Source organism: Streptomyces tanashiensis, from assembly GCF_014648895.1.
Taxonomy (GTDB): domain Bacteria; phylum Actinomycetota; class Actinomycetes; order Streptomycetales; family Streptomycetaceae; genus Streptomyces; species Streptomyces tanashiensis.
Window position 1 is genome coordinate 284,251 of record NZ_BMRZ01000008.1, and the last position, 45,226, is coordinate 329,476.

Consider the following 45,226-nt stretch of genomic DNA (forward strand, 5'->3'; position numbering starts at 1 on the left):
CTCCCGGGGGAAGCTGCCGCCCGCCTCCCCCGACCTGCTCAGCGAGGTCGCGATCGTCGCGCGTCTCGCGCGGGCGACCCTGGGCGACGCGCCGGAACTCCCCTGGGAGGACTTCGAGAACGACTACGGCACCGTCCGTGACCGGATCTCCCGGGTCGTGCCCGGCTTCGAGGACTTCAACGCGCGCGTGGACCGGCCGGGCGGCTTCCACCTGCCCAACCCGGTGAACGAGGGGGTCTTCCCCACCCCGAGCGGCAAGGCCGTCTTCACGCGCAACGCGTTCACGATGCCGCACGTCCCGGAGGGACACCTGCTGCTGCAGACCCTCCGCTCGCACGACCAGTGGAACACCGTCTGGTACGCCCCGAACGACCGCTACCGCGGCATCCACGACGCCCGCCGGGTGGTCCTCGTCAACCCGGCCGACCTCGACGCCCTCGGCCTCGCCGACCGCGAGCTCGTGGACCTGGTGGGCGTCTGGCACGACGGGCGGGAGCGGCGCGCGGAGGGCTTCCGGGTGGTCGCGTACCCCGCCAGCCGGGGTTCCGCGGCGGCCTACTACCCCGAGACCAACGTCCTGGTGCCGCTGGACAGCGTCGCCGACATCAGCAACTGCCCGACGTCCAAGGGCGTCGTGGTCCGTCTGGAGCCGGCCCGTGCCCCCGCGCCGGAAGGGGCGGCTTCGGGCGGGAGGAGCGAACCGTGGGGCGAGTGACCGTGCGCCGTCGCGTGCTGCGCGTACGGGAGGGACACCCCTCCCACCGTCCGGACACCCTGGCCGCCGAGGAGCCGATGGAGATCCGCGTCGGCGGGCGGCCGCTGACCGTGACGATGCGCACCCCGGGCGACGACTTCGACCTGGCGGCCGGTTTCCTGGTGAGCGAGGGCGTGGTGCGTTCCGCCGAGGACGTGGCCGGCATCCGCTACTGCGCGGGCGCCACCTCCGACGGGGGCAACACGTACAACGTGGTCGACGTCGTCCTCGCGCCCGACGTGGCCGCCCCCGACGCCTCCCTGGAGCGGAACTTCTACACCACCTCCTCCTGCGGCCTGTGCGGCAAGGCGAGCCTGGACGCGGTGCGGACCACGGCCGCCTGGTCCGTCGCCGAGGACCCGCTGCGCGTCGGACCCGAGGTCCTGTCGGCGCTCCCCGACCGGCTGCGCGCGGCCCAGAAGGTCTTCGACCGCACCGGCGGGCTGCACGCGGCCGGGCTGTTCTCGGCCGAGGGCGAGCTGCTGTGCCTGCGGGAGGACGTCGGCCGGCACAACGCCGTCGACAAGGTCGTCGGGCACGCCCTGCGCTCGGGGCTCCTTCCGCTGCGCGGGACGGTGCTGATGGTGAGCGGCCGGGCCTCCTTCGAGCTGGTGCAGAAGGCGGTGATGGCCGGGATCCCGCTGCTCGCGGCCGTGTCCGCCCCCTCCTCGCTCGCCGTGGACCTCGCCGCGGAGAGCGGTCTCACCCTGGTCGGCTTCCTGCGCGGGACGTCGATGAACGTGTACTGCGGCGACGACCGCCTGGAGGCGGAGCCCGTGGCCGTGGGGTGACGGGGGCGTCGACTGGCGTTCCGGCAGGTGGTCCGGTAGACCCGTGGGGTGCTGTTCCGTCAACTCGAGTACCTGGTGGCCCTCTCGCGTGAACGCCACTTCGCCCGCGCCGCCCAGGCCTGCCACGTCTCCCAGCCGGCCCTCTCGGAGGCGATCCGGAAGCTGGAGGACGAGCTGGGCGTCCCGCTGGTGCTGCGCGGCCGGCGGTACGAGGGCCTCACGCCCGAGGGCGAGCGCGTCGTGGTGTGGGCGCAGCGGCTCCTGGCCGACCGTGACGCCCTGAAGAGCGAGGTCGGCGCCCTGCGGACGGGGCTGAGCGGCCGGATACGGATCGGCTCGGTGCCGACCGCGTCCGGCGCGGTCGCCCTGCTGACGGCGCCGTTCTGTCTGGCGCACCCGCTGGTGACCGTGGAGGTGGCGGCGGACCTCCGGTCGGAGGACATCCTGCGGCAGCTGCGGAACTTCGAGCTCGACGCCGGGGTGACGTATCTGCACAAGGGGCTCGCGGAGCACTTCCGGGCGGTGCCGCTGTACGAGGAGCGGTACGTGCTCCTCACCGGTACCGCCGACACCCCCGAGCACCGGTCGACGGCGACGTGGGCGGAGGCCTCGCGGCTGCCGCTCTGTCTGCTGACGGAGGCCATGCAGGGGCGGCAGGTGCTCGACGAGGTGTTCGCCGAGGCGGGGGTGCGGCCCTCGCCCCGGGTCGAGACGGACTCGGTGGCGGCCCTCTTCGCCCATGTGCGGACCGGCCGTTGGGCCGGGATCGTGCCGCACGCCTGGCTGCACGTCTTCGGGGTGCCGCACGGCATGCGGGCGGTGCCGATGACCGAGCCGGCGCGGTCGGTGCCCGTCGGTCTGGTGACGGTCGTCCGGGAGCCGGAGTCCGTGATGGCGCGGGCGCTGCGGGAGGTCGCCGGCCGCACCGATGTCGCCGCCGCCCTCGACCGGCTCCCGGGAGACCCCGTACCGCGGTGACTCGGTAGCCGGTCGGAAAAAGGGACATGGGGCCGCTCGGGACGACCCCATGCCCCTGCTCGTGCGCGGTGGCCCTCAGGCCGCCGCGGCGTCGCTCCCCACGTCCGCGTGCTTGCGGACCGTGCAGTGCAGCGAGTCGTCCACGACGTCGGCGACGATCGTGTCGCCGGGGTCGGCCTCGCCGCCGAGCAGCAGGGAGGCGACGCGGTTGTCGAGCTCCGTCTGGATCGTGCGGCGCAGCGGCCGGGCACCGAACGCCGGCTGGTAGCCGTGGGCGACGAGCAGCTTCTTCGCCGCCTCGGTGACCTCCAGGGTCATGCCCTGCGCGTGGACGCGGTGCTTGCTGCGGTCGAGGAGGTGGTCGACGATCTCCGACAGGTCCGCCTCGGTGAGGCTGTGGAAGACGATGATGTCGTCGATGCGGTTGAGGAACTCGGGCAGGAAGCGGCCCCGTAGGTCCTCCATCAGGTCGTCCTTCAGTTCGGCCGCGTCTCCCTCGTGGGCGAGGATCCGGTGGGCGCCGATGTTGGACGTCATGATGACGACGCAGTGGCGGAAGTCGACCGTGCGGCCCTGTCCGTCCGTGAGGCGCCCGTCGTCGAGGATCTGGAGCAGCGTGTTGAAGACGTCGGGGTGCCCCTTCTCGATCTCGTCGAAGAGCACGACGCTGTACGGCTGGCGCCGGACCTTCTCGGTGAGCTGGCCGGCCTCCTCGTAGCCGACGTATCCGGGAGGTGCGCCGACGAGCCGGGCTACGGTGTGCTTCTCCTGGAACTCGCTCATGTCGAACCGGATCATGCGGTCCTCGGCGCCGAAGAGCAGCTCGGCGAGGGTCTTGGCGAGCTCGGTCTTGCCGACTCCCGTGGGCCCGAGGAAGAGGAAGGAGCCGACGGGCCGGTTCGGGTCGCCCATGCCCGCCCGGTTGCGGCGCACGGCCTCGGAGACCGCGGTGACCGCCTCGTCCTGGCCGACGATCCTGGCGTGCATCTCCTCCTCCAGCTTGAGGAGCTTCTCCTTCTCGCTGGCGGTGAGCTGCGAGACGGGAATGCCGGTCCGGCGGGAGACGATGTCGGCGATGTCGGCGGCCGTGACCGAGACGACGCCCTCGCGGCGCTCCTCGATCCCGGCGAGCTCGCCCTCGACCTCGGCGATCTGGTCCTTGAGTTCCTTGGCCTTCTCGAAGTCCTCGCCGGCGACGGCCTGGTCCTTCTCGCGGCGGAGTTTCGCCAGCTTGTCCTGGCGGCTGACGACCTCGGTGGAGCGGCCGCCGCTGCGGAGCCGTACGCGCGCGCCGGCCTGGTCCATCAGGTCGATGGCCTTGTCGGGCAGGAAGCGGTCGCTGATGTAGCGGTCGGAGAGTTCGGCCGCCGCCGCGAGGGCACCGTCGGCGAAGCGGACCTGATGGTGGGCCTCGTAGGCGTCGCGGAGCCCTTCGAGGATCTGCACGGTCTCCTCGACGGTCGGCTCCGGGATGAGGACGGGCTGGAAGCGGCGTTCGAGGGCGGCGTCCTTCTCGATGTGCTTGCGGTACTCGTCGATGGTGGTGGCGCCCACGACGTGCAGTTCACCGCGGGCGAGGGCGGGCTTGAGCATGTTGCCCGCGTCCATCGAGCCCTCGCCGGTGGCGCCGGCGCCGACGACCGTGTGCAGCTCGTCGATGAAGAGGATGATGTCGCCGCTCGCCTCCTGGACGTCCTCGATGACCTTCTTGAGGCGTTCCTCGAACTGTCCCCGGTACTGCGCTCCGGCCACCATGCCGGACAGGTCCAGGGAGACGACCCGCTTGCCCTTCAGGGTGTCGGGGACCTCGTCCGCGACGATGCGCTGCGCGAGCCCCTCGACGATGGCGGTCTTGCCGACGCCGGGCTCTCCGATGAGCACGGGGTTGTTCTTGGAGCGGCGGGAGAGGATCTCGATGGTCTGCTCGATCTCGTCGGCCCGGCCGACGACGGGGTCGAGCCTGCCCGCCCTGGCCTCCTCCGTCAGGTCCCGGCCGTACTCGTCGAGGGTCGTGGCCGGCTGCTTCGCCGCGGCGGGGGCGCCGCCCGGCTCCGGGCGGGCCGCCTGGTCGGTGAGGCCGCGCAGCTTCCTCACGTCCAGGTCCTCGGCCCGCAGGAAGCGGGAGGCGCCGGAGTCGGCGTCGCCGAGGAGGGCGCTGAGGATGTGCTCGGGGCCGATGTAGGAGACGCCGGCCGCCTGCGAGTAGGCGTGGGCGGTGGCGAGGGTCCGCTTGGCCGCCGGGGTGAGTCCGGGCTCGGCGGAGGGCTCCGCGGACTCCCGGGGAAGCACCTCGGCGAGCTGCCCGGCGAGCCGGTCGGGGTCCACCCCGCCCTGGGCGAGCAGCCTGCGGGCCGGCTCGACCTGGGTCGCCGCCCACAGGAGGTGTTCGGTGTCGAGGTCGGAGCTGCCGTCCTCGTCGGCCTTGCGGGCGGCCGTGTTCAGCAGTTCGTGGGAGGACTCGGTCAGCAGCCGTCCGATGGGCACGCGCTGCACCGCGGGGGGCGACGACGCCGGCGACATGCCGAAGAACCGGTTGAACAGGTCGCTGAACGGATCCGACGAACCGAAGGACGAACCGAACGCCATCGACATGGCAGCTCCCGAAAGCGCGGAAAGGGGTCACACCCACTCAAACCCGGCACCCACCGCTCCGCAATCGGAGCGGGACCGGCGGTGCGTCCAGCGGCCGCCCGGCCCGCACCGGCCCTTCGCCACCTGGACCGCCCCGGACGCCCCTCGCCACCTGGACCGCCCACACGCCCCGCGGCACCCGGACCGACCCGCGCGACCCCCGACACGCCCACCCCCGCGCGCGCCCGAAATGCCCGGATCGCGGCGCGGGCCGTCGACCATGGCCCCATGACCTCCGCGATCCCGCCGAATGCCCCGGACGCCCCGGACGCCCCGGCTCCCGGCCCCCAGGTCCGTGCCACCACGCTCGTACGGCACGCCAAGCTGTGGCTCGTACCGACCGTCCTGTGCGCCCTGGTGTCGCTGCTGCTGTCGCTCCTCTACATGGGGGGCATCCTCAGCCCGGGCGACCACCTGAACCGGCTGCCCATCGCCCTGGTCGACGAGGACGAGGGCCGCCCGCTGCCGGGGCAGTCGGAGAACCTGGGGAAGCAGATCACCGACGCCATCGCCTCGACGGGCTCCTCGAAGACCACCGTCGACTGGCGTCGCCTCGACCGCGCGGCAGCCCAGGACGCGCTGGACTCCGGCAAGGTCTTCGGCGCCCTGGTCGTCCCGGCGGACTTCACGGCGTCCGTCGCCGCGCTGACCACGGAGCGGGCGACGGCCCGCCCGACGCTCACCGTCCTCACCAATCCCGGCCTCGGCAGCCTGGGCTCCTCACTCGCGTCCCAGATCAACCAGGGCGCGGCGCACCAGGCCTCGCTGACCATCGGCAAGCAGCTCTCGGCCTCCTCGGCCGTACCGACCACGCGGCTGCTGCTCGCCGACCCGGTCGCGGTCACCACCCGCGTCGGCCATCCCATCGGCCGGCACAGCGGACTGGGTCTGACCGCCTTCTACTACACGCTGCTGCTCGTCCTGGCCGGGTTCATCGGCGGCAACCTCGTCCACAGCGGCGTCGACACCGCGCTCGGCTACGCCGACAGCGAGATCGGGCCCTGGCACACCCGCCGGCCGACGGTCCCCGTCAACCGCACCCAGACGCTCGTCCTGAAGATGCTGATGACCGCCGGGATCTCGCTCCTGACCACCACGATCGTCATGGTCGCCACGATCGCGATCCTGGGCATGGACGCCGGCCACCTGCCGATGCTCTGGCTCTTCTCCTACTGCGCGACGGTCGCCGTCGGCCTGGGCGTCCAGGCCATCAACGCCGCCTTCGGCGGGATCGGCCAGCTCGTGTCCATGTTCGTCTTCATCGCACTGGCCCTCCCCTCCTCCGGGGCGACCGTCCCCCTGGAGGCCACCCCGGCCTTCTACCGCTTCCTCGGCGTCTTCGAGCCGATGCACCAGCTCAGCGCGGGCGTCCGGTCCATCCTGTACTTCGACGCCCGCGCCGACGCGGGACTCGCCCGCGGCTGGATCATGATCGCGGTCGGCGTGGTGGTGGCCCTGGCGTTCGGCTTCGCCATGACCCACTACTACGACCGCAGGGGGCTGCGCCGCCTCACGCCGCAGCCCGCGTGAGCGACTACCAGGGGCGGCTGAACTGGATGGAGCGGTTGTCGTTCCGGGTGTTCCACAGGGTGGAGTGGCCGGACCGGGCGCCGACCATGTCGAAGGCGCCCTTGTAGCCGGCGCTGTAGTAGACGGTGCCGATGTAGCCCTCGTACCAGTTGTAGGCGGAGGCGGCGTTGTTGCCGGCGACCTGGCCGCTGCCCGTGCCGGTGTTGGGGCAGAAGTAGAGCGGCCGGGCGGGGGAGTACGGCATCTTGAGGGCCAGCATGTCGTAGATGTTGTGGCCGATGTTGACCCAGGCGCCCTTGTAGTCGGGGCTGTAGTAGAGGCGGAAGCGGTACTCCTCCGACTGGTTGGCACACTTCTCCATCGACATGATGGTCATCTCGTCGCTGGAGATCCACGCGGTGGGGTCGCCCTCCGCGTGGGCCATGCCCGTGCCTGAGAAGGCGGAGGCGCCCATCACGGCGGCGACGAGGGCGGCGCGCAGGCGGCGCCGCGAGGTGGTCGAGGTCTGCATCGGTGTCTCCGGAGTGATCGTCGGTACGGAACAGGTGAAGGAAGGAAGCAGTGGGGTCAGGGGCGGGCAAGGACGTCCGTGGCCTTGCGCAGGGTGGCGTCGAGGGCGCGGCGGTCCGCCGCGAGCGCCGTGGCGTTGCTCGTGATCGACGCGTGCTGGATCCGGGTCTCCGCCTCGTGCCAGATCTCCGCGACCCTGTGCCTCACGCGGCAGCCGATGTCGGCGAGCGCCGTGTCGATCTCCGCGCGGGACGCACCCTCGGGTCGGGGCCGGAAGCGGGGGTCGTCGTTGGCCGCCATGGGAGCCGGGTACGTGTAGCCCTTGGCCTTCATGCAGGCGGACCAGCGCGCGAACACCGTCTTCACCAGGGGGTCTTCCATCGACCGGGGGTACGAGTCGTTCGTCAGCCGCTGCACCAGCGGAGAGGCGACCTGTGCTGAACCGCCCAGGGTCCGGCGGGCCTCGCCGAAGCAGCCGCCCTCGGGGATCCTCCGCCCCGCGTAGAAGCCCCGGCGAGCCTCCGGGCCCGCCTTCTGCCGGACCTCGGCGGGGACGTCGGTGCCGCCCAGGACCAGCTGGGCGTCGTCCGAGAGCCGGGGCTGCGCGTCGGCCTCACTCAACGCCCGTTCGTAGCGGGTCTGTTGGGCCGGGTCCACCTGGTAGCCGAACTTCGCGGACATCACGGCGTCGTGGATCCCGTACCGCCAGTCGAGCAGGTTCTTCGGGCCGATCGCGGGAAGCTCGGGGGCCGGCTTCCAGTCGATCCCGAATCCCTTGAGGCACCGGCCGACGAGCTTGTGCTCCGCGCGGGCCAGGGTCCTGGTCTGCTCGGTGGTGGGGCGGTACGCCTCCATGGGCAGGGTCCAGGTCGACGGGTCGGCGGCGGAGCCCGCGGTGACGGTGGCGGCGGCCGGGGCGGCGGGCCCCGCCTGCCCGGTGGAGCACCCGGTCAGGGCGAGGGCGGTCACGGCGAACGCCGCGCCCGTCCGCAGGATTCTGTCCCGGCTGCTCGTCATCGGCGGAAGGTTCCTCACATGAGGGGACGGGGGTTCTCGGGTCCGGACCGCCCGGAGCGGGTACGACTCCGGGGGCGGCGACCGGAAAGCTAACAGCGCGCTCCGGGCCCGTGCCGCCGCCCGTGACCGTGTCCCGCCTGTCCCACAGCCGTCCCGGAGGCCTTCCGTACAGCAGGCCGCCCCGCCGTCGTCGCAGGCCGGGGCTCAGCGGGAGCGTCCCTCCCGCCCCGCCCACGGGCTTGCCGCCGTGACGTCCCCCGTACGTCCCGGACCCCGTCCCGTGTCGCGTCCCGGCCCGCGCTCCTCCGTGCGCCCCCGCTCCCTCGGATTCCCCCCGCTCCCCCCGCTCCCCCGGATCCCCCGGATGCCCCGGATACCCCGGCGCGGAAACGGCCGGAGGCCGTATCGGATGTCTCCGATACGGCCTCCGTCGGACCGGGCGGTCCCGGTCTCCTGCTGCGGGCCCGGCTCTACTCGTCCTCGTCCCACGGCGGTTCGGGCTCGTCCATGTCGAACGGCGGTTCCTCGTCGTAGGACGGCGGGGCGTCCGGCTCCGCGCCCCGCGCCGGGGGCGCGGCAGCCGGAGCGGCGGGTGCGGGCGGAGCGCTCGCCCCGGCGCCGCCGGCCTCGGCCAGGGTGTCGAGCACGCCCTGGGCGTACTTGGTGAGCTTGGCCTCGCCGACGCCGCCGATGGTGCCGAGTTCCTGGACGGTGGCGGGCAGGTGGGTCGCGATCTCGCGGAGCGTCGCGTCGTGGAAGACGACGTACGCCGGCACGCCCTGCTCGCGCGCCGTCGCGGCCCGCCAGGCGCGGAGGGCCTCGAAGACCGGCACGGCGGCCGCGGGCAGGTCGACGGGCACACGGGCGCCCTTGCCGGAGCGGGCCCCGGACTCCTTGCGGGAGGCCGCGGGGGCCGCCTTCTCCTTGCGCATCGGGACCTGGCGGCGTCCTCCCAGCACCTCGCCGCTGTCCTCCGTGAGCACGAGCGTCCCGTAGTCGCCCTCCACCGCGAGCAGCCGCTGCGCGAGGAGCTGGCGGACGACCCCGCGCCATTCGGCGGTGCCGAGGTCCGAGCCGACGCCGAAGACCGAGAGCCCGTCGTGGTCGAACTGGATGACCTTGGCGGTCCTCTTGCCCTGGAGGATGTCGATGATCTGGCCCGCGCCGAACTTCTGGCGTCGTTCCTTGGCCAGCCGCCACACCGTGGACAGCAGCTTCTGCGCGGCGACGGTCCCGTCCCAGGACTCGCCCGGCGTCAGGCAGGTGTCGCAGTTGCCGCACGGCTTGCCGGTCTGTCCGAAGTACTCCAGGAGGCGCACGCGGCGGCAGTCGACCGTCTCGCAGAGGGCGAGCATCGCGTCCAGGTGCATGGCCAGGGAGCGGCGGTGCGTCTCGTCGCCCTCGGAGCCGTCGATCATCTTGCGCTGCTGGACGACGTCCTGGAGGCCGTACGCCAGCCAGGCCGTGGCCGGCTCCCCGTCGCGGCCGGCGCGGCCGGTCTCCTGGTAGTAGCCCTCGACCGACTTGGGCAGGTCGAGGTGGGCCACGAAGCGGACGTCCGGCTTGTCGATGCCCATGCCGAAGGCGATGGTCGCCACCACGACGACCCCGTCCTCGCGCAGGAAGCGGGCCTGGTTCGCGGCGCGGGTCCGGGCGTCCATGCCCGCGTGGTACGGGACGGCGTCGATGCCCTGCTCGACGAGGAGGGCCGCCGTCTTCTCCACCGAGGCGCGCGACAGGCAGTAGACGACGCCCGCGTCCCCGTCGTGCTCGGTCCTGATCAGCTCCAGGAGCTGCTTGACCGGGTTGTTCTTGGGGACGATGCGGTACTGGATGTTCGGCCGGTCGAAGCCGGCGACGAAGTGCCGGGCCTCCTCCAGGCCGAGCCGCTTCGCGATCTCGGCGTGGGTGGCCTCGGTGGCCGTCGCCGTCAGCGCGATCCTCGGCACCTTCGGCCACCGCTCGTGCAGCATCGAGAGGGCGAGGTAGTCGGGCCGGAAGTCGTGGCCCCACTGGGCGACGCAGTGCGCCTCGTCGATCGCGAAGAGCGACACCGTGCCCCGGTCGAGCAGCCGCTGGGTGCCCTCGGTGCGGAGCCGCTCGGGGGCCAGGTAGAGCAGGTCCAGCTCGTCCGCGAGGAACGCCTGCTCGACGGCCTGCCGCTCGTACGGGTCCTGCGTGGAGTTCAGGAAGCCGGCCCGCACCCCGAGCGCCCTGAGCGCGTCCACCTGGTCCTGCATCAGGGCGATCAGCGGCGAGATCACGACGCCCGTGCCCGCTCTGACCAGGGCCGGGATCTGGTAGCAGAGCGACTTGCCGCCGCCCGTCGGCATCAGGACGAGCGCGTCGCCGCCGCCGACGACCTGCTCGATGATCTCCTGCTGCTCCCCGCGGAAGGAGCTGTAGCCGAAGACGCGGTGGAGCACCCGGGCGGCGTCGGAGATCTCGTCAGAGGTGCCGGAGATCTCGTCGGAGGTGTCGGGAGCGTCGGAAAGGACCATTTCTGAAGCCTAGCCGTCCGGACCGACACCCCGGCCCCGCCCGGGGCAACCTGTGGAAAACCCCGAGCGGGCCTTGTCAGCGCAGGCGGGCCGCCGTGGGGGTGTCGTCGAGGAAGCCGCCCGACTGGTGCTGCCAGAGCTTCGCGTAGGCACCCTCGGCGGTGAGCAGCTCCTGGTGCGTGCCCTGCTCGACGATCCGTCCCCGGTCGAGGACGACGAGCCGGTCCATCGTGGCCACCGTGCTCAGCCGGTGGGCCACCACGAGCGCCGTCCGCCCGTCCATGAGCCGCCACAGCGCCTCCTGCACGAGGAGCTCGCTCTCCGAGTCGAGGGCGCTGGTCGCCTCGTCGAGGAGGAGGACGGGCGCGTCCCGCAGGATCGCCCGGGCGAGGGCGACCCGCTGGCGCTGCCCTCCGGAGAGCTTCACCCCGCGCTCGCCGACCATGGTCTCGAAGCCTTCGGGGAGGGCGTCCGCGAACTCCGTGACGTGCGCCGCCTCGGCCGCGCGCCGGATCTCGGCCTCGGTGGCGTCCGGCCGGGCGAAGGCGATGTTCTCCCTGAGGGTGCGGTGGAACATCGCGGGGTCCTGCGGCACGTACGCGATCTTGCTGCGCAGTTCGGTCTGGCGGAGCCGGCTGATGTCCTGGCCGCCGATCGTGATCCGGCCGCCGTCGATGTCCGTCATCCGGAGCAGCAGCCGGGTGAGCGTGGTCTTGCCGCCGCCGGACCGGCCCACGAAGCCGATCTTCGCGCCGCTGGGGACGTCCAGGTCGAGGTCCTCGAAGAGCGGCTTCGCACCCGCGTGGGCGAAGGTCACCTTCTGGAAGCGGACCTCGGCGCTCTCGGCCCGGAGGGGTTCCGGCTCCTCGGGGTCGAGGACGGTCGGCTGTTCGAGGAGGAGTTCGGTGAACTGCCCGGCCTCCGTCATGGAGCTTTCCAGGCGCCGGTAGATCTGGTTGAACTCGAACATGATCCGGGTCGCGTTGGCGTAGTACGTGAAGGCGACGATGACGGCCTCCACGCCGTGCTCTCCGCCGCCGAGGGTGACGGCGAGGACGAGACCGAGGACGTTCGTCAGGACGGACATCGGCGCGACGAGCGTGTCGATGCGCAGGTTGCCGTAGTCCCAGGAGCGCAGCGTGAGGCGCCGGGACTCCGCGACGCGGGACCGGTGTTCGGCGGCCTCGCGCCTCTCCGCTCCGAAGGACCGGACGGTGTCCATGTTGGTGAGGCTGTCGGCGACGTGGCCCGAGACCCGGGCGATCGCCTGTTCGCGCTGGGCGACGAGCACCTGCCGGCGCCGGATCAGCGGGGCCACGACGACGCCGGTGACCGTGATGAGGACCAGGAGTCCGACCACGAGCAGCGGGTCGTACTGCCAGAGCACCACCGACGCGAACAGCAGCGGTACGAGGCTGCCCATGACCGAGAAGGTCAGGGTGTCGACGAACTCCTCGAAGCGGGAGGCGAAGCTGAGGACCCGTTTGGTCAGCGATCCCGCGAAGTTGTCGTGGAAGAACGCGGCGTCCTTGGCGAAGAGTTTGTCCATGCCGATGACGTAGAGGTTCTCGATGCCGCGGGCGTCGAGGCGGTTCAGGCAGTGCAGCCCGACGCGCCACAGGGCCTCGCCGAGCAGCAGGACGCCGGCGAAGGCGAGGACGTAGGGAAGGAGCCGGCCGAGCCCTCCGCCGGTGCCGTCGCCGGCGATGCGGCCGACGAGCTTGGCGACGACGAGCGGAGCGATGTAGTTGATGCCGATGTTGCCGAGGGCCGGCAGCAGGAGAGCGGGAGCGGTCAGCCACCGGAGGCGGAGCAGTTCCCGTGCGTAGAAACGGAGTGCGAGGAGTACCGAGCCTTTGTTCGGCACACCTTCGTGCGATTGCGGTGATCCCATACCCAACCCTGTGATGTCGTGACGAAGGCGAGTAAAAGGAGTCTCCCGCGTGCGTGCTGTCGCGGTCCAAGCAATAAAAAACCACGTGGTGGCCGGGATGAATCCCGACCACCACGTGGTGTGTCTCTTGTGTCCGAGGGGGGACTTGAACCCCCACGCCCGATAAAGGGCACTAGCACCTCAAGCTAGCGCGTCTGCCATTCCGCCACCCGGACCGGTAGCCCGCCGCGATCGGCATTTCTGCTTGCCCGCGGCGACAGAGAACAATCTACCAGGCCTCCGGGGTGCTCTTCACCCACGTTTTCGGTGGTCAGCGGGGGTGAGGGGCGTCACGGCGAGACGGTGGCGGCCGGCGGGGTCCAGCGGCGGGTGCGGGGCGGGCCGGACGGGAGGCCGTAGTCCTTCCTGAGGTGCTCGGGGATGGCGTAGTGCATGACGCGTCCGCGGGTGAGGGAGGACAGTTCGAGGACGGTGGCGAGGTGGCCGAGCCGGTCCAGGGCCCAGGCGCCGAGCGGGGAGTGGTCCTCGATGGTCTCCAGGACGCCGAGGAGGTGGGGGACGGCCTTCACGACGGTGTCCCACGGGGTGCGGGGCACCTGCAGCCAGTCGCCGCAGGTGTCGCCGACGAGGTGGCGGATGAGCGCGGAGACGATCGGGTCGAAGAAGGTGCCGGGGACGACCTCCTCGTAGAGGCCGATGAGCTGCCGGGTCAGCTCGACGCCTTCGGGGGACGGCCCCATGTGGCGGATCATGTACAGGTCGAGGAAGCGGCGGGCCTCGTCGAGGGTCCTGGGGACGGCGTCCTGGTCGACGCCCAGCATCGCGCCGACCACGCGCCAGGCGTAGTAGTAGGCGTCGGCCCCCTCGGGGGACATGTGGATGCCGAGGCGGTGCAGGCTGTCGAGGACGAGCATCGAGAAGAACATCTGCCCGCCGATCATGTCCTCCTGACAGATCGGCACCCCCGCGGCCTCCACGTCCCAGCGGTCCTCGCGCCGGAGGTGGTGCCGGATGGAGGCGTGCAGCAGCCGGACCTTCTGCGCGGCGGGGATGAAGCGGCTGCCGGCCTCGAAGGCGTCGGGCCGCATCAGGTACACCGTGAACTGTCCGGTCTCCGCCATCCGCTTGGACGGGTACCTCAGGCCGTGCGTCGCCGACAGCAGTCTCGCCACGTGCGGGACGAGATAGCAGGCGGGCATGGACGCGAAGGAGAGCGCGGTGGAGATGTGCACGTTGTTGTCCATGAAGAACAGCCGAGCCCGCTCCATCTCCCCCCAGTCCACCCAGGACGGCGGGGCGCTCGTGGCGTGGAGGTACTCCCGGGCGACGTCGGGCAGCCCGTCGGGCAGGGGTGCGCCCGCGGTGGAGACGTACCGCATCAGGGTGTTGAAGGTGCCCACCTCTCCGCGTTCGAAGAGGGCGGCGACCGTGGCGTCGGCGAGTTCGTCACCGGTCCGCCGCAGGGCGTCCATCGACGCCTCGGTGGTGGTCATGGACAGGGCTCCTTGTCTCGGTCGGGGACGTGCTCTCCGCCGGGAAGCCGCTCTCCGCCGGGAACGTGTCTCCGTCAGGAACGGCGGACCGCCACCGCGTGCGCGAGGGCGGTGAGTGCGGTGGCGGGGGCGGCGGGCAGGTTCAGTCCGTCGAGGGCGCGGAGGGCATCCTCGACCCGCTCGCCGATCATGGCCTCGACGCGGTCGGGCGCCTTCAGCCGCCGCATCAGCTCGCGTACGGCCTCCAGGGCGTCCCCGTCGGGCTCGCGCGGGCGGAGCAGCTCGCGCAGCCGCCCGCGCTCCCCGTCGTCGGCGAGCCGCCAGGTCTCGGCGAGCAGGGCCGTGGGCCGGTGTCCCCGTACGTCGTCGGCGTCGGCCTTGCCGGTGGTCTCCGGGTCGCCGAAGAGGCCGAGCAGGTCGTCCCTCAGCTGGAACGCCTCGCCGAGCGGCACTCCGTAGGCGGAGCACCCCTCGCGCAGCCGCCCCCCGGCCCCGGCCAGGGCCGCGCCGATCAGCAGGGGCTGCTCGACGGTGTACTTGGCCGTCTTGTGGCGGACGACCTTCAGCGAGGCCGCCGTGTCCGGTGCGGCGCCGGTGTGCAGGATCTCCAGGCACTCCCCCGCGACGAGGTCCCGGGCCAGCGCCGCCCACAGGGGACGGGCGCGGCCGAGGTAGGCGGCGGGCAGGCCGCTGGTGACGAAGAGCTGCCCGGCGAGGGACATGAGCAGGTCGCCGACGAGCATCGCGAGGGACCGGGCTCCGGCTGCGGCGCGGGGGTGGTGTGCGACCGCGTCGCGCAGGGCCACGTGCGCGGTGGGGCGGCCGTGCCGCAGCGGGCTGTCGTCGATCAGATCGTCGTGCACGACGGCTGCCGCGTGCACGAGCTCCATGGAGGCCGCCGCCCGGACCAGCGCGTCGCTGTCGGGCTGTCCCGCCGCGCGCCAGCCCCAGTAGCAGAAGGCCGCCCGCAGCCGTTTGCCGTCCGCGACCGCCGACTCCAGCTGCTCCGCCACCGGTCCGAGCGCCGGGTCGACCGCCGTGAGTTCGTCGGCCTCGGCGGCGACGTGGCACCGGACGACCTCGTCGACGCGCGCCTTGAACGCGGCCGGCTCCCACCGCTCAGCCACCGTCGCCGGCCCGTCGCGCCTTCACGTGCCGGGCGAGGACCTCCAGGTGGGCCGGCGGCGGGGACACGTACCGGTCGAGCACCAGGCGGCCGCGCGCCTCCAGGTCCCGTCCGGCGTCGGCCGCCATCTCGGCGGTGTCCGAGCGCCTCAGCAGCCCGCGCACGATCCCGAGGCCCGTCCCCAGCGTGCTCACCGCCAGATCGGCGAGACCCGCCGCGAGCAGCACGGCCCGCTGGTCCGGTCCCCCGCCGGATCCCGTCTCTCGCGTCACACCCATCCCCCAGACACACAGCGTCGACGTCACTCCTCCCAGCCTCGCGCCGGAGGGGCGACGACCGCGGCGGAACTCACGAACGAGTGATCATCTCGCCGAAAGCCGGACACACACCCCCCTCAACCCCCCACGCCCTCTTGCCACTTGAGCGACTCCCTTCCAAGAATGCACATGACAACCGAAGGATTCTCGGTTGCACGGTCATTCAGAGGGGAACCCCCACATGAAGAAGCCTCTCGCCGGCGCGCTGCTCGCCCTGCTCCTGACAGGCGCCGCAGCGGTCCCGGCCGCCGCCTCCGCACCCCGGGAGACGGTCGCACAGGCCCCGGCCTCCGCCCCCGCACCCCAGGGTCAGGCCGTGGCCGCCGTCGACTTCGCGGGAACGGTCGCGCTCAGCAACTGTTCCGGCTCCGTCGTCCGCACCCCCAGCTCCCTGCCGAGCGACCCCGCGCTCGTCCTCTCCAACGGCCACTGCCTGGAGACCGGCATGCCGGGGCCGGGCCAGGTCGTCAAGGACCGGCGGTCCAGCCGTTCGTTCACCCTGCTCAACTCGGCCGGCACCGGCGTCGGGACGCTGCGCGCGAGCAAGATCGCGTACGGCACGATGACGGACACGGACATCTCGATCTACCAGCTGACCAAGACGTACGCGCAGATACAGAGCCAGTACGGCATCGCCGCCCTGACCCTCAACGACGCCCACCCGACGCAGGGTTCGGCGATCAAGGTGGTCTCCGGGTACTGGAAGCGGATCTACAGCTGCAACGTCGACGGCTTCGTCTACCGCATGAAGGAGGGCGACTGGACCTGGAAGGACTCGGTCCGCTACACCGCGGCGTGCAACACGATCGGCGGCACGTCCGGCTCGCCCGTGATCGACGCCACCACCGGCAAGGTCGTCGCCGTCAACAACACGGGCAACGAGAGCGGTGAGAGCTGCACCGTGAACAACCCGTGCGAGATCGACCAGAACGGCACCGTGACCGTCCGCCAGGGCATCAACTACGCCCAGGAGACGTACACCCTCGTTCCCTGCATCGGCCCCGGGAACGTGATCGACCTCAACCGCGCCGGCTGCACCCTGCCCAAGCCGTAGCTCCCCCGGAGGCTCCGCCGTCCGTCCGCACCCGGACGGACGGCGGAGGCTCCGCACCACTCACCAGCGAGTGAGTACGCGTACTCATCACGGGGACACCGCTCTCGCCGAGACTGATCGCACCAGCGAGAGAGGCCCGTGACAGTGACCACGCAGCAGACCCGAGACCCCCGTCCGCCCCGCCCCGCGACGGGCCGGACGCCCGCCCGCCGCGGCCTCGCCGGCCTCGTCCTGGCGAGCATCGGCGCGGCCCTCCTCCTGACGGGCTGCTCGCTCCAGGAACGCGTCTGCGGCTACGGCCGGTACCCGGTCAAGGCGGTCGGCGACGTCGGCGAGGACTGCGTGGCCGACGGCCAGGAGCCGCCCGAGGGCTGGGTCCGCTACCCCGCGGGCATGGTGCCCGAGTACATCGGCGACGCGTGGGACCGCCACTGGGACGGCGTCGTGGTGGACGCCGACGGCCGTCCGGTCGCGGGCTGACGGCGGCGTACGGTCAGGGCGTCATCTCGTACGCCCCCGACAGCGCCTCCACCCGCTGCCAGACGCGCCCCGACCGCGCCTCGTCGACCACGGGGCGCCGCACGGCGCCGAGCGCCCAGAGCTGCTGCTGCTCGGTCGCGGAGTCCTTGCCGTGCAGCTCGACCGCGTGGGCGGAGAAGTCGCGGACCAGGACGGCGAACAGCTCGTCGAGCACGTCCTCGTCGAGACCGGTCAGAGCGGCCTGCTCCAGGACCAGCTGCCCGTGGACGACCAGCGCGAAGAGCTGACCGACGGCGAGGAGCAGGTCGAGGTCACGGCTCTGCTCCTCGTCGGGAGCCGCCTTGAGGACGAACTCGCAGAGCGCGTCCGCCTGTTCGCGGAAGCGGGCGACGTTGGGCACATGGGCGTACGCCTCGTAGGCCGGCCGCCAGTCGTGGAAGCGGACCGAGCCGAGACCGCGCGCCGGGCCCTGACGGAAGAGGAAGGTGTCGTCGGCCGCGTCCTGACGGGTCGGGACGGGCTCGTACGCGACCGGGTCGAGGAGGTGGTTGCGCATGAACTTCAGGATCAGCGCCAGGTTGACGTGGACCGTCCCCTCCAGCTTCGGCAGGCCGCGGATCTCCACGGCGGCCTCGGCGAAGTAGTTGTCCTTCTCGAAGCCCTTGGCGGCGATGACGTCCCACATCAGGTCGATGACCTTCTCGCCCTCCGTGGTCACCTTCATCTTCGTCATCGGGTTGAAGAGGAGGTAGCGGCGGTCGTCGGGGCCCGCGGTGCGGAAGTAGTCGACGGCGCGGTCGCTGAACAGCTTCATGCCGACGAGCCGGACGTACGCGTCGGTCAACTCGCGCCGCACGTGCGGGAAGACGGTGACGGGGCGGCCGTACAGGATGCGGTTCTGCGCGTGGGTGACGGCCTCGTACATCGCGTGCTCGCAGATGCCGATCGAGGCGGTGCACAGGTTGAACTTGCCGACGTTGACGGTGTTGAGCGCGGCGTCGAAGGCGGCACGGCCGGTGTGCAGCACGTCCTCGGCGGCGACCGGGTACTCCTCCAGACGGAACTCGCTGACGTACTTCGAGGAGTCGACGACGTTCTTGACCAGGTGGTACGCCGGGTGGCGGCTGTCGGCGGCGAAGAAGACGTAGCCCTCGGGGCCCTCGACGTCGGTGCGGCGGCCGAAGACGGAGACGAGTCCGGCGGCGTTGCCGTTGCCGATGTAGTACTTGGAGCCGGTGGCGCGGAAGCCGCCCGCGCCGTCGGGCTCCAGGAGCATGTCCGTGGAGTAGATGTCGGCGCCGTGGGACTTCTCGGAGAGCCCGAACGCGAACACCTCCCCCTGGGAGAGGAGTTCGGCGGCGCGGGCGCGGGCGGCGGCGTTGTCGCTCTGCCAGACCGGGCCGAGGCCGAGGATCGTGACCTGCCAGGCGTACCAGTAGTCGAGGCCGTAGAAGCCGAGGATCTCGTTGAGGGCGGCGATGCGGGCGGTGTCCCAGCGCTTGTCGCCCTCGTGCTCACCGGCGGCGGAGGACGGCGTCAGGAAGGTCGCGAAGAGCCCTTCCTCGGCGGCGAAGGCCAGGAAGTCGCCGAGCCAGGCACGGGTCCGGTAGTCCTCGATGATCCGGCGCTTGCCGCGCGCCTCGAACCAGTCGACGGTGGCCCGCAGCAGCCGGCGGGTCTCCGGGTCGAAGTGCGCGGGGTCGTAGGTGTGCGGGTTGAACAGCAGCGGGTCGGCCATGACGTCCGCCTTTCCGGCTCGGGATGAGGGTGTGGTGGTGCGGGGGTGTGGTTCAGCGCCCGGCTTCGAACCGGGCGAGCGTGGCGAGGACGTCGTCGAGCCAGGCGATCATCATCCGCTCGTACGCGATGCCGCCGCGGAGCACGGCGTGCTGGAGCTCCCGCTCGGCGTCGGGCGGACCGTCCGCGCCCGACGACGGGAAGTCCCGCGCCTCGCCCGCGCGGTAGTGCTCCAGGCGATCGGTGTGCGCCTGCCGGTGCCGCCGGACCTCGCCGATCAGTGCGGCCGGATCGTCGAAGGCGGCACCGCGGATCTTCACCGCGAGGTCGTGCCGCACGCTCTCGGGCTCGATCGGCGCGTGCAGCCACGCGGAGAGCGCGTCCCGGCCGGGCCCGGCGACGGAGTACTCCTTCTTGTCCGGGCGCCCCTGCTGCGGCACGTCCCGGACGTCCACCCAGCCGTCGCTCTCCATGCGCTTGAGCACGCGGTAGATCTGCTGGTGGGTGGCGGTCCAGAAGTACCCGATGGACCGCTCGAAGCGCCGGGCCAGCTCATAGCCGGATCCGGGCTTCTCGAGCAGGGAGACGAGGATCGCGTGGTCGAGCGCCATGCGCCAGATCTTGCTATGCAACGAGTTGCATAGCAAGCAGGGTCGGGCCGATGAGACACGGCTCACGGGCGTTGTCAGTGGTGCGCGATAGCTTCGAGAACGTTCGAAAGAGTGCACGAGGAGGGGGAATTCGTGGGTGTCGAGCGTGCGGTGAAGGTCGTTCTCGTCGATGTCAACGACGAGGTGGTGGAGGCCTGGCGGTCCGCGTTCGCGGACACGCCCGGGGTCGAGATCCGCAAGGGGTCCCTTCTCGACGTGGACGTCGACGCGTGGGTGTCCCCGACCAACGCGCGGGGGCGGATGGACGGAGGGGTCGACGCCGTCGTCAAGCGGCACCTCGGCGCCGGGGTCCAGGTGCGGGTGCAGCGGGCGATCCGTGACGGTTTCGGCGGGATTCTGCCGGTGGGCAGCGCGGTGTGCGTCCCGTCCGGGGCGGCCGTGCCCCGGTATCTGATCTCGACGCCGACGATGCGGCAGTCCTCGCAGGACGTCAGCGCCACCATGAACGTGGCGCTGGCGTGCGCGGCCGCGTTCCAGGCGGTGCACCTGCAGAATCTGGCGAAGCCCGGCAGCATCCGGTCGGTGGCACTCGTCGGGATGGGCGCGCGGACGGGGCAGGTGCCCGCCCAGGTGTGCGCCAACCTGATGTGGACGGGCTACACCCTCTTCCACGACCACGGATTCACGGACTACGACGAGCTGCGGGCGGCGGTGCTGGGGCAGCTCGACGACATCGAGGGCGCGGGGCCGGCGCAGCGGGTGCGGATCAAGGTGCCGGAGCAGAAGCCCGCCGCCGCGCCCTCGGACCCGCTGGGTCTTGCCGAGCTGTTCACCGGGGGAGGTGAGCCGTGGCTGCCGCTGCTCGGCCCGGTGATCGAGGCACAGCCGGGGGCCGGTGCCTTCATCGGCCCGAAGCGGAGCCCGGAGGTGGTTCCGGTGCGCGAGCTGACGTTCCAGGCGCTGAAGCCGCATCCGCCGCACAAGTGGAAGGTGGTCGCCTTCGGGCAGAACCCGTATCCGCGGGCGGAGAGCGCCACCGGCATCGCGATGTTCGACAACACCTTCCACGACTGGAAGGACAGCCAGTTCGGCCGGGTGGTCAGCATTCGCTGCCTCATCAAGGCGGCGGCGATGTGGAAGTACGGCATCGCCAAGAAGACGCCGATCGCCGACGTCCGGGCGCTGCTGAAGAAGGAGGACACGGTCCAGCCGCCGGAGTGGTTCCAGGCGATGCTGACGCAGGGTGTGCTCCTGCTGAACGCCTCCCTGACGGCGAGTGCGGACGGAGCGGTGCCGACCGATCAGCACACGTCCTTCTGGCGGCCCGTGGCCGAGCAGATCGTCGAGGAGATCCTCCGGGCGAAGCAGGACGCCGAGGGTGAGGACCGCGGGGTGGTGTTCGCCTGGTGGGGCGCGCACGCCCGGAGCCTGAAGCGGGTCGTCCAGCGGCTGGAGAAGAAGTACCCGGGCGTCGAGGTACGGCACCTGGACCACGCGAATCCGGCGGCGCAGGGGGACGTCTTCTGCGAGGGCGACCACTTCGCCCAGGTGAACGACGCCCTGGCGGCGGTGGGGGCCGAGCCGGTCGACTGGCTGCCGCGCAAGGGCTGGGACCAGGACACGAGTGGCGGCGCCGGGTCGGGCGGCGGCGGTGTCGCGGAGCGCATGGGCGCGTTCATCGCGTCGACGATGGAGCTGCACCAGCTCTATCTGGAGCGCCTCACGAGCGTCAAGGACGAGGGGCTCGTCCTGCCGCCGATCACCGGGGTGTTCGACCTGCCCGTGATGGACTTCCGGAAGGCCGTGGAGCCGGTGACTCGGGTCCTGGCGAACCTGGACGGGTACGTCGAGCGGTCGAGCCGGTTCGCGGAGACCAAGGTGGCGGAGGCGGAGGCCGCGGGCGGGCCCGGGCTGTCCGCCGACGCGATCTCGGCGCTGTACCTGTACACGTGCGAGTCGGCGTTCTACCGCGAGATCAACGCCGTGCTGCGGTCCCCGGACCGGGAGCGGCTGGTGCCGTACCTGCCGTACCTGCGCCTGCTGTTCTCGGCCGTCGCCGACCTTCCGGCGCAGACACGGCCGCTGTGGCGCGGTGTGGCGCTGGATCTGCGGTCGCAGTATCCGCTGGGCCGCACGGTAACCTGGTGGGGCGTCTCGTCGTGCACGTCCGAGCCCGGCGTGGCGCGGTCCTTCCTCGGGAGCCGCGGCCGGCGAACCCTGTTCGAGGTGACTCCGACGCGTGCGGTGGGGATCCGGCGGTTCTCCGCGTTCACGGGCGAGGAGGAGTACATCCTCACCCCCGGCACCCAGCTGAAGGTGACGGATGTGAAGACCGAGCGCGGCGGCCTGTGCACCGTGCGGCTGACCGAACTGGAGGGCCAGGGGCTGGTGTCGTAGGCCGCGACGGCCCGCGGGGGCGGGGCCGCCGGCCGGTCCCGCCCCTGCGCGGACGAGGCCGTGGACGACCGGCGTACGGGTAACCTGACCTGCATGCTTTACGGGAGGGATGCCGAGCGATCGGTCATAGGCAGGCTGCTGGAGGACGCCCGCACCGGGACGAGCGGTGTCCTGGTGGTCCGGGGTGAACCGGGCATCGGCAAAACGGCGTTGCTGGACTCGTTCGCCGTCCACGGCGACATGCTGGTGCTGCGGGGCGTGGGGATCGAGTCGGAGGCCGAGCTTCCCTTCGGCGGCCTGCACCTGCTGCTCCGTCCGGTGCTCGCGGAGCAGTTGAGGGGTCTCCCCGAGCCCCAACGCCAGGCGTTGGAAGGGGCGTTCGGTCTCGCCCTGGGCGTGCGCGCGGACCGGATGATGGTCGGCCTCGCCGTGCTGACCCTCCTGTCGGAGCTGGCCGAGGACGCCCCCGTACTGTGCCTGATCGACGACGCCCAGTGGCTGGATCGGCCCTCGGCCGAGGCGCTGCTGTTCGCGGCGAGGCGGCTGGGGGCCGAGGGCGTCGCCATGGTGTTCGCGGTCCGGGACGGCGAAGCCCCTTTCCCGACACCCGGGTTGACGGAACTGCGGCTGGAGGGGCTGTCCGGCGACGCGGCCGCCGCCCTGGTCGACGCCCGCGAGGGAGACCTGGCCTCGGAGGTCCGCCGGCGGGTCCTCACCGAGGCGGCGGGCAACCCCCTCGCCCTGATCGAACTGCCCACCGCACTCGCCACCTCCACGCCGGGACCCGCGCTCCCCCTCACCAACCGGCTGCGGCTGGCCTTCCACGCCCAGGCCGGCGGACTGCCCGAGGCGAGCCGGACCCTCCTCCTGGTGGCCGCCGCCGACGACACCGGCGACCTGGGCCTGCTGTTGAGAGCCGCGGAGTCGATGGGCGCGGGCATCGAGGACCTGCCCGCCGTGGAGAAGACGGGCCTGCTGCGGGTCGACGGCCCCCAGGTGACCTTCCGGCATCCCCTGGTACGGGCCGCGGTCTACCAGGGCACCCCCCTCGACCGACGCCTGCGCGCGCACCGGGCGTTGGCGGACGCGCTGGTCGACGCCGACCAGGCCGACCGGCGGGCCTGGCACCTGGCCTCCGCCGCCACGGGACCCGACGCCGACATCGCGGCCGAGCTGGAGCGCACCGCGTCGCTGGCCGCCGGACGCAAGGGGTACGCGGCGTCCGCCGCGGCCTACGAGCGGGCGGCCCAGCTGGCCGCCACGGCCGAGGTCCGCACCCGCCTGCTCACCCTCGCCGCCGAGACCGCCCTGGAGTCCGGCGCCCTCGCCCGGGCCCAGGCGCTGGCCGAGCGGGTCACCGACCCGGTGGCCCGCCGCGGCCTGGTCCGGGTCCGGGCGACGGCCGCGGCCGGGCAGGGCTTCCTGCGCCAGGCCCACGCCCTGCAGCTGGCGGAGGCCACGAGGCTCGCGGAGAGCGACCCCGTCGGGGCGGTCGAGGTGATGATGGACGCCCTGCACACCACCTGGTTCGCGGGCGAGCACGACCTCGCCACCGTGACGGCGAACCGGCTGGAGACGCTGCGGCCGCCCGCGGGCGATCCCGCGTGGTCGGTGCTGCGGCTCCAGGGCTGGCTGACGGCCCTGGCGCTCGGTCGCTCCACCGAGCGGCTGCCCGGCCTGGCGGAGGTCTTCGCGCAGGCGGCCGCCCTGCGGGCGCACGAGGCCAGGGACGTGCTGATGATCTGCGGCATCGGCCTGATGGGCGGCCTCGACACGGAAGCCGAGACCCTGGCGTCGGACGTCGCGGCCGCGGCACGGACCGCCGGCCGGGTCGGCGTACTCCCCTCGGCCCTGTACTACGCGGCGATCTCCCAGACCTTCCTGGGCCGCTACCGTGACGCCGCCACCAGCGCCGCGGAGGCCCTCGGCATCGCCGAGGCCACCGGACAGCCCCACTGGGTGAGTCACGCGCAGGGCGTACTGGCCTATCTCTCGGCGATCGAGGGCGACGAGGACCGCTGCCGCGACCTCGCCCGCCAGGCGCTGACCGACCCCGGCACGGGCGCCCGGCCCGCGGGCCTGCACCGGGCCAGATGGGCGCTCGGTCTGCTCGACCTCGGTCACGGCAGGGTCCGGGAGGCCCTGGATCACCTCTCGGTGCTGTACCACGGCCCGGCGCGGCACCAACTGCCCGCCGAACGCAGCCTGCCCGACCTGATCGAGGCCGCGGTACGCCTGGGCGAGGCCGACCTGGCCACGGGGGCGCTCGACCGGCTGACGGACCTGGCACACCGGGTGCCCGCACCCTCGATCGAGGCGCTCCTGCAGCGCTGCCGGGCCCTGCTCGACCCCCGGGACGACACCTTCGCCCTGGCGCTTCGACTCCACGACCGTGACAGCCGGCCCTTCGAACACGCCCGTACGCGGCTGTTGTACGGCGAGTGGCTGCGCCGGGACCGCCGCAAGTCCGAGGCGAGGACGCACCTGGCCGCGGCCCTGGAGGCCTTCGACGTGATCGGCGCCCGGGCCTGGGCCGACCGCGCCCAGACCGAACTGGAGGCCACCGGCGTCGCGACGGCTCCCCGTCGCGGCCCGGGTGTCCTCTCGCTGCTCACCCCGCAGGAGCTGCACATCGTCACGCTGGCGGCGGACGGCATGTCGAACAAGGACATCGCCGCCCAGCTGTTCATCAGCCCCAGGACGGTCGGACACCACCTCTACCGGGCCTACCCCAAGCTGGGCGTGGCCTCGCGCCATGAACTGCCGGACGTCATGGCCGCCCATCGGTAGCCGATGACTGATACGGCGGCCCCTGTCGGTCGCCGGGACAGGTAACGCAGGCCGATTCCCCGGGTGGGGGTGCTCCCTAGCGTGGAGACCACACCGATCCGAGGAGCTTTCCCCTTGTCCCAGCAGATCCACGTCGCCCCCGTGGCCTGGCTGTCGGCCGAACAGACCGCCGCCTGGCACGCCGTGGTCAGCGCCGCCGGCCGGCACGACCTTCCGGACCGGCCGACGCCCAGCCCCAAGCAGGTGCACGCCCAGCTCACCACGGCGGGCCTGGACAGCCACAGACTCTTCTGGCTGGCCACCGGACCCGACAGCACGGTCGTCGGTGTGGCGGGGCTGCGCCTCTTCACCTCACCCGGCCAGGACCACCTGGCCGAGCTGGAACTGCACGTCCACCCGGACGCCCGGCGCCGCGGCGTGGGCACCCAGCTGCTGTCCACGGCCGCCTTCGCCGCCCAGGTCGAACGGCGCCGCAGCATGCTGACCGTGACCACCGACGGCACCGCGGGCGACGCCTTCTGCACCGCGCGCTCCTTCCGCCGTGTCATGACGCTCCATCAACTCCTGCTGCCCGTCGCGGAGGCCGACGACACCGCGGCCGACACCGAGCACCCCGGCTACGAACTGGCCGGCTGGACCGGCACGGTCCCCGACCACCTCGCCGCCACCTTCGCCGCGGCGAAGAACGCGATGAACGACATGCCGACCGGGGACATGGACTACGGCCGCGTGAGCTGGGACGCCGACCGGGTCCGCAAGATGGCCCAGGTCCTCGCGGACCGGGGAGACACCCTGCTCACCCTCGCCGCCCTCAAGGGCGACACCATGGGCGGCTACACCGAGATCGTCATCCGCGCCGGGGAGACCCGCCGGGCTCTGCAGTACGACACCGCCGTGGTGCCCGCCCACCGCGGACACGGGCTCGGGCTGTGGCTGAAGGCCACCATGCTGCGCACCCTCAAGGACACCCACCCCGGCATCGTCGAGATCGAGACCGACAACGCCGACGACAACACCCACATGCTCGCCGTCAACCGGTGCCTCGGCTTCCGCCCCCAGCAGATCGTCCACGAGTACCAGCTCGACCTGCCGGCGCCTGACCACAGCACCCGAGGAGCATCCGTATGCGCAGACTGACCTCCTACCTCGCCGCCACCCTCGACCGCTACCTCGCGGGCCCCGGCGACCCGCACGCCATCGTCCCCGTCGAGGGCGAGAAGGCCGTGGCGACCGTCGTCGGCTTCCCCGGGACGACATCGACGCCCGCACGCGGGCCGCTGAGCGTCGCCGGCCGTCCGGCGACACGCTTCGACACGCTGGTCACCAGGCGCGGGACGTACCGGCCAGGGTTCGAACAGGCCCTACACGCATCTGCGGTAGTCACCGCCACCGCCTTCGCGAAGAAGCCGTCGTCAGCGGACGACCACCGATGACGAACGCGTCGACGCCTACCCCGGCCCACCACACACACCGCCCGAGGAACCCTCATGAACGTCTCCACCTCCACTCTCTCCCTGACCGTCGCCGACGTGGACGCCTCCCGCGCGTTCCTCTGCACCCATCTCGGCTATCAGGTCGCCATGGCCGACGACGGCTTCGCCTCCCTGACCCGCGAGGACGCCGCGGTCGACATCGTGCTGCTCCGCAAGGGCACCGAAGTCCTCCCCGCCGAGCAGCGGGACCGGGAGGCGACCGGCCTGATCCTCGCGCTCACGGTCACCGACCTCGCCGCCGAGGAGGCCAGGCTCCGTGCGGCGGGCGCGCCCATCACCATGCCGCTGCGCGAAGAGCCCTGGGGCGAGCGCCTGTTCCAGACGACCGACCCGAACGGAGTGGTCGTCCAGCTCGTCGAGTGGGCCGCGGCGGACGGGACCGAGGACCCCGCCGTACGGGTCATCACCCCCGCGGCCGAGCACGTGACCGTCTCCCCGAACGCCACCATGACCGGACGGGCCGCCCCCAGCCGCGGCAGCGCCGAACTCAGCACGTGGACGGTCGCGATGGAGGCCGGGGCGACGGGTCCCGAGCACTCCGTCAGCCGTGAACAGGTCTGGACGGTCACCACGGGAACCCTGGAGGTGACCTGCGACGACCGCACCGAGAAGGTCTCGGCCGGGCAGACCCTGGTCCTGCCGGCGGACCGGATCCGCCGGATCCACGCACCCGAGCGGGCCGAGGCCCACGTCGCGATGCGTGCCGACGGGGTCGCCTCCGTTCCCGGCGCCGAGGGCACGCGCGAACTCCCTTGGGCCCGGTAGTCGCGGGGCCCGGCGGCTCACCCCATCGGCCGCTCCGGCAGGCGGAAGCCGTTGAACAGGTCGTCCATGCCCCGCAGGGCCAGCCGGTCGGGGGTGGCACGCACCGCGAGGTCGCGGGCCGCCACGGCGAGCGGGTGCCGGAGGGCTCCCAGGCGGCCGACCCGGCGGGCGCGGACGCGCACGGCGTCGGTACGGTCACGGCGGGCCGCGGTGTACGCGGCGAGGGCGGCCGGAATGCCGTCGGCGCCGCGATCGCCGTCCGCGCCGCCACGGCCACCGCCGTCGTCGTCGCCGTCATCCCCCTCAGCGCCGGCTCCGACGGGCAGGAGGTGGGCGAGGACGACGGCGTCCTCGATGGCCTGGCAGCCGCCCTGGCCGAGGTTCGGGGCCATGGCGTGGGCCGCGTCGCCGAGCCAGGCGATCCGGCCGTGGTGCAGGCGCGGCAGCGGAGCGGCCAGCTCGTGGAGGTCGTGCCGGAGGACATCGGCGAGGGGCAGGCGGTCGACCCGGTCGAGCAGGGCGGGAATCGGGTCGTGCCACGACCCGAAGCGACGGCGGAGTTCGGCACGGGGGTCGTCCGACCGGATGCCGGCGGGCACGACCGCGGTGGCGTAGAGATAGAACCGGCCGTCGGTCAGCGGCGTCACGCCGAACCGTTCGCCCCGCCCCCAGGTCTCGCTCATGGCCTGGATCCCGAGATCAGGAGCTTCCACGAGGGCCCGCCAGGCGGTCTCGCCGAGGTAGCGCGGGACGGGGTGGTCGGGGAAGTGGGCACGGCGCGACGGGCTGTGGATCCCGTCGGCCGCGACGACCACGTCGGCGGGAAGCTCCGGGCCGGCTTCCGTACGCACGACCGGCCGGCCCGCGACCTCGTCGACGGCGGTCACGACGGTGCCGTACCGGAGTGCCTCCGGCGGCAGCACGGCGGCCAGAGCCGCCGTGAGGGCCGGGCGCGGGACGGCGATCGGGGGCATCCCGTAGCGCGCCGCCATGTCGGAGGTGCCGATCCGGGTGAGCCACCGGCCGTCGGGGCGGCGCACCCCCATCGTGGCCGGTACGGCTCCGCCGATGGCCCGGGTGATGTCGACGTCGACGGCCCGGAGCGCGCGCAGTGCGTTGGGGGCGAGGCCGATCCCGGCACCGGTGACGGGAGGTTCGGGGGCCCCTTCGCAGACGGTGACCTGCCAACCGCGCCGGTGCAGGGCCACCGCGGCCGTGAGGCCGCCGATCCCGGCTCCGACCACGACCACACGGCGTCTCGACACGGAAGCCCCTTCCCCCTTCGGTTCGCCCGGTCCGCCGCATGCTACGCATGCGGCGCCGGGCACGCTCACCTTCCGGTCGTCACCGCCTCGAACCGCTCGCCGCCGGTGAGGTACCGGCGGAAGAAGGCGGCGGTGTACGCCGCGCCGGCCCGGCGCTGGGCGGCTTCGCTCAGCTGGGTCTCGAAGGTGGAGCCACCGCGTTCGGTGCACTGGCCGGGACGGTCGGCGTCGTGGACGGCGTCGTCGCGGGCGGCGACCTCCCCGCTCTCCGGCGACCACTGCGTGTTGAAGTAGTTGTGGTTCGCGCCGCGCATCTCGAACGGGTGGAACCCGGCGGAGCTCCTGGCCGTCGCGTCGGCGGCGAAGGTGAGCGCCTCCGGGCCGACCTGGCCGTCGCAGGTCCCGCGGACCACGGCGAGGGGCGTGTCCGTGATCTCGTACGCGGTCATGTCCTCGGTCATGACGTTGTACGCGGGGGCCAGTGCAAGCACCGACCTGATCTTCACCCCGGCGGGCCACTGGTCCTTGTGACGGTCCGCCGCCTGCCAGGTCACTCCGGCGCCGGCGCGCGAGTGGCCCATGGTGCCGACCCTGTTCAGGTCGACGTGGCGCCTGAAGTCGACGCGCGCGGGCCTGCCCGTGGCCGCGTCGCGGAACGCGCCGGCGAGGGGGCCGCGACCCGAGGCGTCGAGCTGCTGCCACAGGGCGAGGTGCTTGTTGATCAGGCCGGCTCGCGCGGAGGCGTTCCCGTCGCTCTCGACCGACGAGGCGTTGATGCCGTTGGCACGGAGGGACACGACGACGAAGCCGTCGCCGGCCAGCTTCTCGCCGAGGTAGTCGTAGCCCCGGTCGCTGGCGATGGGCCGGGTGCCGGGGGCGCAGGGCCAGCTGTAGAGCTTGCGGCTGGCGGCCTCGTACGCGTCCCAGTCCCCGGCCTCCTCGGCGGCGGCACGGGCCGCCACCGCCGACCGGTCGGCGCAGGTCTCGTGCCAGCCGTGCAGCAGGACGACGAGGGGCCGCGGGGTGGTGCCGAGGTCCTTCGGGTAGTGCACGGTCCCGGCGATCTCGACGGGTTCCCCGGTCTCCGGCAGCCGATGGGCCTCGTCCCCCAGGTTGTAGGTGACGACGGCGACGCCCCGCGTCCCCTGGGCCGGATCGCCGGGGGTGGCGGCGGACGCGGGGCTCCCCGCCAGGACCTGCGGCAGGAGGAGCGCCGCCGTGGACGCGGTGAGCGCACGGGCCCGGAGCGGGCGGCGGCGAGTGGCGGTGGAGGTGTCTGGGTGCTTCAAAGGACGTTCTCTCCGTGGTCGGTGAGGAATGACGGCGGCGGACGGCCGCCGTCGGAACGAGCCCGATGAGGGCCTCGTTCCGACAGACGTCCGACGGGGCCCGGGGTTGCGCCTCCCCCGGAATCCGTTCTCAGAAGCCGTTCCTCCCCCGGTCCCCCGGCCCCGGTCTCAGAAGCCGCTCCTCCTCCGGTCGCCCGGCCCCGGTCTCAGAAGCCGCTCCTCCCCCGGTCCCCCGGCCCCGGTCTCAGAAGCCGCTCCTTCTCCGGTCGCCCGGCCCCGCGCTCAGGCGCCGTGCCTGAGGGTCTTCCGTATCCAGTCCGCGTAGGCGGGCACGTCCGTGTACAGACCCGGTCCGGCCGAGCACGGACCGCCCCCCGGCACTCCGGGTCCGGAGGTGGCCCCGACGAGCTCCCACCGCCCGTGCCTGCCCTTCTGGAGCTGCGGCCCGCCCGAGTCTCCGAAGCACGCCATGGCCTCGGGCACGCGGCTGATCGTGCACAGCCGGGTCCGGTCCGCGTAGCCCGGGGCGCACTCGGTGTCGGCGCCCCGGCGCGTCTCCAGCTCCTGCAGCCGCTCCGCGAACCTCAGTTCGGTGTCGGCGGTGGTGCCGAACCCCAGGATGCGGGTCGGGGTGCCGGGCCGCCCGGCCCGCCGCGCGATCCGGATCGGCTGCTCGGCGACCGGGCGGTCGAGGCGGACCAGGGCGATGTCGTCCTTGTTGGCGGCCTTGCCGTCACCGTTCACGTAACCGGGGTGGACGACGATCCGCTCGATGGCCCGGACGGTTCCGCCGGTCTTCCTCCTCTCGCTCCCGATCCGGACGATGCCGTCCAGCTCCAGGCCGTCACCCCGTACACAGTGAGCGGCCGTCAGCACCCACTGCGGATCGATCAGCGATGCCCCGCAGTTGCCGTCGTACAGACCGTGCCGCGGAGCCGACTCCGGGATCGTCGCCATGAACGGGTAACGCTCCGTGGAATCGGTCCCGTTGACGATCGCTCCGGCACTGCCGGTCATCAGGGTGGCGCAGGTCGCGGCGGCGAGAACACCGACGGCAGCGGTGCGCACGGCGCGGCGGGCGGCCGACTTCGGACTGAACACAGGGGGGCTCCTTGCCTCGTGGATCAGGGTGGTGCGTCCGTCCACCCTGCTCGGGCCGAGAGCCACCGGACCATCCGGACAGCTGCCCGAGTCCGGTGGGGATATCCCCTGGAGGAAGCCGGTGGCGCACCCCAGGGCGGTCCGCCCCACGGCACGCGAAGATCACTTCATCGGCTCGGGGAGCCGTCGTACGCAAGGAGTGATCAGCATGCAGGGGTACAGGAAGACGACCGGCCGACGGGGTTTCCTCGCGCTCACGGGAGGGCTCGCAGGAGGCATCGCCGCTTCGGCCCTGTCCGCGCCGGCCGCACGAGCGGCGTCGGCGGGACCCGCCGCGCCGGCCGGTTCGTCCGCCGCCGCCCCGACGAGCCGGGAAGCCGCCGTCGTACGGTCACTGGAACGGGTCGCGCACCCGCTGCGCACCACGGACCCCGGTGGCCGGACCGCCGATCTCCGGGCGCTGAGCGCCATGGTCGGGAAGGCGAAGGTGGTGGGTCTCGGCGAGGCGACGCACGGTTCGCACGAGTTCTTCGCCATGAAGGAGCGCGTCTTCCGGCACCTCGTCGAGGAATGCGGCTTCACCGCCTTCGCGCTGGAGATGAGCTGGTCGGCGGGGCTCCGGATCGACGAGTACCTCCAGGGCGGTCCCGGCGACCCGCGACGGATCGCGGAGGAGACGCTGGCCGGATCCCCCTGGGAGCGCGAGGAGTTCGTCAGCCTGATCGGCTGGATGCGCGAGCACAACCGTCGCCGGCCCGGCCGGCGGGTCCACTTCATGGGGGATGATCTCGGCGGTCCGAAGCTCGGTGACCACATCTTCGCGCGCGTGCTGTCGTCCGTCCGCGAGACCCGGCCGGAGGCGCTGCCCCGCCTCACCGCGCTGTACGCCGGACTTCGCCCGTTCGACGACATCTTCGGCTACCTCCGCAAACCGCTCGCGGAGCGCGAGGAGAACGCCGCGCGCGCCCAGGAGGCACTCGACCTGGTCGCCGAGGGCGGCGAGGCCGGCGAGGCCGGCGAGGAGCAGGCGTGGACGGTGCAGCACGCCCGGAACATCGCGCAGACCTTCGCCTTCGCCACAATCGACCTCGCCGACCCCGCGTCGGTCACCGCCGCCGAACGCCTGCGCGACCAGGCCATGGCCGACAACGTGCTGTGGTGGCAGCGGCACACGGGCCACCGGATGCTGCTGTCGGCCCACAACGGCCACATCGGATACCTGTCGACCCACCCGGACATGTACCCGCGGACCCAGGGCGCCGTCCTGCGCGAACGCCTGGGCCGCGACTACGCCGCGATCGGCTTCACCTTCGCCGGCGGCTCCTTCCTCACCAAGGACACCTCACTCGACGGGGACTGGAAGCCGGTCACCGTCCCGGCGGCGCGTCCCGGCATGAACGAGCACACCCTGGACCGGGTCGGGTACCGCGACTTCTACCTCGACCTGCGGACCGCGCCCGCCGCCGCGCACGACTGGCTCGACCGCCCCCGGCCCGTCTACGACGCCGGTTCGACCTTCACCCCGGACCCCCTGCCGACCCTGGCCCTCGGCCGGGCCTACGACATCCTCGTCCACCTTCACCGGGTCCGGGCGGCCGAGCGACTCTGACCCGCCCTCGCCCCGTACACCACCCGGAGCGGCGGCCGTCGGCGGAGGCGGACGGTCAGGCGGGGGTGCTCCTGCTGAACCAGCCGCTGAACCTCCGCGCCCCTGCTTCGGTCGTCGCGCGCGCACCGGTGTCCGCACCGTGGTCGCGCCGCACCGCCCGCGCCAGGACCCGTTCCGCCTCGGCCCGCCAGCTCGCCGCGTCCGCGCGGGGCGGCGGCAGGAAGGGGCCCCGCTCCGGCGCGTCGGCGGCGGCTCCGAAGAAGTCGCCGCCCTTGCGTTTCACGTCGTCCGTTCCCCAGGAGCGGCCGGAGCCGTGCGCGGGGACCCTCTGCAGGTGGGGGATGTGCTTGGCGCAGTGGATGTACGCCTCCTCGACGGTGATCACCACCCAGACCCGGGCCCGCCGGCCGGGCACCGGGTCGGTCGCGAGCGTGGGGTGGGCACGGCGCATGTCCTCGTCGGCCACGATCCCGGCCCGGCCGTTGACGTGGAGTCCGATGCGGTCGCGGAGGAAGTCCACCATGAGGACACCGACGTGCGGGTTCTCCTCGATGTTGCCCAGGCTGGCGTGGACGCCGTTGCCCCGGTACTCGGGGTAGGCCAGCGTCGTGTCGTCCAGGACGTGGAGGAAGCCGGGCGGGCCGGCCCGGAAGGTGTTGTCGCACGCGCCGTTCCGGTCGGCGGTGGCGAGGAAGAACATCTCCTGCCGCGCCACGAACTCCCGCATGCGCGGGTTGAGTCGTTCGAGGACCTGCTCGGCGTAGAAGCGGTCGGCACGCTCCGCGGTGCCCATCCGCTGCTGGACCAGGTGTTCGCCGTCGCTGCCCGGGCGGCTGGTGCGCAGGGGCGTCGCCTGTTCGAAAGTGCTCACGTCGTTGCCCCGACCAGTCCTTCGATGGAGTCGTGTCGTATGCGGCGGGGCGGGACGCCCATGCCCAGCAGGGTGTCGACGCCGCGTCGGATCATGCCGGGCGGGCCGGACAGGTACACGTCGTGGGTGTGCCACGAGCCGTACTCGCGCACCGCCTCGGGGAGTCCGCCGGACAGGCCGACGGAACCCTCGTCGACGACCGGCCGGACCGAGAGCCAGGGGTGGGACTGCTGCAGCCGCAGCATGGTGTCGAAGTCGTACAGGTCGTCGCTGCGGCGGGCGCCGTAGAACACGTCGACGGAGCGGTACCGGCCGTGCTGCACCACGTCCTCCACCAGGGCCTTGATGGGCGCGATGCCGGTGCCGCCGCCGAGGCAGAGCAGCCCGTTGTCGGTGGTGTGGTCGATCGTCATGGAGCCGGTGGGGGGACCGAGCCGGACGACGTCCCCGCGACGGGCGCGGTGGACGAGGGCGTTGGAGACCCAGCCCGCCGGCACGGCCTTGACGTGGAAGGAGAGCAGGCCGTCGGAGCGCGGGGCCGAGGCGAAGGAGTAGTGCCGCCACACCCGCGGCCACCAGGGCGTCTCCAGGGCCGTGTACTGCCCGGCGAGGAAGGGGTACGGCTGGTCGGGCCGGACCGTGACGACCGCGATGTCCTTCGTGCGCATCTCGTGGGCGACCACCTCCGCCTGCCACCACGCGGGGGCGCGCATCTCGTCCGCGGTCGCCGCGTCGATCATGATCTGGGAGATGGTCGTGTAGGCGCTGACCCACGCGGCTTCGGTCCTGGGCCCCCAGGTCGACGGCGCGTAGCGGCCGAGGGCGCCGATCAGGGCCTCGCCGACGGCCGGATAGTGCTCGGGCCGGGTGCCGTACTTGCGGTGGCCCCGGCCGAGGTCCGTCAGGTACGCGGTCAGGGTGGCGGGATCGTCGGCGTGGGTGGCGGCGGTGAGCAGCGCGGTGAAGAGCCGGTCGCGCTGGGTGTCCATCGCCGCGGGGAAGAGCGCCCGGAGGGCGGGGTGGCGGAGGAAGAGCAGCGCGTAGAAGTACGAGGTGACCGTGTCGGCGATCGGCTCGATCTCGGCCATCGTCCGGCGCAGCAGCGCGGTGTCGGAGGTGTCCCCGCCCGCGGCCGGCGGCCCGGTGCGGTCGCGCTGCCGCGGTACGGAACGGGGCGCGCGCGCAGGGCCGTTCGGGGGTGCGGATGCCGATGTCGCCCGGCTCGGGCCCGGCGCGAACCAGCCTCCGCCGTCCATGCCCCCGCCGGTGCGGTCGCCGTCGCCCGAAGCGGTGGCCGGAACTTCCATCGGTCTGCCTCGCCTCGAACGTCTGTGGTCGGTCTCTCGCCCTGGGCCGGTCGTCGCGCGGCGTACGCAAGGGCCGCGTCGTCCCCTCATCGATGCACCCGGTCCGGCGAACGCGGCCGACCATACCCCGGCCCGACGAAGACGGTGCGGGCCCTGATCCACGCCCGTCACATCTACGTTTTCGCTGGTCAGGCCGGGGTTACTGATGAGTCGGGCGGATGCGGCAGGCCCTTTCGACGCGATTCCGCACGCGATTCACCGACGGAAGACTCACGGAGTTCCCCGACCTCCTCCACATTTACGGGGCGGTCTTCACGAGCACTCCGGCCGGCGGGCGGCCGGAGGGGCGGCGCGACGCGTCCCCGGGACGCGGGGGTTCACAGGAACCTGCTCCGGAGGACCGTGGCCAGGTTGTCCGCGACGGCGAGGGTGTCCGGGTGATCGGCGCCCAGGACGCGCGTCATGCCGCTCAGGGCCTGCCGGTACAGGGGGACGGCCCGGTCGAGGTCCCCCGTCCACGCGTAGCCGTTGGCGAGTTGGTTGTACGAGTGGAGGGTGTCCTCGTGCTCGGCGCCCAGCACCCGGATACGGTCGTCCAGCGTCCGCCGGTACAGCGGGACGGCGCGGGCCGGATCCCCCGCCGCCGCGTAGGCGCCCGCGAGGTAGGTGCGCGCGGTGAGGGTGTCCGGGTGATCGGCGCCCAGCACCCTGGCCCGTTCGTCCACCGTCTGCCGGTACAGGGGGACGGCCCTGTCGAGGTCCCCCGCCAGTTCGTAGGCGGTGGCGAGGCTGCGCCCCGCGCTGAGCGTGTCCGGGTGGTCGGCGCCCAGGACCCTGGCCTTCTCGGCCATCGCCTGCTGGTACTGCGGGATCGCCCGGGCGAGGTCCCCCAACAGCTCGTAGGCGACGGCGAGGTTGCTCCGGGCGCTGAGGGTGCCCGGGTGGTCGGCCCCCAGGACCCGGATCCGGTCGTTCAGGGTCTGCTCCGAAAGGGGAAGGGCCCGCGCCGGATCGCCCGCCGAGAGGTAGGTGACAGCGAGGTTGTTGCGGGTGCTGAGGGTTTCCTCGTGGTCGGCGCCCAGCACCCGGATCCGGGCGTCCAGGGTCCGCCGGTACAGCCGGAGGGCTCGGTCGGGATCCCCCACCAGCTCGTAGCAGCCGGCGAGGTTGTCGCTCAGGGTGAGGGTTTCCGGGTGGTCGGCGCCCAGCACGCGTGTCATGTCCTTCAGGGTCTGCTCGTACAGCTGGACCGCCTCGTCCAGAGCCCCCGCCGACTCGTAGCCGCCGGCGAGGTTGTTGCGGGCGGTGAGAGTGTCCTCGTGCTCGACGCCCAGCACCCGCGCCCGGTCCTCGCAGACCTGCCGGTAGAGGGGAATGGCCCGCTCCGTGTCCCCCGTCGACTCGTAGGCCATGCCGAGGTTCCCGCGCGCGGTGAGGGTGTCCGGGTGATCGGCGCCCAGGAGCCGCACCCGGTCTTCCAGGGCGCGTTCGAGGTAGGGGGTCGCGCGCTCCTTCCGCCCCTGGCCGTGGAGGAAGAGTCCCGCCTGGTTGAGGACGGTCGCGGTGACGGCGGTGTCGGTGGCGGGGGATGTGTGGTCGGCCAGGGCCTCGATGTGCGGAAGGAAGCTCCGCCAGGTGGGCCAGGTCGCGGGATTCCGCCGCGCGGCGGGCAGGGCGGTGTGCAGGTGGGCGGCGGCCCGGTCGCGGGCGTGGGCGATGTCGGTGAGCCGGCGGTGGGGGTCCTCGGGGTCGGGCGTGCGGGCGAGTGCCTGGACGAGCCGGTGCACGGAGATCGTGTCCCCGGTGAGGGTGATCATGCTGTACGCGGCCAGGCGCCGGACCGCCCCGTGGACGGCGGGCGGGGTGCCGAGGGGGTCCAGGAGGGTGCGGGGGATGTCGTCGGGGGCGTACCAGGCGAGGGCGCGCAGGGCCTCGCCGGCGAGGGGGGTGTCGGACAGGCGGTCCAGGGTGATGCGCCAGACTCGGTCGACGGTCCTGTCCCTGCCGTGTCCCTCGCCGGCCTCGCGGTACATGTCGGCCGGGTGGTCGGCGAGCAGGCGGAGGTAGGCGCGGGGGTTCAGCCTGGCCTCGGCGATGTAGGCGCCGGCCTGCTCCAGAGCCAGCGGAAGATGGCCGAGTTCGGCGCACAACCGCTCGGCGCCGTCCAGGTCGGCGGGAACGCCGTCACGGGCGAGGATCCTGGTGAGCAGGTCGAGGGACGATGCGGGGGTCAGCACGTCCAGGGCGACGGGGGTGGCGATGTCGTGCCACCCGGAGGCGCGCCGACTGGTGATCAGGACACGGCCGTCGACGGCGCGTGCCAGGAGCGGGCGGACGGCAGCGGGATCGTCGACGTTGTCGAGGACGAGCAGCCATCCGCTGTGGGCGCCGAGCCACTGCACCGCCCTCTCCCGCAACTGGTCCTGCGGCAGGTGGGCCAGGGCGGGTTGCAGGGCGGCGGCCAGCTTCGCGAGACCGGTGTCCAGGTCCGCCGGGGTCTCGGCGGTGATCCACCAGACCGGGTTGTGGCGACGGACCCGCGTGAACGCCCAGTGCGCGGCCAGGGCGCTCTTGCCGACCCCTCCCAGTCCGTGCACGGCCTGCACCACCGCCGTGCCCGCTCCGCCCAGGACGGCGTCCAGCTGCTTCAGCTCCCGGGTACGCCCCACGAACACCCCGTGCCGGACCGGTAGGTTCGTCAACCCGCGCGGCGCGGCCACCTTCCGCACCGGACGCAGCTCCCCGGGGGGTGTCTGCACGATGGTCGCGTGGTCTCCCGTGACGGCGTTCCCCAGGAACGGGCCGCCCCCGGTGTCGATCGCGATCGACCGCTCGCCCGAGGCGGTGACCGTGCCTGCCGGTGCGTGCCCGGACCTGCGTCGGAAGGGCCACCTCACGGTCGGGCCCCGCCGTCCGGCCGGTCGCCCGTACGGATGTCGCCTTCCACCCCGCCGCCGACGGCGACCGAACGCGGACCCGACGCGTGCACCACCGTCCCGACGACCGCCGCCCGCCGGCGCGTCCCACGGCCCAAAGGTCCCACCCCCGGTTCCCTGACCGACCGAACGCGACCACCATGGCAGCCGGCGCCATACCCCGGAGGCCATACGGACAAAGACGAGTGACAGCCGGCTCCGCCGTGCCGCCATCGGCGCCGTCCGGGGGCGAGTTGGCCCCACCGTCCGGAACGAGCCAGAGGCGAATCGTTTCTCCGTGTCCCTTGTCAGAGAGTTCACCCCCTCCCTACCGTGGTTCAGCGAGTCCTTGGCCCAGCGGGCCCACCGGCCCGGGTCGGCCATTTTCCTGCTCCGCAGTGCACGACAGACCCTGGAGGCGTCACATGCCCTTAGCCGTGCCGGAACTTCTGGAAGCCGACGGATTCCGCGACGCGGGCCCGCTGGAGATCGACGACGAGGCGATCCCGTTCGAGGACGACGACCGCAGCGACCGCGAACACACGGCGTGTCTCGCCGACCCCTGGGTGACCGCCACCACCCGCTTCGCCTGTGACCTGAACTCGTAGCGGTGGCCGTTTCCATCACCGGCCGCCGCGGTTGGTCCGACGGCACATGGTCGTATCTGAACGATCCGCGGATGCCGGCGATGGAACACGGCTGGAAACTGCACGTCTCCACGCGCCCCGGCGACCTCGACACCGTGATCCGGCTCGTCCTGCCGGTACTGTCCCGGCACGTCTGCCACGCGAAGTTCGCCCGCGACCCGGAGACGCTGCGCCGCCTCAACTCCGGGGTGGTGAGCGCCGGAGCCGTCGGCAAGGCGATCACCGTGTATCCCCGGGACGGCACCGTGGTCGAGGTCGCCCGGGAACTCGCCGCCGTACTGCGCGACCGGGAGGGCCCGCGGGTCGTCAGCGATCGGCGGGTCGATCCGAGGGCCCCGGTCTACTACCGCTACGGCCCCTTCACCGGCGACTACCGGACCGGCCGGAGCGGGCGGCTCGAATCCATCATGACCGGGCCCGACGGCCGGATCTTCGACGGCCTGGCCGTCGGCCGCTACCGGTGCCCGCCCTGGGCCGAGGACCCCTTCACGAGCGTCTCCGGACATGGTGACGAACCGTCCGCGCAGGGCTTCGGCGGCGGCCGCTACACCGTCACCGCCGGCATCGCGCGCGCACCCCGGGGCAACGTCTACCGCGCGGTCGACCGCGCGCACCGACGGCCGGTCGTGGTCAAACAGGCGAGGGCCTTCGTGGGCGAGGACGAGTCCGGTACGGACGCCCGGCACCGGCTGCGCAACGAACGCACGGTCCTCACCGCGCTCGACGGCGTCGCGGGCGTGCCCCGCGCGCTGGACTACTTCGCCCACCAGGCGGACGAGTACCTGGTGATGAGCAGCTGCGGCGACCGGGACCTGCGCGGAGACGTTCTGCGGAACGGCCCCTACCGGGACGACGGCACCCGGCCGGAACGCGCCCTCTCCGTCCTCGCCCGCCGGCTCCTGAGCGTCCTGGACGGGATCCACGGCCGTAACGTGGTCGTCCGCGACCTCAAGCCGGACAACGTCGTGCTCGACGGCTCGGGACCCGGCGACTGCCACGTGATCGACTTCGGGATCAGCGAGTGGGACGGCACCGGTCCGGGAGGGGCGACCCCCGGATACAGCGAGCCCGTTCTGCACGCGACCGGTCCGGCCGCCCCCGCCGACGACCACTACGCCCTCGGCGCGACCCTCTTCTTCGCCGCCACCGGCATGGACCCGGTGATCGTCGACGCCGACCACGGGGTGAACCGGGACAGGACCCTGGCCTGCCTGGCATGGGCACTGCCCGGGCGCGCCCACCAGGCGGTCCGGTCGTGGATCACCGGCCTGATGAGCTTCGACCCGGCCGTACGGACCGCCGCCGCCGAGCGCCTGCGCACCGGCACGGCCCGCACCGTACGCCGGCCCGCGCGCCCCCGGATCGACAGCGGTCTGCTGGACGAGATCATCGAGCACACGACCGCGTTCTGCGTCGCTGAGGCCCGCGCCATCGTGGACCCGGTGCGGGCCGCACAGCTGAACGTCCCCACCTCGATCGACGTCTACGGCGGCAGTTCGGGACTCGGCCTCGAACTCCTCCATCACGCGCACCGGCCCCATGTGCGTTCCACCGTCGCCGCGTTGGCGCGGTGGACCGCGGACCAGTCCAGGAACCTGTCCCCCGGCTTCTACACGGGGCGCACCGGCGTCGAACTCTTCCTCGCGCAGGCGGGGCCGGAGACGGACCCCGGCGCCCGGTCCGAGGACCCCGTCCTCCCGGAACGCGCGCCGGACGGCGGGCCTCCGGAGGCGGACCTGATCGCGGGCGCCGCCGGAATCGGCCTCGGCCGGCTGCTGCTCGCCCGGCACGCCCTCCGGTCCGGCCACCGGCACGCCGCGGACCGGCACGTGGACGTCGCCGCCGGCTGCGACCGGATGCTGGCGTCGGGCACCGCCCGGCTGACGCCGGCCGGTTCGGACACGGCCGGCGGCGCCGCACTCCGCGAGGGCATCGCGCACGGCGAGGCGGGCGTCGCCCTCTTCCTGCTGGAGTACGGTGCCGCGACCGGGGACCCGGACGCGGTCGGCCGCTCCGGGAAGGCCGCCGCGCGCCTGGCCGCCGTGACACCGGACATCATCGCGGCGGCCGCCGAGCCGGGGGCGACACGCCGCTACGGCTCGTGGTGCCGGGGCCTGGCCGGCATCGGGAGCGTGCTCGTCGGAGCCGCCGAACACCTCGACGAGCCCGGGTACCTGGACCTCGCCCAGGGGGCCGCGCGCGCCTGCGCCGCACTGGCACCACGGATGCCGCTGGTCTCGCAGTGCTGCGGACTGGCCGGCGTGGGAGAGCTGATGGTGGACGTCGCGGCGGCGTCCGCGGCCGAGGAGTTCTGGGACGCGGCCGAGACCGTCGCCCTGCTCATCCTGAGCCGCAGCGGCGGCACCTGGTCCCGGCCCGTGTTCCCGGACACCGGTCTCGCCCGGCCGAGCGCCACCTGGGCCGGCGGCTCGGCGGGCGTGCTGGCCTTCTTCAGACGACTGCGCGACCGCGGCGGTCCACGACTCGGCCTCGCCACCTGACCACCGAGGGGGAAGGCCCCGGACGCAGGTTGGGCCGCCCTCCCATGCACCGCTCTTGGCCAGGCCGGGTTCCGGGCTTCGCTCGCACCGGTACCCGGCCTGGATCATGTCACCCGAAGGGGTGGGTCAGTTGATCGACCACAACTGGAGCGTCGATCCGGTGTCCGTCTGCTGGGTCACGAGCGCGCCGTTCGCGGTGGAAGCGGTGGTGAGGAGCAGCCCGCTCCGCACCGAGGCCACCTTGTACGTTCCGCCCGTCTGGGAGGTGACCCTCCAGCGCTGGTTGGTGCCCCCGGTGCAGGTCCACTGGATCACCTTGGCGCCGGCGGTGGTCGAGGCACTTTCGACGTCCGCGCAGAGTCCGGACTCGACATTGGCCACCTCGTAGGAGCCGTCGGCCTGCTGAGTGAACCTCCAGGACTGGTTGGCGCCGCCGGTGGGGGTCCAGGTGACGAACTGGGTGCCGGGCGTGGTGCTGTGGTCGGGGTTGTCGAGGGCCTTGCCGCCGGTGACGAGCGTGTGGTTGCCGTTGAGCGTCGGGGCGGCCGCCCCGGTCTCGGTGAGGCTCAGGACCTGTTCGTTCGCGGTGCGCGTGCCGCCCACGGCGTTGCCGGTGGTGTTGGTCCAGGTGCGGGTGGGGGTGGTCTCGGTGAGCCGGCCCGCCGTGTCGGACAGGCCGATCACCAGACCGCTGTAGCGGTTGACCAGGCGGTAGCTCCCGGTGGGAGCGTCATCCGTGGCGGAGGCACCGGGAATCACAAACCACTGCTGGCCGACGGTGGGGCCACCGGTGGGCATGGTGGTGACCGTGGGCTTGGCTCCCCAGGCGCGGCTGGTGGTGGAGGAGGAGTCCACCCCCAGGAGCCGGCCGGTGGCGGCGTTGGCGATGCGGTGGGAACCGTCGCCGTTGGAGGTGAAGACCCACGACTCCAGCGAGGAACCGGTGGCGACGGGGACGGAAGAGGTGGCTGTACCGCCGGCGACCTGCGTGAGCACCTGGCCGTTGGCGGCGGCGATCCGATAGGTCTTGGTGGTGTCGACCGGAGCGGCGGGGGCGGAGGACTCGATCGAAAGGTTCACGTACTCGCTGGACGTGCCGCCCGAGCATCCGAAGGAGCAGTAGGAGCGGAAGTTCTTGCCGACGATGCCGGAGCCGGTCTTGTTCACGCTGTCGAGGAACCAGCGGTACCACGAGGCGTTCTTGTAGCTGCCGGTGTCTCCGAGCCGGAACCACTTCTGCTTGGTGAGGTCGTCGGTGGCGTAGATCTCCTGGGACGCGTTGCCGCTCTGGTCGACGGCCTGCGGCTCACCGATGTAGAGCCCGAGGTACGCGTTGTAGGTGATGTCCATGACGAACATGGGCGAGGTCGCCGGCATCGTGCCCGCGGCGACCTGCTGGCTGATGCTGCCGCTGGTCTGCGGGTTGTACTCCTTGGCCGGCGGGGTGTACCCGGTGGTGCTGGAGGCACCGACGGGAACCATGTTGCTTTCCTTGCCGCCCTTGCCGGGCTGCGACCAGCTGCCGTCGTACCACTTCTGCCATGAGGCGGGCGCCATCTTGCCGGCGATCGGCGCGCGGGCCACGTGGCTGTAGAAGGCCCCCCAGCCACCTCCCTTGTTCACGATGCGCGAGCCGTAGAAGGCGTAGAAGTAGCCCGACGCGGTGTCGACGAACAGACGCTGGTCGCCGTCGCCGTAGTCGTAGGTCTGCTGCGGGAACGCGGTGGTGTCGCCCCGGGTGGTGCCGTACGGGGAGGTGATGACGTGATCCTTGATCGACCACGTCCTGCCCTGGTCCTTCGAGACCGCGTAGTCGATGGCGTCGAAGTGGAGGCCGTCGCCGAAGGGCTGCGGGGTGAACTCGTTGTGGACGAGGCCGTACCAGTCCCCGGTGTCCGGATCGACCCACACACCGGCCAGGTCGCAGTAGTTCCGCTGGGCGTAGCCCGACCCGGTCGGCGCGTAGGTGGACTCCAGGCCGGTGGGGCTGTTGTTGCACCGCCAGGTGGTGTCGTTGTTCCTGTCGTTGGAGTTCGCCGGGTTGACCGCGTCGCTGATCGCCGTGGAGCGGGTGGCGGTGTCGAAGTTCGTCCCGGTGAAGAAGTCCCACTTCCGCGAGTCGCTCGCCCCGTAGAGGGCGTGTGCCTGCTGGAAGTAGAAGGTGCCGTCCTTGTCGATGTACGGCGCGGCCGGGGTGTCGTTCGGGTGGGTCCACGACCCCTTCGTCCCGACGGTGACGGTGTAGGTGGCGGCCTCGGCCGCCGCCGACGCCGGCGCGGGGGACAGGGCGGTACCGCAGGCCGCGGCAACGGTCAGGGCGACGAGCCCGCCGACCAGCCGTCGTCTGGGAGCTGACACAGGTACTCCTTGCGTGGTGGGGGGATGCTGCGAGATCGGCGGCCGCGTCCGAGGAGCTCGGCGGGATCGGCCGGGGTCCGGCTCGTCCTGCCGGCCCTGGCCGGGCCGCGTCGGTGTCTCTGGATGACCCCGGTACCCGCGGCGCTGCGTACGGGGGATTCCGACGGGTACCGAGGAGCGCGGGGCGCGCCCGCCTTCGACAGACGGAGCGCGGTGGTCCTCGACCCGCCGGCCTGGCGGGCATGAGGACACGAGGGTGTTTCCGGGTGGAGAGGGCCGACAGTCACCGGGGCGCGGGAGGAGCTTCGTATCGTCGTCGGCCGCCCGGGTCACGGACCTGCCGACAGAAGGGAACGTACGGCTCCTTTGACCGGTAAAACAAGGGTCCTGTCAAAATTCCCCGACAGAATCAAACACATGTGGACGAGGAACGTCCGTAGCCAAGGGGCCGGTCCCCGGGCGGCGTTGACCGGGGGCGCGGCCGGGACTACGTTGCTGACCTCGGCTTTCGACCGGTCGGATGAGGATCCTCATGGTGACGATGCAGGACGTGGCACGACGCGCCGGCGTCACGAAGCAGACGGTTTCCAACGTCGTCACGGGCCGCATCGCCGTCCGCCCGGTCACCGCGGCGCGCGTGCGGGCCGCGATCGACGAGCTCGGATACGTGCCGAACCTGGTTGCCCGGTCCCTGGCCACCGGCAGCACGCGCACGGTGGGCCTGTTCGTCCCCACGGTGGGCACAACCTTCTACGCCGACCTGGTCGAAGAGGCCGAGGACGCGCTGGACGAACACGGACACCACCTGCTGCTGTGCACCACCCGCCAGAACGGCGAGAGAGCGCGTCGGCACCTGGCGGGACTGACGAGCCGCTCGGTGGACGCCCTGCTCATCGCGGGCGACCAGGATCTGTCCGACCATCTGCCGCTGCTGTCCGAGGCCCGCTTCCCGGTCGCCCTGTGCGCCTGGGAGGCCGACGCGCCCGAGCAGTTCCCCATGGTCACCGTCGACTACGAGGACGGCGGCCACCTGGCGGGACGCCACCTCCGCGACCTGGGGCACGAGCACGTCGCGATCCTCGCGAGCCCCGCCCACACACGGCGCGTGGAGGGCTTCCGCAGGGCGTTCGCGGAGACGGGCCGGCCCCTGCCCGACAACGCCGTCCACCTCGCCCACGAGCCCACCTACCACGGCGGGTTCGACGCGGCCGGGACCGCCTTGGCCGCCACGCCCGGCGTGACGGCGCTCTTCGCCACCCATGACGTCCTTGCCGTGGGCGCGCTGGAGGCGGCCCGCGTGGCGGGCCGCTCCGTTCCGGACGACCTGTCCGTGGTCGCGTACGACGACTGCCCCGCCGGGCCGTCCTCCCGGCCCGCACTCACCAGCGTGGTCCTGCCGAGGCGCCGGATGGCGAGGGAGGCAGTGGCGCTCCTCCTCGACGCGGCGGGCGGCGGGGAACCGCTCCCCCGGCACCGGATGCTGCCGCCCGAGCTGGTGGTCCGGAACAGCACCGGCCGGGCATGCCCCGGACACGCCGCACCGCGGTAGCCACGCTGCGAGTGCTCAACACACAAACGGGCGAACAGCACCTGACGGTCCGGCACATCGGAACAGCGGTGCGCACCGTCGACGAGGAGTCCGGGCGGACGATCCGCTCCGTCAACCACCAGGAGTCCGTTGGGACGGAAGGCTACGGTCTCGGACCGCTGCACGGGCGTGGCGAGACCTGCCCCGGCTGCAAGGAAGCCCCCGTACGAACCAGCAGCCACGACGTAACCAGAACAGGAAGAAGGCCTCCCGCAGCGAGCCTTGAGGAGCACGCCCGACGCCGCGAACAGCCGGGCGGGAGGCTCCTCCCCCAGGAACGGGACCGGCCGTAGCGGCGAGGGCCAGAGGTGCTGCTCGGCCCACCCGCACCCTAACCCCCAATGGGCGGAAACCCGTCGGGGCCCCTCGTGGCGCTCCGCGACCCGAGGGGACGACGCCTCCCCCAGGGTTCGCCAAGGCGAACGTTTCAGCGATCACTCCTCACCCAGGCCGAGTTGGGCGCGCACCACGGAATTCCGGCCGTGGGAGCCTCGGGAAGGAATCCGGATGCCCGTGCCCACTCTTCCCTTCGCGGCGTATTCGGACTTTTCGCACACCGTGGCACTCTGACCACCGAAGTCGCCTTGCTCCGGACGGTGTTCACATGACAGCCTCATTCGCACAAGCATTCTGGTAAATGTTGTACGCACGGGGGGGATTTGGGTTCATGGCTGTCACGGTGCCGGACTGGGCTGACACGCTGCTGGATCTGGTGGGGGTGAACTGGCCCAACGTCGACGAGGACGCCTACCGGGAGATGGCGGACGCGTTGCGGGAGTTCGCGGACGATCTCGCCGATGACGGTCAGCTCGCCAACAACCACATGGAGCGTCTGCTGTCGTCGGGGCACGGCGAGGCGATGGACGCGCTCAACGAGCACTGGACCAAGGTCAAGGGCAAGCACCT

General features: G+C 72.4%; 33 protein-coding genes and 1 tRNA gene (1 of these 34 cut by a window edge). 16 read left to right on the forward strand and 18 right to left on the reverse strand.

Annotated elements, in window-relative coordinates; all coding sequences use genetic code 11:
- The 3 genes in view from IE237_RS24425 to IE237_RS24435 are tightly spaced (at most 48 nt apart) and all read left to right on the forward strand, a layout consistent with a single transcriptional unit that may run on beyond the window.
- On the forward strand, positions 1 to 715 hold the end of the coding sequence (locus IE237_RS24425; protein ID WP_189804239.1) for an FdhF/YdeP family oxidoreductase. The gene continues 1,622 nt to the left of window position 1, outside the view; 715 of the gene's 2,337 nt are visible here — the last part of the coding sequence; its start codon lies off the left edge, out of view; it ends in the stop codon at positions 713 to 715.
- Positions 703 to 1,545, forward strand: coding sequence for a formate dehydrogenase accessory sulfurtransferase FdhD (fdhD, locus tag IE237_RS24430; protein WP_189804240.1), 843 nt, complete (start codon positions 703 to 705; stop codon positions 1,543 to 1,545). The genes IE237_RS24425 and fdhD overlap by 13 nt, the downstream gene beginning before the upstream one ends.
- 48 nt (positions 1,546 to 1,593) lie before the next feature.
- Positions 1,594 to 2,523 carry a LysR family transcriptional regulator gene (locus tag IE237_RS24435; RefSeq protein WP_189804241.1) on the forward strand — a complete coding sequence of 310 codons (930 nt, stop codon included), beginning with the start codon at positions 1,594 to 1,596 and terminating at the stop codon, positions 2,521 to 2,523.
- 75 nt (positions 2,524 to 2,598) lie between these two features.
- Here IE237_RS24435 and IE237_RS24440 read toward each other — a convergent pair whose 3' ends face one another.
- Positions 2,599 to 5,115: an ATP-dependent Clp protease ATP-binding subunit gene (locus IE237_RS24440; RefSeq protein ID WP_189804242.1), complete on the reverse strand. Its 2,517-nt coding sequence runs from the start codon at positions 5,113 to 5,115 to the stop codon at positions 2,599 to 2,601.
- A gap of 267 nt (positions 5,116 to 5,382) precedes the next feature.
- Between IE237_RS24440 and IE237_RS24445 the strand changes: the two genes are divergently transcribed.
- Positions 5,383 to 6,684 (forward strand): YhgE/Pip domain-containing protein, encoded by a 1,302-nt coding sequence (locus tag IE237_RS24445; protein ID WP_189804243.1) that lies wholly within the window; start codon positions 5,383 to 5,385, stop codon positions 6,682 to 6,684.
- Between the two features lie 4 nt (positions 6,685 to 6,688).
- Here IE237_RS24445 and IE237_RS24450 read toward each other — a convergent pair whose 3' ends face one another.
- From IE237_RS24450 to IE237_RS24485, 8 genes are all read right to left on the reverse strand, one after another.
- Positions 6,689 to 7,195 carry a hypothetical protein gene (locus IE237_RS24450; RefSeq protein WP_189804244.1) on the reverse strand — a complete coding sequence of 169 codons (507 nt, stop codon included), beginning with the start codon at positions 7,193 to 7,195 and terminating at the stop codon, positions 6,689 to 6,691.
- A 56-nt stretch (positions 7,196 to 7,251) separates the two neighbouring features.
- A complete protein-coding gene (locus IE237_RS24455; RefSeq protein WP_189804245.1) occupies positions 7,252 to 8,211 on the reverse strand; it encodes a hypothetical protein in 960 nt (319 codons plus the stop codon).
- A gap of 470 nt (positions 8,212 to 8,681) precedes the next feature.
- Positions 8,682 to 10,712: a DNA helicase RecQ gene (gene recQ / locus IE237_RS24460; RefSeq protein WP_189804246.1), complete on the reverse strand. Its 2,031-nt coding sequence runs from the start codon at positions 10,710 to 10,712 to the stop codon at positions 8,682 to 8,684.
- Between the two features lie 76 nt (positions 10,713 to 10,788).
- The gene (locus tag IE237_RS24465) at positions 10,789 to 12,606 is read right to left on the reverse strand and encodes an ABC transporter ATP-binding protein (protein WP_189804247.1); all 1,818 of its coding nucleotides are present in this window, start codon (positions 12,604 to 12,606) and stop codon (positions 10,789 to 10,791) included.
- A 130-nt stretch (positions 12,607 to 12,736) separates the two neighbouring features.
- Positions 12,737 to 12,821, reverse strand: a tRNA-Leu gene (locus IE237_RS24470).
- Between the two features lie 114 nt (positions 12,822 to 12,935).
- On the reverse strand, positions 12,936 to 14,099 hold the full coding sequence (locus tag IE237_RS24475; protein WP_189804248.1) for an oxygenase MpaB family protein: 1,164 nt from the start codon (positions 14,097 to 14,099) through the stop codon (positions 12,936 to 12,938).
- Between the two features lie 74 nt (positions 14,100 to 14,173).
- Positions 14,174 to 15,226 carry a polyprenyl synthetase family protein gene (locus IE237_RS24480; protein ID WP_189804249.1) on the reverse strand — a complete coding sequence of 351 codons (1,053 nt, stop codon included), beginning with the start codon at positions 15,224 to 15,226 and terminating at the stop codon, positions 14,174 to 14,176.
- The gene (locus tag IE237_RS24485) at positions 15,219 to 15,497 is read right to left on the reverse strand and encodes a polyprenyl synthetase (RefSeq protein ID WP_370468257.1); all 279 of its coding nucleotides are present in this window, start codon (positions 15,495 to 15,497) and stop codon (positions 15,219 to 15,221) included. The genes IE237_RS24480 and IE237_RS24485 overlap by 8 nt, the downstream gene beginning before the upstream one ends.
- A 226-nt stretch (positions 15,498 to 15,723) precedes the next feature.
- On the opposite strand from IE237_RS24485, the gene IE237_RS24490 reads away from it, so the two are divergent.
- Together IE237_RS24490 and IE237_RS24495 are read left to right on the forward strand one after the other, a co-directional pair.
- On the forward strand, positions 15,724 to 16,596 hold the full coding sequence (locus IE237_RS24490; RefSeq protein ID WP_189804251.1) for a S1 family peptidase: 873 nt from the start codon (positions 15,724 to 15,726) through the stop codon (positions 16,594 to 16,596).
- A gap of 138 nt (positions 16,597 to 16,734) precedes the next feature.
- Complete coding sequence (locus IE237_RS24495; protein ID WP_308433114.1) at positions 16,735 to 17,076, forward strand: SCO0607 family lipoprotein; 342 nt, start codon at positions 16,735 to 16,737, stop codon at positions 17,074 to 17,076.
- A 13-nt stretch (positions 17,077 to 17,089) separates the two neighbouring features.
- On the opposite strand, the gene IE237_RS24500 is transcribed toward IE237_RS24495, so the two are convergent.
- Positions 17,090 to 18,814: an acyl-CoA dehydrogenase family protein gene (locus IE237_RS24500; RefSeq protein ID WP_189804252.1), complete on the reverse strand. Its 1,725-nt coding sequence runs from the start codon at positions 18,812 to 18,814 to the stop codon at positions 17,090 to 17,092.
- Positions 18,815 to 18,866: 52 nt separating this feature from the next.
- Complete coding sequence (locus IE237_RS24505) at positions 18,867 to 19,424, reverse strand: PadR family transcriptional regulator (RefSeq protein WP_189804253.1); 558 nt, start codon at positions 19,422 to 19,424, stop codon at positions 18,867 to 18,869.
- A 132-nt stretch (positions 19,425 to 19,556) separates the two neighbouring features.
- Here IE237_RS24505 and IE237_RS24510 point away from each other — a divergent pair, with 132 nt between their 5' ends.
- From IE237_RS24510 to IE237_RS24530, 5 genes are all read left to right on the forward strand, one after another.
- On the forward strand, positions 19,557 to 21,821 hold the full coding sequence (locus IE237_RS24510; protein WP_229842861.1) for an ADP-ribosyltransferase domain-containing protein: 2,265 nt from the start codon (positions 19,557 to 19,559) through the stop codon (positions 21,819 to 21,821).
- Between the two features lie 93 nt (positions 21,822 to 21,914).
- Positions 21,915 to 24,611 carry a helix-turn-helix transcriptional regulator gene (locus IE237_RS24515; RefSeq protein WP_189804254.1) on the forward strand — a complete coding sequence of 899 codons (2,697 nt, stop codon included), beginning with the start codon at positions 21,915 to 21,917 and terminating at the stop codon, positions 24,609 to 24,611.
- Between the two features lie 114 nt (positions 24,612 to 24,725).
- A complete protein-coding gene (locus tag IE237_RS24520) occupies positions 24,726 to 25,748 on the forward strand; it encodes a GNAT family N-acetyltransferase (RefSeq protein WP_229842862.1) in 1,023 nt (340 codons plus the stop codon).
- Complete coding sequence (locus IE237_RS24525; RefSeq protein WP_189804255.1) at positions 25,736 to 26,044, forward strand: hypothetical protein; 309 nt, start codon at positions 25,736 to 25,738, stop codon at positions 26,042 to 26,044. Before IE237_RS24520 ends, IE237_RS24525 begins: the two co-directional genes overlap by 13 nt.
- Positions 26,045 to 26,098: 54 nt before the next feature.
- Complete coding sequence (locus tag IE237_RS24530; protein WP_189804256.1) at positions 26,099 to 26,869, forward strand: VOC family protein; 771 nt, start codon at positions 26,099 to 26,101, stop codon at positions 26,867 to 26,869.
- Positions 26,870 to 26,886: 17 nt separating this feature from the next.
- Here the strand turns inward: IE237_RS24530 and IE237_RS24535 are convergent, their stop codons facing one another.
- From IE237_RS24535 to IE237_RS24545, 3 genes are all read right to left on the reverse strand, one after another.
- Entirely contained in the window at positions 26,887 to 28,134 is a 1,248-nt protein-coding gene (locus IE237_RS24535) for an FAD-dependent oxidoreductase (protein ID WP_189804257.1), read from the reverse strand.
- Between the two features lie 65 nt (positions 28,135 to 28,199).
- Positions 28,200 to 29,423: an alpha/beta hydrolase gene (locus IE237_RS24540; protein ID WP_189804258.1), complete on the reverse strand. Its 1,224-nt coding sequence runs from the start codon at positions 29,421 to 29,423 to the stop codon at positions 28,200 to 28,202.
- Positions 29,424 to 29,705: 282 nt separating this feature from the next.
- A complete protein-coding gene (locus IE237_RS24545; RefSeq protein WP_189804259.1) occupies positions 29,706 to 30,524 on the reverse strand; it encodes a S1 family peptidase in 819 nt (272 codons plus the stop codon).
- A gap of 208 nt (positions 30,525 to 30,732) precedes the next feature.
- Between IE237_RS24545 and IE237_RS24550 the strand changes: the two genes are divergently transcribed.
- Positions 30,733 to 32,133, forward strand: coding sequence for an erythromycin esterase family protein (locus IE237_RS24550; protein ID WP_189804260.1), 1,401 nt, complete (start codon positions 30,733 to 30,735; stop codon positions 32,131 to 32,133).
- 55 nt (positions 32,134 to 32,188) lie between these two features.
- Here the strand turns inward: IE237_RS24550 and IE237_RS24555 are convergent, their stop codons facing one another.
- The 3 genes from IE237_RS24555 to fxsT all read right to left on the reverse strand — a co-directional run bounded on the left by IE237_RS24555 (position 32,189) and on the right by fxsT (position 37,208).
- Positions 32,189 to 32,926 (reverse strand): pyridoxamine 5'-phosphate oxidase family protein, encoded by a 738-nt coding sequence (locus tag IE237_RS24555; protein ID WP_189804287.1) that lies wholly within the window; start codon positions 32,924 to 32,926, stop codon positions 32,189 to 32,191.
- 74 nt (positions 32,927 to 33,000) lie between these two features.
- Complete coding sequence (locus IE237_RS24560; protein WP_440862296.1) at positions 33,001 to 34,401, reverse strand: globin domain-containing protein; 1,401 nt, start codon at positions 34,399 to 34,401, stop codon at positions 33,001 to 33,003.
- 287 nt (positions 34,402 to 34,688) lie between these two features.
- The gene (gene fxsT / locus IE237_RS24565) at positions 34,689 to 37,208 is read right to left on the reverse strand and encodes an FxSxx-COOH system tetratricopeptide repeat protein (RefSeq protein ID WP_229842863.1); all 2,520 of its coding nucleotides are present in this window, start codon (positions 37,206 to 37,208) and stop codon (positions 34,689 to 34,691) included.
- A gap of 443 nt (positions 37,209 to 37,651) precedes the next feature.
- Here fxsT and IE237_RS24570 point away from each other — a divergent pair, with 443 nt between their 5' ends.
- On the forward strand, positions 37,652 to 37,834 hold the full coding sequence (locus IE237_RS24570) for an SflA family class IV lanthipeptide (protein ID WP_189804262.1): 183 nt from the start codon (positions 37,652 to 37,654) through the stop codon (positions 37,832 to 37,834).
- A 2-nt stretch (positions 37,835 to 37,836) separates the two neighbouring features.
- On the forward strand, positions 37,837 to 40,374 hold the full coding sequence (gene lanL / locus IE237_RS24575; protein WP_189804263.1) for a class IV lanthionine synthetase LanL: 2,538 nt from the start codon (positions 37,837 to 37,839) through the stop codon (positions 40,372 to 40,374).
- 126 nt (positions 40,375 to 40,500) lie between these two features.
- On the opposite strand, the gene IE237_RS24580 is transcribed toward lanL, so the two are convergent.
- Positions 40,501 to 42,732, reverse strand: a complete 2,232-nt coding sequence (locus IE237_RS24580; protein ID WP_189804264.1) for an RICIN domain-containing protein — start codon at positions 42,730 to 42,732, stop codon at positions 40,501 to 40,503.
- 532 nt (positions 42,733 to 43,264) lie between these two features.
- Here IE237_RS24580 and IE237_RS24585 point away from each other — a divergent pair.
- The gene (locus IE237_RS24585; RefSeq protein ID WP_189804265.1) at positions 43,265 to 44,281 is read left to right on the forward strand and encodes a LacI family DNA-binding transcriptional regulator; all 1,017 of its coding nucleotides are present in this window, start codon (positions 43,265 to 43,267) and stop codon (positions 44,279 to 44,281) included.
- A gap of 706 nt (positions 44,282 to 44,987) precedes the next feature.
- Positions 44,988 to 45,226 (forward strand): hypothetical protein (locus tag IE237_RS24590; protein WP_189804266.1); only part of this gene is annotated, 239 nt, incomplete at its 3' end.

Coding starts and splice junctions, on each gene's coding strand:
- IE237_RS24440 (WP_189804242.1), bottom strand. CDS start 5,115: ATGTCGATGGCGTTCGGTTCGTCCTTCGGTTCGTCGGATCCGTTCAGC.
- IE237_RS24445 (WP_189804243.1), top strand. CDS start 5,383: ATGACCTCCGCGATCCCGCCGAATGCCCCGGACGCCCCGGACGCCCCG.
- IE237_RS24450 (WP_189804244.1), bottom strand. CDS start 7,195: ATGCAGACCTCGACCACCTCGCGGCGCCGCCTGCGCGCCGCCCTCGTC.
- IE237_RS24455 (WP_189804245.1), bottom strand. CDS start 8,211: ATGACGAGCAGCCGGGACAGAATCCTGCGGACGGGCGCGGCGTTCGCC.
- recQ (WP_189804246.1), bottom strand. CDS start 10,712: ATGGTCCTTTCCGACGCTCCCGACACCTCCGACGAGATCTCCGGCACC.
- IE237_RS24465 (WP_189804247.1), bottom strand. CDS start 12,606: ATGGGATCACCGCAATCGCACGAAGGTGTGCCGAACAAAGGCTCGGTA.
- IE237_RS24475 (WP_189804248.1), bottom strand. CDS start 14,099: ATGACCACCACCGAGGCGTCGATGGACGCCCTGCGGCGGACCGGTGAC.
- IE237_RS24490 (WP_189804251.1), top strand. CDS start 15,724: ATGAAGAAGCCTCTCGCCGGCGCGCTGCTCGCCCTGCTCCTGACAGGC.
- IE237_RS24500 (WP_189804252.1), bottom strand. CDS start 18,814: ATGGCCGACCCGCTGCTGTTCAACCCGCACACCTACGACCCCGCGCAC.
- IE237_RS24505 (WP_189804253.1), bottom strand. CDS start 19,424: ATGGCGCTCGACCACGCGATCCTCGTCTCCCTGCTCGAGAAGCCCGGA.
- IE237_RS24515 (WP_189804254.1), top strand. CDS start 21,915: ATGCTTTACGGGAGGGATGCCGAGCGATCGGTCATAGGCAGGCTGCTG.
- IE237_RS24525 (WP_189804255.1), top strand. CDS start 25,736: ATGCGCAGACTGACCTCCTACCTCGCCGCCACCCTCGACCGCTACCTC.
- IE237_RS24530 (WP_189804256.1), top strand. CDS start 26,099: ATGAACGTCTCCACCTCCACTCTCTCCCTGACCGTCGCCGACGTGGAC.
- IE237_RS24550 (WP_189804260.1), top strand. CDS start 30,733: ATGCAGGGGTACAGGAAGACGACCGGCCGACGGGGTTTCCTCGCGCTC.
- IE237_RS24555 (WP_189804287.1), bottom strand. CDS start 32,926: ATGGGCACCGCGGAGCGTGCCGACCGCTTCTACGCCGAGCAGGTCCTC.
- IE237_RS24560 (WP_440862296.1), bottom strand. CDS start 34,401: ATGAGGGGACGACGCGGCCCTTGCGTACGCCGCGCGACGACCGGCCCA.
- IE237_RS24570 (WP_189804262.1), top strand. CDS start 37,652: ATGCCCTTAGCCGTGCCGGAACTTCTGGAAGCCGACGGATTCCGCGAC.
- IE237_RS24585 (WP_189804265.1), top strand. CDS start 43,265: ATGGTGACGATGCAGGACGTGGCACGACGCGCCGGCGTCACGAAGCAG.